52 protein-coding genes (1 of these 52 cut by a window edge) are annotated in these 55,058 nt (G+C 70.4%); 19 read left to right on the forward strand and 33 right to left on the reverse strand.

The features are described 5' to 3' along the window. The 3 genes from ACTJJP_RS13710 to ACTJJP_RS13720 all read right to left on the reverse strand — a co-directional run. Positions 1 to 1,535: the 5' portion of an ATP-binding protein gene (locus ACTJJP_RS13710; RefSeq protein ID WP_440775531.1), read on the reverse strand. 136 nt of this gene lie to the left of the window's left edge; only the first 1,535 of its 1,671 coding nucleotides appear in the window; the start codon lies at positions 1,533 to 1,535; the stop codon falls past the left edge of the window. Between the two features lie 86 nt (positions 1,536 to 1,621). Then, positions 1,622 to 2,701 (reverse strand): hypothetical protein, encoded by a 1,080-nt coding sequence (locus ACTJJP_RS13715; protein WP_440775532.1) that lies wholly within the window; start codon positions 2,699 to 2,701, stop codon positions 1,622 to 1,624. 280 nt (positions 2,702 to 2,981) lie between these two features. Next, entirely contained in the window at positions 2,982 to 3,851 is an 870-nt protein-coding gene (locus ACTJJP_RS13720; protein ID WP_440775533.1) for a response regulator transcription factor, read from the reverse strand. A gap of 355 nt (positions 3,852 to 4,206) precedes the next feature. Here ACTJJP_RS13720 and ACTJJP_RS13725 point away from each other — a divergent pair, with 355 nt between their 5' ends. After that, positions 4,207 to 4,521 carry a DUF7882 family protein gene (locus ACTJJP_RS13725; protein ID WP_440775534.1) on the forward strand — a complete coding sequence of 105 codons (315 nt, stop codon included), beginning with the start codon at positions 4,207 to 4,209 and terminating at the stop codon, positions 4,519 to 4,521. Positions 4,522 to 4,527: 6 nt separating this feature from the next. On the opposite strand, the gene ACTJJP_RS13730 is transcribed toward ACTJJP_RS13725, so the two are convergent. Together ACTJJP_RS13730 and ACTJJP_RS13735 are read right to left on the reverse strand one after the other, a co-directional pair. Continuing rightward, the gene (locus tag ACTJJP_RS13730) at positions 4,528 to 4,983 is read right to left on the reverse strand and encodes a MarR family winged helix-turn-helix transcriptional regulator (RefSeq protein ID WP_440775535.1); all 456 of its coding nucleotides are present in this window, start codon (positions 4,981 to 4,983) and stop codon (positions 4,528 to 4,530) included. Positions 4,984 to 5,078: 95 nt separating this feature from the next. Continuing rightward, complete coding sequence (locus ACTJJP_RS13735; RefSeq protein WP_440775536.1) at positions 5,079 to 5,372, reverse strand: hypothetical protein; 294 nt, start codon at positions 5,370 to 5,372, stop codon at positions 5,079 to 5,081. Positions 5,373 to 5,520: 148 nt separating this feature from the next. Between ACTJJP_RS13735 and ACTJJP_RS13740 the strand changes: the two genes are divergently transcribed. Genes ACTJJP_RS13740 through ACTJJP_RS13750 form a run of 3 tightly spaced genes read left to right on the forward strand, consistent with a single transcriptional unit; the run spans position 5,521 to position 6,817 of the window. Continuing rightward, entirely contained in the window at positions 5,521 to 5,898 is a 378-nt protein-coding gene (locus ACTJJP_RS13740) for a DoxX family protein (RefSeq protein WP_440775537.1), read from the forward strand. Next, positions 5,880 to 6,446 (forward strand): 2'-5' RNA ligase family protein, encoded by a 567-nt coding sequence (locus tag ACTJJP_RS13745; RefSeq protein ID WP_440775538.1) that lies wholly within the window; start codon positions 5,880 to 5,882, stop codon positions 6,444 to 6,446. Before ACTJJP_RS13740 ends, ACTJJP_RS13745 begins: the two co-directional genes overlap by 19 nt. Next, positions 6,440 to 6,817, forward strand: coding sequence for a PPOX class F420-dependent oxidoreductase (locus ACTJJP_RS13750; protein WP_440775539.1), 378 nt, complete (start codon positions 6,440 to 6,442; stop codon positions 6,815 to 6,817). The genes ACTJJP_RS13745 and ACTJJP_RS13750 overlap by 7 nt, the downstream gene beginning before the upstream one ends. A gap of 42 nt (positions 6,818 to 6,859) precedes the next feature. On the opposite strand, the gene ACTJJP_RS13755 is transcribed toward ACTJJP_RS13750, so the two are convergent. The 11 genes from ACTJJP_RS13755 to ACTJJP_RS13805 form a co-directional block, all read right to left on the reverse strand. After that, the gene (locus ACTJJP_RS13755) at positions 6,860 to 7,825 is read right to left on the reverse strand and encodes an LLM class F420-dependent oxidoreductase (protein WP_440775540.1); all 966 of its coding nucleotides are present in this window, start codon (positions 7,823 to 7,825) and stop codon (positions 6,860 to 6,862) included. Positions 7,826 to 7,957: 132 nt separating this feature from the next. Then, positions 7,958 to 8,980, reverse strand: a complete 1,023-nt coding sequence (locus ACTJJP_RS13760) for a TerC family protein (protein WP_440775541.1) — start codon at positions 8,978 to 8,980, stop codon at positions 7,958 to 7,960. A gap of 246 nt (positions 8,981 to 9,226) precedes the next feature. Then, positions 9,227 to 10,786, reverse strand: coding sequence for a glycoside hydrolase family 32 protein (locus tag ACTJJP_RS13765; protein ID WP_440775581.1), 1,560 nt, complete (start codon positions 10,784 to 10,786; stop codon positions 9,227 to 9,229). Between the two features lie 78 nt (positions 10,787 to 10,864). Then, entirely contained in the window at positions 10,865 to 12,259 is a 1,395-nt protein-coding gene (locus tag ACTJJP_RS13770) for a glycoside hydrolase family 32 protein (RefSeq protein ID WP_440775542.1), read from the reverse strand. Next, a complete protein-coding gene (locus ACTJJP_RS13775; protein WP_440775543.1) occupies positions 12,256 to 13,245 on the reverse strand; it encodes a LacI family DNA-binding transcriptional regulator in 990 nt (329 codons plus the stop codon). Before ACTJJP_RS13775 ends, ACTJJP_RS13770 begins: the two co-directional genes overlap by 4 nt. Before the next feature lie 16 nt (positions 13,246 to 13,261). Continuing rightward, positions 13,262 to 14,173, reverse strand: coding sequence for a carbohydrate ABC transporter permease (locus ACTJJP_RS13780; protein ID WP_440775544.1), 912 nt, complete (start codon positions 14,171 to 14,173; stop codon positions 13,262 to 13,264). Next, positions 14,173 to 15,051: a carbohydrate ABC transporter permease gene (locus tag ACTJJP_RS13785; protein ID WP_440775582.1), complete on the reverse strand. Its 879-nt coding sequence runs from the start codon at positions 15,049 to 15,051 to the stop codon at positions 14,173 to 14,175. The genes ACTJJP_RS13780 and ACTJJP_RS13785 overlap by 1 nt, the downstream gene beginning before the upstream one ends. Before the next feature lie 76 nt (positions 15,052 to 15,127). Further along, positions 15,128 to 16,465 (reverse strand): ABC transporter substrate-binding protein, encoded by a 1,338-nt coding sequence (locus ACTJJP_RS13790; RefSeq protein ID WP_440775545.1) that lies wholly within the window; start codon positions 16,463 to 16,465, stop codon positions 15,128 to 15,130. A 39-nt stretch (positions 16,466 to 16,504) separates the two neighbouring features. Continuing rightward, a complete protein-coding gene (locus ACTJJP_RS13795) occupies positions 16,505 to 17,977 on the reverse strand; it encodes a family 43 glycosylhydrolase (protein WP_440775546.1) in 1,473 nt (490 codons plus the stop codon). A gap of 102 nt (positions 17,978 to 18,079) precedes the next feature. Further along, positions 18,080 to 19,957 (reverse strand): glucose PTS transporter subunit IIA, encoded by a 1,878-nt coding sequence (locus ACTJJP_RS13800; protein ID WP_440775547.1) that lies wholly within the window; start codon positions 19,955 to 19,957, stop codon positions 18,080 to 18,082. Between the two features lie 237 nt (positions 19,958 to 20,194). Continuing rightward, positions 20,195 to 21,802, reverse strand: coding sequence for a glycoside hydrolase family 68 protein (locus ACTJJP_RS13805; protein ID WP_440775548.1), 1,608 nt, complete (start codon positions 21,800 to 21,802; stop codon positions 20,195 to 20,197). A gap of 268 nt (positions 21,803 to 22,070) precedes the next feature. Here ACTJJP_RS13805 and ACTJJP_RS13810 point away from each other — a divergent pair, with 268 nt between their 5' ends. The 3 genes from ACTJJP_RS13810 to ACTJJP_RS13820 are packed head-to-tail and all read left to right on the forward strand — an operon-like array spanning position 22,071 to position 25,908. Next, complete coding sequence (locus ACTJJP_RS13810) at positions 22,071 to 23,195, forward strand: choice-of-anchor L domain-containing protein (protein WP_440775549.1); 1,125 nt, start codon at positions 22,071 to 22,073, stop codon at positions 23,193 to 23,195. Beyond that, complete coding sequence (locus ACTJJP_RS13815) at positions 23,192 to 24,280, forward strand: hypothetical protein (protein ID WP_440775550.1); 1,089 nt, start codon at positions 23,192 to 23,194, stop codon at positions 24,278 to 24,280. The genes ACTJJP_RS13810 and ACTJJP_RS13815 overlap by 4 nt, the downstream gene beginning before the upstream one ends. Then, complete coding sequence (locus tag ACTJJP_RS13820; protein ID WP_440775551.1) at positions 24,280 to 25,908, forward strand: glycoside hydrolase family 32 protein; 1,629 nt, start codon at positions 24,280 to 24,282, stop codon at positions 25,906 to 25,908. Before ACTJJP_RS13815 ends, ACTJJP_RS13820 begins: the two co-directional genes overlap by 1 nt. Positions 25,909 to 25,958: 50 nt before the next feature. Here ACTJJP_RS13820 and ACTJJP_RS13825 read toward each other — a convergent pair whose 3' ends face one another. Both ACTJJP_RS13825 and ACTJJP_RS13830 read right to left on the reverse strand, forming a co-directional pair. Next, positions 25,959 to 26,933 (reverse strand): LacI family DNA-binding transcriptional regulator, encoded by a 975-nt coding sequence (locus ACTJJP_RS13825; protein ID WP_440775552.1) that lies wholly within the window; start codon positions 26,931 to 26,933, stop codon positions 25,959 to 25,961. Positions 26,934 to 27,033: 100 nt separating this feature from the next. Next, complete coding sequence (locus tag ACTJJP_RS13830) at positions 27,034 to 27,615, reverse strand: TetR/AcrR family transcriptional regulator (protein ID WP_440775553.1); 582 nt, start codon at positions 27,613 to 27,615, stop codon at positions 27,034 to 27,036. A 118-nt stretch (positions 27,616 to 27,733) separates the two neighbouring features. Between ACTJJP_RS13830 and ACTJJP_RS13835 the strand changes: the two genes are divergently transcribed. Both ACTJJP_RS13835 and ACTJJP_RS13840 read left to right on the forward strand, forming a co-directional pair. After that, positions 27,734 to 30,334, forward strand: a complete 2,601-nt coding sequence (locus ACTJJP_RS13835) for an MMPL family transporter (protein WP_440775554.1) — start codon at positions 27,734 to 27,736, stop codon at positions 30,332 to 30,334. Positions 30,335 to 30,453: 119 nt separating this feature from the next. Further along, the gene (locus tag ACTJJP_RS13840) at positions 30,454 to 30,642 is read left to right on the forward strand and encodes a hypothetical protein (protein ID WP_055960171.1); all 189 of its coding nucleotides are present in this window, start codon (positions 30,454 to 30,456) and stop codon (positions 30,640 to 30,642) included. A gap of 236 nt (positions 30,643 to 30,878) precedes the next feature. Here the strand turns inward: ACTJJP_RS13840 and ACTJJP_RS13845 are convergent, their stop codons facing one another. Continuing rightward, positions 30,879 to 31,124 carry a hypothetical protein gene (locus tag ACTJJP_RS13845; protein ID WP_440775555.1) on the reverse strand — a complete coding sequence of 82 codons (246 nt, stop codon included), beginning with the start codon at positions 31,122 to 31,124 and terminating at the stop codon, positions 30,879 to 30,881. A gap of 120 nt (positions 31,125 to 31,244) precedes the next feature. Between ACTJJP_RS13845 and ACTJJP_RS13850 the strand changes: the two genes are divergently transcribed. Next, positions 31,245 to 31,949, forward strand: a complete 705-nt coding sequence (locus ACTJJP_RS13850) for an esterase/lipase family protein (RefSeq protein WP_440775556.1) — start codon at positions 31,245 to 31,247, stop codon at positions 31,947 to 31,949. 53 nt (positions 31,950 to 32,002) lie between these two features. On the opposite strand, the gene ACTJJP_RS13855 is transcribed toward ACTJJP_RS13850, so the two are convergent. Together ACTJJP_RS13855 and ACTJJP_RS13860 are read right to left on the reverse strand one after the other, a co-directional pair. Further along, positions 32,003 to 32,794, reverse strand: coding sequence for a transglutaminase-like domain-containing protein (locus ACTJJP_RS13855; protein ID WP_440775557.1), 792 nt, complete (start codon positions 32,792 to 32,794; stop codon positions 32,003 to 32,005). Next, the gene (locus ACTJJP_RS13860; RefSeq protein ID WP_440775558.1) at positions 32,791 to 33,375 is read right to left on the reverse strand and encodes a MarR family winged helix-turn-helix transcriptional regulator; all 585 of its coding nucleotides are present in this window, start codon (positions 33,373 to 33,375) and stop codon (positions 32,791 to 32,793) included. Before ACTJJP_RS13860 ends, ACTJJP_RS13855 begins: the two co-directional genes overlap by 4 nt. Positions 33,376 to 33,456: 81 nt before the next feature. Here ACTJJP_RS13860 and ACTJJP_RS13865 point away from each other — a divergent pair, with 81 nt between their 5' ends. Next, entirely contained in the window at positions 33,457 to 33,828 is a 372-nt protein-coding gene (locus tag ACTJJP_RS13865) for a DUF7882 family protein (protein ID WP_440775559.1), read from the forward strand. Between the two features lie 130 nt (positions 33,829 to 33,958). On the opposite strand, the gene ACTJJP_RS13870 is transcribed toward ACTJJP_RS13865, so the two are convergent. From ACTJJP_RS13870 to ACTJJP_RS13880, 3 genes are all read right to left on the reverse strand, one after another. Next, positions 33,959 to 34,207, reverse strand: a complete 249-nt coding sequence (locus tag ACTJJP_RS13870) for a hypothetical protein (protein WP_440775560.1) — start codon at positions 34,205 to 34,207, stop codon at positions 33,959 to 33,961. Positions 34,208 to 34,285: 78 nt separating this feature from the next. Continuing rightward, entirely contained in the window at positions 34,286 to 35,224 is a 939-nt protein-coding gene (locus ACTJJP_RS13875; protein ID WP_440775561.1) for an aldo/keto reductase, read from the reverse strand. Between the two features lie 34 nt (positions 35,225 to 35,258). Continuing rightward, complete coding sequence (locus ACTJJP_RS13880) at positions 35,259 to 36,626, reverse strand: cell division initiation protein (protein ID WP_440775562.1); 1,368 nt, start codon at positions 36,624 to 36,626, stop codon at positions 35,259 to 35,261. Between the two features lie 523 nt (positions 36,627 to 37,149). Here ACTJJP_RS13880 and ACTJJP_RS13885 point away from each other — a divergent pair. After that, positions 37,150 to 37,869, forward strand: coding sequence for a DUF998 domain-containing protein (locus tag ACTJJP_RS13885; protein ID WP_440775563.1), 720 nt, complete (start codon positions 37,150 to 37,152; stop codon positions 37,867 to 37,869). Next, the gene (locus tag ACTJJP_RS13890) at positions 37,862 to 38,113 is read left to right on the forward strand and encodes a hypothetical protein (RefSeq protein WP_440775564.1); all 252 of its coding nucleotides are present in this window, start codon (positions 37,862 to 37,864) and stop codon (positions 38,111 to 38,113) included. The genes ACTJJP_RS13885 and ACTJJP_RS13890 overlap by 8 nt, the downstream gene beginning before the upstream one ends. Here the strand turns inward: ACTJJP_RS13890 and ACTJJP_RS13895 are convergent. Further along, a complete protein-coding gene (locus ACTJJP_RS13895; protein ID WP_440775565.1) occupies positions 38,088 to 40,559 on the reverse strand; it encodes a LuxR C-terminal-related transcriptional regulator in 2,472 nt (823 codons plus the stop codon). The genes ACTJJP_RS13890 and ACTJJP_RS13895 overlap by 26 nt on opposite strands. Positions 40,560 to 40,876: 317 nt before the next feature. On the opposite strand from ACTJJP_RS13895, the gene ACTJJP_RS13900 reads away from it, so the two are divergent. Beyond that, complete coding sequence (locus tag ACTJJP_RS13900) at positions 40,877 to 42,526, forward strand: polysaccharide biosynthesis tyrosine autokinase (RefSeq protein WP_440775566.1); 1,650 nt, start codon at positions 40,877 to 40,879, stop codon at positions 42,524 to 42,526. 59 nt (positions 42,527 to 42,585) lie between these two features. Here ACTJJP_RS13900 and ACTJJP_RS13905 read toward each other — a convergent pair whose 3' ends face one another. Then, entirely contained in the window at positions 42,586 to 44,061 is a 1,476-nt protein-coding gene (locus ACTJJP_RS13905) for a sugar transferase (protein WP_440775567.1), read from the reverse strand. Positions 44,062 to 44,410: 349 nt separating this feature from the next. Between ACTJJP_RS13905 and ACTJJP_RS13910 the strand changes: the two genes are divergently transcribed. Together ACTJJP_RS13910 and ACTJJP_RS13915 are read left to right on the forward strand one after the other, a co-directional pair. Continuing rightward, the gene (locus tag ACTJJP_RS13910; protein ID WP_440775568.1) at positions 44,411 to 44,686 is read left to right on the forward strand and encodes a helix-turn-helix domain-containing protein; all 276 of its coding nucleotides are present in this window, start codon (positions 44,411 to 44,413) and stop codon (positions 44,684 to 44,686) included. A 93-nt stretch (positions 44,687 to 44,779) separates the two neighbouring features. Then, complete coding sequence (locus ACTJJP_RS13915) at positions 44,780 to 45,130, forward strand: DUF6907 domain-containing protein (RefSeq protein WP_440775569.1); 351 nt, start codon at positions 44,780 to 44,782, stop codon at positions 45,128 to 45,130. A 16-nt stretch (positions 45,131 to 45,146) separates the two neighbouring features. On the opposite strand, the gene tatC is transcribed toward ACTJJP_RS13915, so the two are convergent. Beyond that, on the reverse strand, positions 45,147 to 45,878 hold the full coding sequence (tatC, locus tag ACTJJP_RS13920; RefSeq protein WP_440775570.1) for a twin-arginine translocase subunit TatC: 732 nt from the start codon (positions 45,876 to 45,878) through the stop codon (positions 45,147 to 45,149). Between the two features lie 62 nt (positions 45,879 to 45,940). Beyond that, positions 45,941 to 46,168: a twin-arginine translocase TatA/TatE family subunit gene (gene tatA / locus ACTJJP_RS13925; protein ID WP_440775571.1), complete on the reverse strand. Its 228-nt coding sequence runs from the start codon at positions 46,166 to 46,168 to the stop codon at positions 45,941 to 45,943. A 220-nt stretch (positions 46,169 to 46,388) separates the two neighbouring features. Between tatA and ACTJJP_RS13930 the strand changes: the two genes are divergently transcribed. Next, positions 46,389 to 47,051, forward strand: coding sequence for an arsenate reductase/protein-tyrosine-phosphatase family protein (locus tag ACTJJP_RS13930; RefSeq protein ID WP_440775572.1), 663 nt, complete (start codon positions 46,389 to 46,391; stop codon positions 47,049 to 47,051). Between the two features lies 1 nt (position 47,052). Continuing rightward, positions 47,053 to 47,832 (forward strand): Sec-independent protein translocase subunit TatA/TatB, encoded by a 780-nt coding sequence (locus ACTJJP_RS13935; protein ID WP_440775573.1) that lies wholly within the window; start codon positions 47,053 to 47,055, stop codon positions 47,830 to 47,832. 5 nt (positions 47,833 to 47,837) lie between these two features. Here the strand turns inward: ACTJJP_RS13935 and ACTJJP_RS13940 are convergent, their stop codons facing one another. From ACTJJP_RS13940 to ACTJJP_RS13960, 5 genes are all read right to left on the reverse strand, one after another. Further along, positions 47,838 to 49,844, reverse strand: a complete 2,007-nt coding sequence (locus ACTJJP_RS13940; RefSeq protein ID WP_440775574.1) for an ABC1 kinase family protein — start codon at positions 49,842 to 49,844, stop codon at positions 47,838 to 47,840. Between the two features lie 22 nt (positions 49,845 to 49,866). Next, a complete protein-coding gene (locus ACTJJP_RS13945) occupies positions 49,867 to 50,046 on the reverse strand; it encodes a hypothetical protein (protein WP_440775575.1) in 180 nt (59 codons plus the stop codon). A gap of 102 nt (positions 50,047 to 50,148) precedes the next feature. Continuing rightward, on the reverse strand, positions 50,149 to 50,373 hold the full coding sequence (locus ACTJJP_RS13950; protein WP_440775576.1) for a hypothetical protein: 225 nt from the start codon (positions 50,371 to 50,373) through the stop codon (positions 50,149 to 50,151). Between the two features lie 288 nt (positions 50,374 to 50,661). Next, positions 50,662 to 51,987 (reverse strand): UDP-glucose dehydrogenase family protein, encoded by a 1,326-nt coding sequence (locus ACTJJP_RS13955; protein WP_440775577.1) that lies wholly within the window; start codon positions 51,985 to 51,987, stop codon positions 50,662 to 50,664. A gap of 75 nt (positions 51,988 to 52,062) precedes the next feature. Further along, positions 52,063 to 53,511 carry a sugar transferase gene (locus ACTJJP_RS13960; protein ID WP_440775583.1) on the reverse strand — a complete coding sequence of 483 codons (1,449 nt, stop codon included), beginning with the start codon at positions 53,509 to 53,511 and terminating at the stop codon, positions 52,063 to 52,065. Positions 53,512 to 53,874: 363 nt separating this feature from the next. Here ACTJJP_RS13960 and ACTJJP_RS13965 point away from each other — a divergent pair, with 363 nt between their 5' ends. After that, a complete protein-coding gene (locus ACTJJP_RS13965; RefSeq protein WP_440775578.1) occupies positions 53,875 to 54,960 on the forward strand; it encodes a PIG-L family deacetylase in 1,086 nt (361 codons plus the stop codon). Positions 54,961 to 55,058 lie beyond the last annotated feature (98 nt).

Raw genomic sequence — 55,058 nt, forward strand, 5'->3', positions numbered from 1 at the left:
CCCGGGATCGCGTTCTCGCGGGCGGTGCGCGCGCGGAAGTAGGGGTCGAACACGCGCGTCAGATCGTCGGAGTGGATGCCGATCCCGGAGTCGGCGAAACGCAGGATCACGTCGTCGGGGGACACTTCGCCGGAGACGCGGATCGTGCCGCCCGCGGGCGTGTACTTGATGGCGTTGCTCAGGATGTTGTCGAAGGCCTGACGCAGGCGGAAGCCGTCTCCGGCCACATCGGCGGTCGGGGGGAGCTCGTCGACGACGCTCACGCGCCGTGCCGCGGCCGCGGGGCGGAACGACTCCAGAGAGGAGGCGATGATCCGGCTCGTGTCGGCGGCGGCGGGGGCCGCCTGCTCGCGGAACACCCCACGGGAGGACGCGAGGATCTCCGAGATGAGCTTCTGCATCCGTTCACCGGCCCCGGCGACGACCTCGAGCTGTTCGCGCACCTTGGGCGGAAGGGTCGGATCGTCGAGGGCCAGGTCGGCGTGGCCGACGATGGCCGTGAGCGGGTTGCGCAATTCGTGCGACACCGTAGCCGCCAGTCGCTCGCGGGCGCGCTCGGATTCGATGAGCGCCGTCACATCGTGGACGATGAGGAGGGTGCCCTCCGGCTCGTCGGACGAGACCAGCCGCCGCGTGGACACCGACAGCGCCCGCCACTCGCCGCGGGTGTCGAACAGCCACATCCGCTCGTCATCGAGCTGTTCGCCCCGGGCCGCCCGGGCGAAGGGGCGTTCGTCCTCGGATAGGGGCTCGCCACGCAGCGTCGCGTACTCGACCGCACGGCCGGGGCGCTGCGGCTCATCGCGCTCGATGCCGTAGAGGGCCACGTACGTGTCATTGAGGGCGAGCACTTCTCCGTCCGCCGACAGTCGCGCGATACCCGTGTCGAGGCCGTTGAGCATCTGCGATACGCGACGCTCCTGACCCGAGACCCGCTGGAGCGTGCCCTGCAGTCGTCGCGCCTGGCGCCGGAGGAGTTGCTTGAACGCCCGGGTCTGCCGCGCGGACAGGTACGCAGTGATCGCGATGAACGTCATCGACAGCAGCACGACGAGCAGCCGGAGTGCGGAGGACGGCCCGGTGGCGTTCAGGGCGGCGTCGAGGGAGACGATGAGGGCGACACCCCCGAGCGCCGCGATGAGGGAGACGAGCGTGAAATGCGTGGCGATCCACATGATGGGGAACACCCAGAAGAACCCGAAGCGCAGATCGGTGCCGACGCTCATGAGGCCGATCGCGATGATGTCGCCGAAGGGGATGACGGCGACGGCCGTGCGGGGGACCCTGTGCCAGGGGACGACGATGGCCACCGCCGTGAGAGCGATCACGACGCCCACGCCCGCGGAGAACGGCCAGTGGGTGAACAGCGTCGGTTCGATCAGCTGGACCAGGAGAACGGTGATCATGACGCTGGCGCCGAGGAGGAGCTGAAGCAGCCACACCGATCGTGTGCGCCCGCCAGGGCCGTCCGTGTCGTCGTTGCGGGCGCCGTCGTCCGAGGGAGCCGCCGAAGGGAAGCTCCTCGGGGATGCCATGCTGTGAGTTTATCGACCGCGGCGCCTGAGCCGCCCGACGGATCCGACCGCATCACGTGCGGCCGCGACGCGGGGACGCCGGTCGGTCACGGCTCGTCGACCCCGTGGGAGCGCGCGCGCGGACGACGGTGCTGCATCAGAGCGGACAGACCGTCGACCGTCCGGATGACGGAGTGCTCGAACGACAAGTCCGGGACGTCGTCGTAATCGAGCAGAGGCATGCGGCGGGCGAACGCGACGCGCGCGGCGCTCTCGACGGCATCCGTCGTCATCCCTTCGGGGACGACGGCGAAGACCGTGTCGCGGGCGGGCACACCGGTCACCGCCCCCATCAGGGCGTCGTGGACGGCGCCGGCGGCAGCCCGGAGCATCTCGTCGCCGCGCGCGACGGTGTGCGCGGTCCGGATCAGGTCGATCTCGGGCACGCGCACGAGGACGATCCGCGCGCTGCCGTGCGCCGTGATGAGGCGGGCGGCCTCGCGCCGGAGAACGCCGCGATCATGCGCGCGAGTGCCGGGCGAGGGTCGGTCGTCGAGTTCCCGACCGATGCGGACCGCACCCGTTGCGACCAAGGCGATGGCCACCGCGCTCACCATCGCCGTCGCCTCGGGGGAGACCACACCCGGCTCGACCAGGGGAGCGGTACCCATCACCACGACCACCCCGATGCGGGCGGCGTTGTACGCGGCGAACAGACCCAGGGTCCACGTCAGCAGTCGACTTCCCCGCAGGTCGCCGAGCGGGCGGCGCGCACACTCGAGGGCCCCGAGGGAAGAGAAGACGATCAGCCCCGCCGTCTTCAGGACGGTGGCCTCCTCGAGCGAGACGAGGAACGTCAGGCCGAGGAGGAAGATCCCGCTCGCGACGATGCCGACCGCGCCGACCGTGCGTCGGCGATTGAGGTGGCGGGCGCCCGCCCACACCATGCCCGCGGCCATCACGTTGGTGGCGTTGCCCCCGGCGGCGGCCGCCGTTCCGCCGCCCGCTGTCTCGAGGGCGTTCATCGCCCCGCACAGCAGCGCGGCGACCGCGGACATGCCGAAGTACCGCACCATCTCGGCTCGGGCGCCCCCGCGATCGTCGTCGGTTCGACCGTGGGCGAGGAAGAGGATGGTCAGGGCGACACCGGCGGCCGTGATCGTCGACAGGAGCGCGAGAGCGGTCACGCGAGGCTCGTCCCGTCGAGGGGCATCGGCGATCCTTGAGCGGATCTTGCGCGAACGATGCTCGCGGGCCGCCCCCGCCTTGCGGTGGACCCCCCACAGTGGAGGGCAGCCGCCCACGGGCGATCACCCCCGCACAGGAGGTGATGACGTCTTCCACGCTCGTTCGTCGTCGACACCGGTGGGGAGTCCGATGAACGCCCGCCTTCGACCGCCCGAACAGTCGGAGGGGCGGATGCCTCGGCCCCGGAGAGGGCCGAGGCATCTGTTCTGCGCAGCGCCATCAGGACGCGGAGGACTCCGACGTCATCCGGTACCCGACCCCGCGAACGGTTTCGATGTAGCGCGGGTTCGCCGGATTGTCGCCGAGCTTGCGACGGAGGTTGGTCATGTGCGCCTCGATCGCGCGCTTGTCGGCGTCGCCGACGAAGTAGCTCGTGACGTAGGACTCGCCCCGCAGCACGAGGGTGAGATCCGCCTTGCTGCGCACGCGCCGCCGGGACTCCATGAGCGCGGCGAGAAGGTCGAATTCCGTGCGGGTGAGGTCGAGCTCCTCGCCCGCCATCCGCACCAGTCGGCTCTCGGGGTCGAGGTGCAGATCGCGGTGCGCGAGCCAGCCGTCGCTCGGGGCGAGGTCCTCGTCGACGCGAGGTCGGGCGTCGACCGCGGCCTCCGTCGCCACGGGAGCGCCGACCGCGGTGTGCGTGGCGGGAAGGGCCTGACCGGCACCCTCGCGCTCCGGGACGGAGGCGGCACCGCCGGACTCTCCGACGCGGGGTCGACGGAGGAGCGCTTCGATCCGGGCGCGCAGTTCGCGCGGACGGAACGGCTTGACGACGTACTCGTCGGCACCCGCGCCGAGACCCAGGACGACGTCAGCCTCCTCCTCGAGGCCGGTCAGCATGATGATGTACGTGTCGCTCTGCCGCCGGATGCGCCGGGCGGCTTCGAACCCGTCGATGCCCGGCATGTTGACGTCGAGTGTCGTGAGCAGCGGCTGATGATCGACCACCGCTCGGACTCCGTCGATGCCGTTCGCGACGGAGACGGTGGAGAATCCCGCCGACTCGAGGACATCGGCGAGGAGGTGCCGGATGTCGGGGTCATCCTCGACGATGACCGCAGTTTTCAGCCGCTCCGCTGTGTCACTCATCTGCCCAACTCCTCCGCCTTCGCGCTTGCGCGCCCGCGTTCTCCCCCGAGACACGGTGTCGCAGTGCGACGAGCGCAATCTTGGCACACTTCCTGCCCTCCACCACGGGGTCGCACGTGCGGCGATCGCCCGCACCGCCTCGCGCGCGGCATCCGGGCACGTGCACCCGATGCGAACCCCCGCTCTCCGGGCCCCCGCCCCACGCCGGGCAGCTCCCGGCTCCGTGCCACGAGGCGGATCATCCACCCGACGGGCGGGTCTCCCGGCCTCGCGACGCGTGAGGCCCGGTGTCGCGGTGTGTCGCGTCCGGACGCGGGAAGATAGTTAAGCAAGAGGAGCAATGTAGACTGACGAGGTGGGAAAACTGGTTTACAACACGCTCGGTCACACCCTCGACATCGAGGACCGGACGCTCTCACACCTGCGCGTCGTCTTCATGAACAAGCTGCGCCGCGGCGAGCCGTTCATGTTCCATTTCCCCATGGGGGACGGAAGCGGCACGCGCTCCCTGTGGATCTCGCCGTCGATCCCTCTCGTCTTCCACTTCTACGGTGGGAAAGCCCCGCAGGTGAATCGCCGTTGGATCGAAGAACTGATGAACGAGGCCAGCGCACCCCAGGGGCTCACCGTCGTACCCGAGCCGAGCGCCGACACGGCGCCCACGAACTGACGGCGCTCAGGCGCACTCCGCGTCGACGACCTCGCGGACGCGGTCGAGGAAAGCGGCCACCTGATCCGCCGCATCGTCGGGCAGTTCTGCGGCGAAAGCGCGGATCTGCGCCGTGACCGGATCGATGGAATCGGGATCGGTCCCGCGATCGAACGGCACGACGAACTTGCTGCGCCGGTCGGTCGGGTTCGCGACGAAGGCGATCAGACCGCCGGCGTGCAATCGGTCGAGCATGCCCGTGACCGATGCGGCGGAGATGCCGAGGTGCTGGGCGAGCTCGGACGGCGTGACGGTCGCCCCCGCGTCGACGCGCTCGAGGATGAAGCGCATCGCGGCGCGCGCGTTCTCGCTCGGCCCGCAGTCGGACTGGCGGCGGCGAGCGAGCCTCGCCTCGGCGAGGCGGAGGCGCTCCACCGCCCGTGCAGCGGTCGTCGCGGCGTCGTCTTCGATCTCGATCGTCATGCAGCTCCTCGAGGCTCAGCCACCCGTGCCGTCATTCTAGTTCGACCGCCGAGAATCACGGTGGTCGAGAGAAATCGGACCGTGTGCCGGAGGGCTCAGCGACGTCCGGCCGCGTGACGGTGGGCGATCGCGGACACCCACTGCATCCCGGGGCACGGCGGAGCGCTGCGCCCGCGCATCCGCTCCCACGCTTCGAGGTAGATGCCCTCGAGGAGCGCGTCGGCCCGTTCGGCGGCGCCCGTCACGGACAGAAGGACCGCATACACGCGGGCTGCCGTCGCGTCGTAGAACGCGACGAAGGCATCGCAGTCGCCCGTTGCAGCCCGTACGAGAAGGGCATCGAGATCGCCGTCGCGAGTCGCGGGGGACGCGGCGTCGGTCATGGTCACGGTGCACCTCCTGGTTCGCGATCCAGTCAACCGGGGTCGGCGGACGGCGACCCGGGGTTGCGGAATCCGGATGGGTGCCCTAGCGGTCCGGACCGGACGCCTCGTCAAGCCCGCGGGGACGCTCCGCGACGAGAAGTAGCGTGGCCGCATGAAATCTGTCGTGCGTTGGACGGTGGCTGCGGCCATGATGTTCGCCGGTATCGCCCATCTGACCTTCGCGCGGCGCGATTTCCAGGCGCAGGTGCCCGATGCCATCGTCGAGCGGGGCCCGTTGGATCGGGATGCCGTGGTGGTGGCGTCCGGAGTCGTCGAGGCGGCCTTCGGTCTCGCTCTCGTGGCCTTGCCGAAGGAACGGCGCCGTATCGGCGCCGCCCTGGCGGCGTTCTTCATCGCCATCTTCCCCGGCAACATCGACCAGTGGCGCAAGGGCCGCTCCGCGTTCGGGCTCGACACCGATCGCAAGCGCTTCGTCCGTCTGTTCTTCCAGCCGCTGCTGGTGGCGGCGGCGTGGTGGTCGACGCGCTGAGCGCCGTGGCCGCCGTCGTCAGCCTGGAGCTCGTGTTCGACGAGCCCTCGGACGCCGCAGTGCGGCGTGAGTGGGACGCACTGCTCGCCGCGGATCTGCCGAGCCAAGCGCGCCACACCGGATCGAGCAACCGCCCGCACATCACCCTGCTGGTGCGCCCCGAGCTCCCCGACGCCGACCTGTCGGCGCTCGCCGCGGGGCTGCCGCTGAGGCTCACGCTGGGCGCGCCGCTGCTCTTCGGGGCCGGACGGTCGCGGGTGATCGCGCGATCGGTCATCCCCTCCCTCGCGCTGCTCGATCTCCACGCCCGCACGCACGCGCTCGCCGGGACGGGGGACGATGCCCTCCACACCCGTCCGGGCGCCTGGACGGCGCACGTGACGCTCGCCCGTCGCGTGCCGCTCGAACACGTCGGCGAGGCGTTGGCGGTGCTCGCCGAGACGGGGGAGGCGGAACTGGCCGTCACCGCGACCGGCGTGCGTCGCTGGGATTCCGCGACGAAGACGGTGTCCGACCCCCTCGGGCGTGGCACGCTGGAGACGTGCTGACCGACGACGCGCGCTCGTTCTTGAGCGAATACCATCTGGCCACCCTCTCGACCCTGGGTCGCTCGGGGCGCGTGCACGCCGTCCCCGTCGGCTTCACCTACGAGGACGGCATCGTGCGAGTGATCGGTTCTCGCGGGACGCAGAAGTTCGTCAACGCCGCCCGCAGCGGGCGGGCGTCGATCTGCTCCGTGGACGGGGGGCGCTGGATCAGCTTCGAGGGAACGGCACGAGTGAGCGACGACGCGGATGCCGTGGCGCACGCCGTCGACCTCTACGCGGCGCGCTACCGCCAGCCGCGCGTCAACCCCGACCGCGTCGTGCTCGAGATCACCGTGGAACGCACCCTCGGTTCTGCGGCCCTGCGCCCCTGACGGATCCACCCGCGGGCGCCTCGCAGAGACGCCCGCGAGAGATCAGAGGGCTCGGAGCTTCTCCAGAAGGGGCGCGGCGATCTCGTCCACGAACTGCTGCTGCTTCTCGTCGCCGACCTGGACGAGGGCGATGTCGGTGAAGCCGGCGTCGATGAAGGGGCGGACGCTCTCGGCGAGCTCGTCGAGGTCGGGGCCGCACGCGATGGACTCCGCGACGTCCTCCGGGCGCACGAACTGCGACGCGCCGGCGAACCCAGCCGGAGTCGGCAGGTCGGCGTTGACGGCCCACCCGCCGGCGAACCAACGGAACTGATCGTGGGCACGGGCGACCGCAGCCCCCTTGTCGGGGTCCCAGCTGATCGGGATCTGTCCGATCTTGCGTGACGCGCCGTCGTGGTGCTCGTCCCAGCCCTTCACGATCTCGGCGTCGGGCTCCGTGGTGATCAGGTGGTCGCCGAGAGGCGCGAATCGTGCGATGGAGTGCTCGCCCGAGACGGCCACGCCGATCGGGACTCCACCGTCGGGTGCGTCCCACACGCGCGCGGAGTCGACGCGGAAATACTCGCCGTCGTAGGTGACGAGATCGCCCGTGTGCAGGGCCCGGATGATCTCGATGGCCTCCACGAGCATGTCCTGCCGAGCGTGCACCGCCGGCCAGCCCTCGCCGACGACGTGCTCGTTGAGGTTCTCGCCCGAGCCGAGACCGAGCGTGAAGCGCCCCTCCGACAGCAGTTGCAGGGTCGCCGCCTTCTGGGCGACCACCGCGGGGTGATACCTGACCGTCGGGCAGGTGACGTAGGTCATCAGCTCGACGCTCGAGGTCGCGTGCGCGACGGCGCCGAGAACCGTCCAGGCGTAGGGCGCGTGGCCCTGGCTCGTCAACCAGGGGGAGTAGTGATCACTGGAGACGAGGAAGTCGTAACCGGCGCGCTCGGCGCCGACGGCGTAGTCGACGAGCGCCCGCGGGCCGCTCTGCTCGGTCATGAGGGTGTACCCGAATCGCGTCATGCCCGCCACGGTAGGCCGCGGCATCCGCCCGCTCTCAGGGGTTGCGCACCGACCCCGGATACGACAGCGGGNCCCGCTGCAGGGCTCGATTCTCAGGAGCGCGACATCCGCCGCGGGCCCGTGGGCGAGCGATCAGTCCTCGGGAGCGTGGATGACCTTTTCGCCGTCGAAGGTCTCGCGCTGCTTCGCCTCGCGGTCGTTGCGCGTCTTGCGCAGACTCAGCCACGTCGCCACCGCGACGGTGGCCGCGATGAACAGCAGCGAGAACCAGATCGGGATCTCGGGGGCCCACAGCATCGGCTCGCCGCCGTTGATGAAGGGGAGCTCGTTGACGTGCATGGCGTGCAGCACCAGCTTCACGCCGATGAAGGCCAGGATGACGGCCAGACCCTGTGCGAGGTAGACCAGGCGCTCCAGGAGACCGCCGATGAGGAAGTACAGCTGGCGCAGACCCATGAGGGCGAAGGCGTTGGCGACGAAGACGATGTACGCCTCCTGGGTGAGACCGTAGATGGCCGGGATCGAGTCGACCGCGAAGACGAGGTCGATGAAGCCGATCGCGATGATCACCAGCAGCATCGGGGTGACGAAGGTCTTGCCGCTCTTGCGGACGGTGAGCTTGTCCTCGTTGTACTCCTCGCTGACGGGGAGGATGCGACGGACGAACCGCATGAACTTGCCGTTGGCCGGGTCGCTGTCGCCGTGCGAGAACGCCTGCTTGTAGGCCAGGAAGAGCAGGAGAGCGCCGAAGATGTAGAAGATCCAGGAGAAGTTCTCGATCAGCGCCGCGCCGACGGCGATGAACGCACCGCGCATGACGAGGGCGATCACGATGCCGATCATCAGCACCTTCTGCTGGTACTTCTTCGGCACCGCGAACCCGGTCATGATGATCAGGAAGACGAAGAGGTTGTCGATCGACAGCGCCTTCTCGGTCAGGTACCCGGCGAAGTACTCACCGCCGTAGGTCCACCCCGAGAACACGCCGATACCGACGCCGAACAGCAGAGCCAGGCCGATGTAGAACGCCGACCAACGGGCCGACTCGCCGACGGTGGGTTCGTGAGGCTTGCGCACATGCGCGAAGAACTCGAAGACGAAGAACGCGATCGTGACCGCGATGGTGATGATCCAGACGAGGGGTGTGACGCCCAAGACGGCCTCCAAGGGAAAGTCGGTGCAGCAGAACACCAAGGTCTCCTCCACCCGGCGAGTCGGGCCGACGTCCCGGGCCCACGATGGCGTGGACCGTACTGACGAGATCGTCGCGGTGGGAGTACTCCCCTTGCTGGAGTCGATTCTACGCGATGGCGCCCGACGGTCAGGCGCTGGACGGCGCCGGCCGCACTGTGGTAGCCGGGAGCGCGCGATCCGCGCTCCCGGCCGTGCCCCTCTTCCCCCCTACACCGGTACCGCGAACTCGCGGATCGTGATGCCGGAGAACGTGGCCGCGCCCCCGTCGGTGTACAGCGAGATCCCGGTGTCGCCGTCGAGGAAGTGCACCTGCTGCGAGAGCACCGTGTGCCCGCCGTTGACGAACACCTCGACGCTCTGGCGGTCGACGAAGATGCGCAGGTGGACCGACCTGGCCGCCGCGTCGATCGGAGCCGCCGCCCGGGTGTAAGGCGCCAGCGCATAGCCGCTGCGTTCGGAGGGTCCCCGATCGACGTAGAGATCGGCGCCGTATTTGCCGATGTTGGTGTGGCGGGATCCGTCGGCCGAGCGACCGACCGAGACGCCGACATTGGTGGCATCCGTCCACGAGATGTCGAGATCGAGCTCGTAGGCGCGGCCCGTCCAGGGCAGCACCGCGCTGCCGGTCACGGTGCGACCCGGGAGCGTCACGCTCGAGGTGGCGCGGGAGGCGAGTGCGGCGATCGGCGCGCTCAACAGGCTGTACCACCCGCCCGACTGGCGCTCCAATCGCAGCTCGCGCACGATCGAGTTCTGTCCGTTGTATCCGTCGGTGGCGTCGGTGGGCACGTCGCGCGCGGCGTACTTCCAGTTGTTCATCCACCCGATCGCCAGGCGCTTGGTGTCGGGGGCCTCGATGCTCGGCCACGTCACCGCGCCGTACCAGTCCCAGCCCCAATCCAGCCACTGCGGGGTGAGGTCGTCGGCGACGAACCGCGTGCCGTTCCACGTGCCCATCCAGTAGGCGTAGGTCATGGGCAGGCCCACCCCGTAGGCGTCCATGCTGGCGCCCAGCACCCAGTGGCGGGTGCCGTCGCCGGCCGTCATCTCGAACAGGTCGGGACACTCGATCCCGCCGAGCCGGGGGTTCGGGTAGTCGAAGTTGCTGCGCCACGTCCACTGCCGCAGGTTCGGCGACGTGTAGAAGCCGGCGTAGCGCGCGCGCCCGAGGGCCATGACCCACTCGCCGCGGACGGCGTCCCAGTGCACCTTGGGGTCGCGGCACCACTCCGCGTTGTCGACCTCCGCGGGCGTCTGCGCCGTGCGCCCCTCGGTGTTGACGAGGACGGGGTCGGGGAGCATCGTGAACGAGAAGCCGCCGTCGGTGGACCAGTACAGGTACTGCTCCTGGTATTTGCGGATGCCGTCGGTCGGACGCGTCGCGAGCGCGATCACGGCTCCCGCGCCGAATCCGGCCGTGTTCGCCGTGTCGACGACGAGGCATCCCGACCAGACGGGCACGCCGTTCGTGAGGGGCAGGACGGTGCCGTGGTGGGTGAAGCTCACCCCGTCGGTGGTGGCGTGGTCCCATCCGCCGGCGCCGTTGTTGACGGCGGAGTGCAGGTAGTAGAGCTGATATTTCCCCCCGGAGACGATCGGGCGCTGCGGGTCGCAGAGCCACGCGGTCGGGGGCGTCATGTGGAACATCGCGCGTTGCGACGCGCCGGCCGCGTACGCGGACGGGCCGGCGGCGGAGGCCAGGGCGAGGCCGAAGGCCCCGGCCCCGGCGCCCTGCAAGAGGGTGCGTCGGGAGATCTCGAACGGCATGATGGTACTCACTTCCTCGTGATCGACGGGCGCGACGATGCACCCGCCGGGTGGGCCGGCGGTTCTCGGAGACGTCGGTCAGGCGGCCGCCGGAGCCGCGGGACCTTCCTGTGCCGTGGGGGCGGGCGAGCCGACCCGCGCCTCGCCGACGCGCACGGTGGGGACGACGGAGGTCGAGGCGGTCGCGGAGACCGTGACGGGGCCTGCGCCGAGGGTCACCAGATGCGAGAGCGCGGTGAGGCCGTCGTCGGCGAAGACCTCCATCAGGGGCCCGTCGATCACGAGTGTCAGGGCACCCGCGGCGGGGTCCACCAGCGGCGCGGTGCGAACACCCGCGAAATCGGGGTGCAGCGCGTCGGCTTCGCGTCCGGAGCGCGAGACGGAGAGCGTGCGGGCTGCGGGGTCGTGGATGACGTCGACCACGGCATCCCCCTCTCCCTCCAACCGGAGGCGCATGGTGCCCGTGGCGGCGGTGTCCCACCGCACCTCGAGGACGGCGTGCGGCGCGATGGCGGGCGAATCGAGCTCGACGTCGTCGAGGGGCGGCAGGACGGGCCGCTGGACGAGATGGAGCGCGTCGTCGGCGCGCCGCAGCCCGAGCGTCCGCGGGAGCGACATCGCCCCGCGCCACGGCGAGGTGGGAACGACGTGCGCGTAGCGCCAGTTGCCCATCCACGCCAGCATCACCGCGGAACCCCCGGGGGCGCTGTCGAAGGTGACGCCGGCGTAGCAGTCGCGGCCGTGGTCGAGCGGTCGGAGGTCGGCAGCCGGGGAATGGAAGACGTCGTCGACGAGATCGCCCACGACGTAGTGCATCGCAGAACCCGCCGGGTCGGCGTCGTCGCCCACCGGGTTGGTGCTCAGCAGCAGCACCCACACGCGCTCGGTCGTCCCCTCCAGCGGCAGACGTACGAGGTCGGGGCACTCCCAAACCACGCCCTCGGGCCCGAGCGGACCGAACGAGCCCGTCTCGCGCCAGGTGCGCAGGTCGTCGGAGGCGTAGAACACCACCCGGCGCTCCACCGCCTCGACCGTGAGCATCAGCCAGCCGCCGCCGGGCACGCGCACGACCTTGGGGTCGCGGAAGTCGGCGCTCCCGCGATCGAGCATCGGGTTCGCGGCATCCATCGTCCAGGTGAAGCCGCCGTCGACGCTGGTCGCGCGCGACTGGGCCTGGACGCCGTGGTCGTAGGCGCTGGTGTAGAACGCGGTGAGCGTGCCGTCGTCGCCGGCCACGACCGAGCCGGAGTAGATCTGCTCGCCGGGGCGGTGGCGAAGCGCGACGGGATGCTCGTCCCAGTGCAGGAGATCGGGGCTGGAGGCGTGACCCCAACTCATGTTGCCCCAGTCGTTGCCCTGCGGATTGAACTGGAAGAAGGCGTGCCACCGGTCGCCCGCGAAGACGAGTCCGTTCGGATCGTTCATCCAGTTCTGCGCGGGGGCGAGGTGGAAGCGCGGACGGGGAAGGCTCACACGGACTCCCGGGGGATCGAGGGGCACGCGATCAGCTGTCGCGCACCGATGGCGGGGGGTTCGAGGCCGAGCAGCGCGCGTACTCCCGCGGCCCCGAGCTCGTAGTGCGGGAGGGCGACGGTCGACAGGGGCGGGCGCAGGTGCGCGGCGATGACGTCCTGGTTGTCGAAGCCGATGACGGCGACATCGTCGGGGATGCGCAGCCCCCGTTCGCGCAGGCCGTCGTAGAGCCCCATCGCAACGCGGTCGTTGTGGCAGAAGACGGCGGTCGCACCCGAGTCGATGACGGCCGCCGTGACGTCGTAGCCGCCCTCCTGCTCGGGCGCGGCCTCGAACACCAGAGCGTCGTCGACCTCGACGTCCGCCGCCGCCAGCGCCGCGCGGTACCCGGCGAGCCGGCCGCTGCGCGCGGGCGAGGGCGATGTCGTGTTGACGAATGCGATGCGGCGATGCCCCGCCGCGAGAAGCTGCTCGGTCGCGGTGCGCCCGCCCTGCTCCTCGTCGGGCACGATGGCCGGGAACGCATCATCCGCGGCGAAGCAGTTCACCAGCACCGTCTCGGTGTGCTGCAGCGGCGGCGGCACCTGGATCTCGCGGTGGTACCAGGTGGAGTACAGGATGCCGCGCACCTGATGCTCCAGCATCATCGCGATCGCGTCGTTCTCGGCGGCGGCGTTGCCCTCGGTGTTGGCCACGAGCAGGACGAAGCCGTGACGCCACGCCTCGTCCTGGGCGCCGTGGATGATCTGACCGGCGAAGGGCGTGGTCGCGATGGCATCCGCCACCAGCCCGATGAAGCGAGAGCTCCCCTCCGACAGCGTCTTGGCCAGGGCGTTCGGACGGTATCCGAGCGCGACCACGGCCTCTTGCACGCGCCGCCGTGCGTCTTCGCCGATGCGGGCGCCCGGCTTGTCGTTGACGACGTGCGACACGGTCGCGACCGAGACGCCGGCGGCCTTGGCGACATCGCGCATGGTCGTGGTCATGAGGGGGTCCTCGCGTTCATCCCTTGGTGGCTCCGCTCTCCAGGCCGGCGATCATCGCCTTGTTGAGCACGAGGAACACCAGCAGCAGCGGCGTCACCGTGACGCACACCGCGGCGAACGTCGCCGTCCAGTCGGTGTTGCCCATCGCTCCGATGTAGTTTTGCAGGCCCAGCGGGATGGTCTTGAGCCCATCGGAGAGCACGAAGGTGTTCGCGAAGATGAAGTCGTTCCAGATGAAGATGCTGTTCACGAGCACCACCGTGATGATCGTGTTGACAGACAGGGGCGCCGTGATCTGCAGGAAGATGCGGTACGGACCCGCTCCGTCGAGGGAGGCGGCCTCGTAGAGCTCGCGCGGGATGTACTCGTAGAACGACGAGAACAGGTACACCCCCATCGGGAGGGAGAACGCCGCCAACGGCAGGATCATCGACAGGTGGGTGTCGAGCAGGCCCACCTGCGAGTAATCGATGAACAGCGGCACGAGAGCGATCTGCACCGGCACGATGATCCCGAGCAGGAACAGCGCTCGCACGAATCCGCTGAGGCGGAAGCCCAGCACCTGCAACGCGTACGCGGCCATCATCCCGGCGACCACGATGAGCAGGCTCGCCCCGAGGGTGACGATGAGCGAGTTGCCGATGTTCAGCAGGAGGTTGCCGGTGCCGAAGGCGCGGGCGTAGTTGTCGAGGGTCCACTCGCGGGGGAGGGCGAACGGGTCGCCCCCGGCGAAGTCGCTCGCGGTGCGGAAGCTCGTGAGGAACAGCCACAGCAGGGGATACACCTGCACGACGACGATCAGCGCGACGGTGACCGTGAGCAGCGTGCGCTGCACCCGCAGGCGCGGCGAGCGGTGCACCCGGCGGGGTGTGGGCGCGGGTGCCGGGGGAACGGATGCCACGGGGGCGGGGGAGAGGGTGATGCTCATCACGCGTCCTTCCGACGCAACAGCAGGAAGATGAGGCCGACGGCGACCAGGCACTCGACGACGATGAAGACCGAGATCGCGCTGGCGTAGCCGTAGTCGGTGTGGACGAAGGCCGTCTTGTACATGTAGGTGGTCAGCAGCTCCGACGACTGGCCGGGGCCGCCGTTGGTGAGCAGGTACGGGATGTCGAAACCGCGGAGGGCGAAGGTCGTGGCCATCACGGTCGTGGTGATCCAGACGGGCCGGATGTAGGGGAAGCGGATGCGCCAGAACGTCTGCCACCAGGACGCACCGTCGAGGCGGGCGGCCTCTTCGAGCTCCTTGGGCACGGCGATGAGGGCCGCGTAGATGATGAGCATGTACAGCCCGGTGAAGCGCCACCCCTCGGGGATCGACACCGCCGCCAGCACCGTCTGCACGTTCGACAACCACGCCGTCTGCAGGCCCTCCAGGCCCACCCAGGCGAGCAACTGGTTGAGCAGGCCGACCGGCTCGAGCGAGTAGACCCGCAAGAAGAGGAACGCGATGGCGACGGTGGAGATGACCGCCGGCAGCAGGTAGAGCGTCTTGACGAGCTCGCGGGCTCGGGGGAGGGCGGTGAGGAGCCCCGCCACGGCGAGGGCTCCGCCGAGCTGCAGGACGAGGCAGATCGCGAGGTATCCGAGCGCATTGCCGAAGGCCGTCCAGAACACGTCGTCGCGGGTGAACATCTTGACGTAGTTGTCGAGTCCGACGAACTGCAGGTCGGTGATGCCGTCCCACTCGAACAGGCTCAGCACGAGCGACTGCCCGATGGGCAGCAGCACGGCGGCGCTGTACAGCAGCAGCGGCGGCACGAGGAAGACGGCCACGGCCAGCCCGGAGCGGCGCGGAAGCATCGAGGTGCGCATGGGCGCGCGGCGCGGGGTGGGCCGGCCGGCCCCGGTCGCCCGGGGCCGGCTCGGTGCGAGCGTGTCAGCCACCGACGTTCTCCGTCAGGGCGGCATCCATGGTGCTGACGAACTCGTCGGGCGTGATGTCGCCCTGCACGAGCAGCGTCAGTTCCTGCTGCAGACGGGTGTTGGTGGCGGGGTCGAGCTGCGTGTCCCACGGCATGGCGATCTTCTCGCCGACGTCGCCCGCCTGCGCGATCGCCCGGCTGTACAGCGGGGTGGCGGTCGCGGGGATCTCGGTCTCGACGCCGGTGGTCGGCGACAGGGCGCCGGAGGCGGCGACCTCGGCCGGGTAGCGCTCGAGGGCGAAGGCGAGGAAGTCCCGCACGAGCGGGTCGTAGGTGGAGGCGTTGACGGCCATGCCGATGCCCGACGGGGTGACGTATTCGTTGTCGGCGGTCACCGCACCGGGGAGCGTCGGGAGGGTGAAGTAGTCGACGCTGTCGCGCACGCCGGCGTCGAGGTCGTCGGTGGCGAGGTTGCCGAGCTCCCACGTTCCGATGTTGTAGACGGCGGCCTTGCCCGAGGTGAACTGCGCCTGCGCGTCGGCGTACCCGGTGGAGGAGAACCCCTCCTGGAAGCACCCGGCCTGGCCCAACCCGTACAGCCAGTCGGCGGCGGCGCGACCGGGAGCGTCGGAGAAGGCCGCTTCCCCCGTCTTGAGCTTCTGCACGTACTCGGGACCGGCCTGGCGGAAGGGGTAGTACGCCATGTAGCGCTCGAGCGGCCAGCCGTCGGCGCCGTCGAGGGCGATCGGGGTGATCCCCTTCGCGCGCAGCGCCTCGCACATCGGGGCGAAGTCGTCGAGCGTCGCGGGCACCGAGACACCGGCCTGGGCGAGCAGGTCGCGGTTGTACCAGAAGAACTCCAGCTGGAACTCGAACGGCACCATGTAGAGCGAACCGTCGTCGAAGCGCTGGTAGTTCAGGGCCGCCTCGCGGTAGTCGTCGGACAGGCCCAGGTCGTCGAGCAGCAGGTCGACGTCGACCATGCGACCCTGCTCGGCCAGCTTCTGTGCGAAGGGCGTGGCATCCGTGTCGAAGAGTTCAGGCAGCTTGTTCGCCGCGGCGAGCGTCTCGTACTTCTGGATGTAGCTGGGTCGGTCGGGCGTCGTGATGAGGTTGAGCGAGAACCCGGGGTGGTCTGCGGCGTACTCGTCGGCGATCTTCTGCATGGCGGTGATGACCCCGCCGTCGGCCGGGCGCGAGAGCAGCCAGGAGATCTCGCGGGGCTTGATCTCGCCATCCGGGTTGACGTCGGTGGGGTCTCCGCCGGAGCCGGTACCGGCGCAGCCGGAGAGGACGAGGGCGGTGGCGGCGGCCAGGGCGACCCAGGATGCCGTGCGGGCGTGGTGGACCATGTGAATCTCCGTTGATGTGTGGTTCGGGTGCGGGTGGGGTTACGAGGAGGCGACGAGGAGCTCGTCGTGGGTGACGGCGGACGCACCGTCGTCGGGTCTCGGTGTCGACACCTCGAGCCCGAGGATCGCCGCCGTTCCCTCGCCGACGAAGGCGCCGACGCCGCCGGTGGTGCGGTCGTAGAGCCGGGTGCTGAGGGTCACGGCGCCGTCGACCGTGGCGACGCACAGGTCGCCGTCGACGATCACCTCGAGGCGGTGCGGCCCCGGGGCCAGCGTCACGGGACGCTCGAGTTCGACCGCGAAGGGCACGTCTCCCGAGATCTGCCATTGCTCGCCCCCGGTCGACCGGCGCGGCCACCGGTCGAACACGAGTCGATTGCGACGGGGCTCGAGACGCAGCGCGTAGCCCTCGTCGCCGTCGGCGCTCGCGCGCAGCAGCAGGCCGCACTCGCTCGTGCCCGCGGCGATGTCGAACACGGCGTCGACGCGGAACGTCGCGGGGATGCTCTCGGGGAGGAGGAGGTCGGCGTACCCGTCGGGGGCGCGGAGGACGGTTCCGGATGCCACCGACGCGATGCCGCGGTCGAAGCTCTCGGCCAGCTCGACCGGGGGATGCAATCGCAGCGAGCCGTCGGGGTTCTGCTCGGCTTCCAGCACCGAGAGGGTGCCCGCCCACTGCCACGCGCCGTCGTCGGTGTCGCCCTCGCGTGAGGCGATCCAGCCGAAGAAGAAGCGGCGGTCGTCCCGGGCGGCGGACTTCGCCGCGTAGTAGGCGCGGCCGTCGAGGGTGTCGTCGACGGGGACCGTCCACGGGCCGTGGAGGCTGCGCGAGACGCGGTAGCGGGTGGTGAAGGACTCGCTGAACTCGGAGTAGACGAGATACCACCAGCCGTTCCACTCGAACACCTCGGGGCACTCGTGCGCGATGTAGCGCCGCGGGTCCCAGAACGGCTCGATGGGCTCCCAGGTGGCGAGGTCGCGCGAGACGCACTGCGCGATCACTCCGCGGCGGCGCTCGGGCCCCTCGGCGTGGCGGGCGGTGATCAGCATGCGCCAGAGGCCCGCGGCCTCGTCGCGGAAGACGAAGGGGTCGCGCCAGTCGGCGGTCTCGTAGCCGGCGGTGGCGCCGAACGTGTGCTCGGGGTGGCGCTGCCAGGTGCGCATTCCGTCGGTGCTGGTGGCGTGCAGCACCTGCTGCAGCGCGAGCCCGTCGGTGCCGCGGCGTTCGGGGTTCTGCCCCGTGTAGAAGAGGTGATGGATGCCGTCGGCGGCGACGACGCTGCCGGTGTAGACGTTGAAGTCGTCGGAATCCGGACCGCCGGAGGCCAGCGCGGATCCCGTCTCGGTGAAGGTGACGAGGTCGTCGGTGACGACGCGGTGCCAGGGCATGCCGATCTTGGGCGTCTGCCGCGATTCGTGCAGGTAGAAGAGGTGGAAGCGACCGTCCTCCTCCCACGGGATGACGTCGCCGACCCAGGCGTGGGGTGGGCGGAAGAACCCTCGTTCGTGCATTCGGATGACTCCTCGTCGAGACTCACTGCGCCGATGGAACCGGAATGGTTAATCGGTTACGCAGACGCTAGCAAGCCCTCGAAGAGATGGTCAAGCGGTTAATCAGATTTCTTCCGCGGATCCCGTCCGACGCAGGACCGGCGTACCGAGGGCGATCTCGATCTCCCCCTCAACGGCGCTGTACGCGCGTTCGTCGGCGTTCGTGACGATCGTGAGGACGACCGGATCCAGCCCCGCCGCCGTCACCGCCGCGAGGTCGACGTGCACGAGCGCGTCACCGGGCGACACCCGGTCGCCGACGCGCACGAGGGGGCGGAACCCGCGGCCGGCCAACCGCACCGTGTCGATGCCCACGTGCACGAGGATCTCCGTGCCGTCGTCGGTGGTGACGCCGTAGGCGTGCGAGGCGGCGGCGATCGCGCTGACCGTCCCCTCCGCGGGGGAGGAGACGAGCCCGGACGCGGGGGCGATCGCCGAGGTCGGGCCCAGTGCACTCGCGGCGAACGCCGGGTCGCCGAGGGTCGACACCTGCACCCGGGTGCCCGTGACGGGGGAGCGCACGACGGAGTCGTCGGGCGGCTCCGCGGTGCCATCGCCCTCGAGGGGACGGCCCCGGCGTCGACGCCAGCGCGCCCACACCAGCGTTCCGGCGAAGGACAGCACCACCGACACCGCGAGGCACAGCAGGAACGGCCCCACCCGACCCGGGGCGATCGAGAGGAAGCCGAAGACCCCCGCGGCCCCCAGGGTCACCGCCTCCACGCGGAACGCGGCGAGCAGGGTCGCGGAGATCGCCGTCGCCCCCACCGCGATGACGAAGGGGATTCGAAGCCGCAGTGTCACACCGAACATCGCGGGTTCGGCGATGCCGAGTGCGGCCGGAGCGGTCGCGGTGGCAGCCAGTGCCCGCAGCCGCGACCCCCGACGCGTCGACACCCATACGGCGAGCGTCGCCGCGGCCTGGGCGACGTTGGCGGCGGCGGCGACGGGGAAGATGAACGACCCGCCGGTCGAGAGCAGCCCGAGCTCGATGGCGATGAGACCCTGGTGCAGTCCCGTCACCACCAGCGGGGAGTACACCGCGCCCACGACGGTGCCACCGAGCAGTCCGGCGCTGCTGTACAGCCATTCCATGGCCACCGCGGCGGCGTCCGCGGTGAAGCGCAACGCCGGTCCGAGGACCAGGAAGGCGAGCAGGCCGGTCGTCAGCAGGGTCACCAGGGGGACGAGCAGCAGGCGCGCCGATCCGCGCAACCGGCGGCCGAAGAAGCGCTCGAAGCGCGCGAGCACGAAACAGATCGCGATGATCGGTACGACCGTGCCCTGGTAGTCGATGGCGAGGACGTCGACTCCTGCGATCACCCACCCCGTGTCGGGGGCGAGGTGGATGGCGGGAAGGGCGGAGTCGGCCGAGAGGCCGGGAGCGGCCACCAGTGCCGCCCCCATCGCCGCTCCGAGATACGGGCTGCCGCCGAAGCGCCCCGCGGCGGAGAAGCCCAGGAGGACGGGCAGCAATGCGAACACCGCCGCCCCGAGCAGGCCCACCAGCGCCACGGGTCCGCGCAGCCACGGCACGGCATCCACCACCGCCAGGTCGCCGAATGCCCCGGGTCCGGCGAGCACGTTGTGGAGCGCCGTGAGCAGTCCGCCCGCCACGAACGCGGGGAGCAACGGCGTGAAGACGTCGACGAGCACGCCGATCGCCCGCGTCGGAAGGGGGTGGGCGGATGCCGCGACCGGCGGCGTGAGCCGGCTGTCCACCGCCTCGGCGACGTCGTCGACCCGCCCCGGGCCCACCACGATCTGCACCTGCTCGCCGACCACCTGCGCGGCCAGCACGCCGGGAACGGCCCCGAGGGCGTGCGTGTCCACCCGCGAGAGCTCGCGAGGCGTGACCCGCAGGCGCGTGGCGCAGTGCGTCGCGGCGACCACGTTCTCCGCGCCGCCGAGGGCACGGAGGATCGCGTCCGCCATCGACATGGCATCCATCGGCACCCGGACCCCTCGCCACTCCTCCCCAGGGGTGGTGAAAGCCAGCGTACGCGTCCGGGCCGCGCACGCCGTCGGCGTCATCGTCCGGGAACGCCGAAACGGGGCCCCGCCGAAGCGGAGCCCCGTTCCTGGGGTGGGGTGTCCCGTCATCCGAGGGGGGAACCTCGTTGCGCGGGCCGGGGATGCCCGTTCACGGGGTGCAGCGCCCCGTTCACGGGCGGCGGGTCAGCCGATCGGCCGCGGGTCGGCCGTGCCGGCGATCTCGTGCGCGTAGCCCGAGGGGATGTCGGCCCACTGGCCGAGCCCGTTCGTTCCGTACGAGCGGTCGACCGTGACGGCGTCGCCCTCGATGTCGAGGCGCACCGTCGGGGCGAGGGTTCCGCCCCGCACGAAGTCGTCGCTCGTGCCGATCGTGTCGATGAACGACTGCACGAGGCCGTCGGGCATGACGTAGTGCGAATAGGCCTGGAACTGCCCCGGGTGCTGATCGGGGTGCGGGGCGAACGGGGCGCCCACGGGGAAGTTCAGGTTCGCCGGGCTTCCGAGCGCGAGTCCCGAGCCGCGGTTCACGGGCTGGAAGTCGCTGCGGATGCCGTCGCCCACGAAGCCGTAGACGCCCTCGGGGCCATCGATGCCGGCCGCGTAGGTGCCGCGGTGGGTGATGGTGAACAGGTAGTACTTGCCGTCCTTGATGTAGATCTGCGGACGCTCGGTCTGGTCGTTCACGCAGTTCGCCGACAGGATCGGCGGCAGGAAGCGCCACTCGGTGAGGGCGGCGTTCTCGGCGACCGCGAGGCCGACGTTCGCCATCTGGAAGTGCGCACCCTTGTCCATCGCCTCGTCGGCGGTCTCGGCGTGCGGGTCGCCGGGAGCGTAGCCCATGTCCTCTTCGGTGCACGCGCGCTCGCCGCGGGCGAATGCCGAGTTGCCCTCGAACACCATGTACGTCTTGCCGGGGTGGGCGGGGTCTTCGAAGGTGAACGGGTCGCGGAAGTTGAAGAACTCGTTCTGCGCGCCGGTCTGGTAGTACTCGCCGTCGGCCTGCAGCATGTCGTGCTGGTCGCGGAAGCCGGTCATCCACACGCCGTTCTCGTCGGCGAACAAGCGGCCCTCGCTCTGGACGAGACGCGGGTCGTAGGGCTTGCGGTTGGAGCCGTCGTCATTGCGGTAGAACGCCACCGCCGTGTAGAAGATACGCAGCTTGTTGCCGTCGAAGATGCGCGTCGAGCCCGACCACTCGGTCTGGTGGCTGAAGGACTGGTCCTCGAAGATGGCGCCGGACGCCCCGTCGGGGAACACCAGACCGCCATAGGTCCAGCCGCCGTCCGCGGGCCGCTCTGCGACGTCGGCCTTGCGGAAGAAGTAGCCGAGCTTGGCGTAGGTGTGCCGGTCGTCGAAGCCGAGCTTGCGGTCGGCGACGAGCGAGAACACGACCTCCCAGCCCTTGAAGCTGGGCTGGGCGGAGCTTCCGTCGGTGAGGGTCCAGCTGTCCCAGACCCAGACCTCCTCGTTGCTCATGTCGGGGAAGTCCTGCGGCACCGTCGGCATCGTGTACTCCTCGGGCATCGAGTTCTCCCGCGAGGCGGCGGCGGGGTCGCTCATGGCCTGGAGCTGGCGCGCGTCGGCGCGGGTCCACTTGGCGGTGAAGTCGGCCTCGGGGTCGTAGGCCTTCTGGGTGTGCTCGGTCGGGGCGGGGAAGCCCGCGACGGCTGCGGGGGCGGGTTCGGCTTGGGCGGGTGCGCCCGCCGCGAGAGCGGCGGTGGTGGCGATCACGGCGGCGATCGCCGCGAGCCGGAAGCGCGTGCGCCCTGCTCGGTTGTGCGTGGTGGTCACGTCGTTCTGCTTTCTCGTTCGCAAGACGTGGATCCTTCTCCTCGGCGATCAGCGTACGAGCATGGCTCTAATCTGTCAAACGTTTGACATAATTTGCATTCGCCCTGAATGTCTGGCACTCTCGACCCCGAGTCGCCGCATGGCGTGCTCCGTGGCATCCCTCCTCTCGCGGTCATCTGAGCCCGCACCAGCCACCCTCTTCGCGACGACGTGAACCCGGTCGAAAAGACCCGCATTCGTCGCGCCCATCGCAACCCACAGGAGCGTCATGACCCAGCTCGTCCCCTCCGCCCGCAGGACTCCTGCGCGGCGCATCCCCTTCGCGGCGGCGGCCGCGGCCGCCTCGTCGGCCGCGATCGTCCTGCTGGCCGCTGCTCCCGCGCACGCCGCCGCCACCGTCGCCACCTTCGAGGGCCAGGATGCCGCCAGCGCGGCGAATTCCCTGGTCGGCGAGCACGTCTCGCTCTCGTCCGCCGCGCTCTCGCTCGGTCGGACCGTGCAGGCCGGAACCGTCGCCGATCTGGACCTGGCGCTGCCCGCAGGCCCTTTCACCGGTGTCGCGCTGAGCACCGGTTCGCTGCGTGCGGCCGATCCCGCCGCTGCGGGCGACGTGGACTTCACGTCGTCGTCGTTGGTCGGCCCCAACGCGAAGCTCACGACCACGGGCGATCTGGGCGGGTCGGGCTCGGCCCTGCTCGAGTCGTCGTTCGCCGCCACCACCTACGACGCGGCGGAGCTCCGGCTGACCGTCGTGCCCGAGGGTGACAAGCTGACAATCGTTTACCACATCGGCAGCGAAGAGTACGCGGGCTGGGCGGAGCGCGACTACACCGACGCGTTCGGCGTCTACGTCGACGGACGGCTGTGCTCGACCGTCGGCGACGTGCCGGTGGGCGTCACCACCATCAACGCCGACACGCGCAAAGAGCTGTACGTGTCCAACGTCACGGCCACCGGCGCGCCCGGCGAGGTCGACACCGAGATGAACGGCTACTCGGTCGCGCTGACGTGCACCACCGACGTCGCCCCCGGCCAGCCGGTCGAGGTCGTCGCGGCCGTCGCCGACACCGTCGACGGTCAGCTCGACTCGACGCTGCTGCTCGCCGCGAACGGCATCAGCTCGGTGCCGGGGCCCGCGCAGCCCTCTCCCTCTCCCACGCCGGCGCCGAGCGAGGACGACCCCGCGGCGACCCCCGCGCCCGTTCCCGCGTCGGTGAACGGACCCGCCGCCGGCGGCACCACCCGACCCGGTTCGCCGCTGGCCGTGACCGGTGTGGACTCGGCGTCGCTGGTCGCCGGTGCGGGCCTCGCGGTCGCCGCGGTCGGCGTCGGGGCCGCGGCCCTCGTCGTCTCGCGTCGCCGCCGGACCGCCCGTGAGGTGAGCGAGCAGTGATCCGCGTCGGCTCCCGTCTCCTCACCCGATCACTCGCCGTCACCGGCGGTGTGATTCTCGGCTCGACACTGCTCGCCGCTCCCGCGAACGCCCTCACGGTCGTCCCGCTTCCCGCCGACGTCGCGGTCACGCGCGACGGCGCCGAGACGGTCTCGGACGTACGGTGGGAATTGCCCGCCGAAGCGGCACCCGGTGACGTGGTGACCCTGTCGCTGCCCGAGCACGCGGGGGCTGTGGCGGGAGCCGACTGGATCGCCTCGACCGGGGTGTCGATCGGCGTCGTGCGCATCGACGACGCCGGATTCGCCTCGATCGAGCTGACCGATGCCGCCGCCGACCCCGCCCATCGGCGCGGCGAGGTGGTCGTGCGTTCGGTGCTCGATCAGTCCCCGCCGACGATCGAGACCTCGGCATCCACCGCCGACGCGACCCTTCGTCCCGGCGAGGAGCCCGGTCCGTTCTTCGGCGCCCCCGACCGTTCTCGGGGCAGCAAGTACGGCGCATGGACCGACGAGACCGAGACGCGCGCCCGCTGGGTCCTCGAATCCCCCCGGGGCCCCTGGGATTCCCTGGACGTCGTCGACCGCCCGGGGCCCGGCCAGCGCATCGACTGCGCTGCGGGCGTCCGCGTCCGCGCGGCGAACGAGACCGATCCCGTGACGGGCTACCTCGTCGGCGCCACCGACGTCCCCGCCGAACGCGTGACCGTCGCGTGCGCCGACGCCGAGGTGAGCGTTCGCGTCGACGCCGTCGGCGACGAGATCGTCGAGATCGGCCTCGAGACCATCCTCGACGAGGCTGCGACCGAGGTGTCCAACACGGGGGAGTTCACCGCGAGCCGCTCCGTCCCCGGGGAGGCGTCGCGCACGCTCACGCTGGAACCGCGACTGGCGATCGCACCCGCGCCCTCGCCGACCCCCACGGTTCCCCCGGTCGCCGAGACGCCCGAGCCCGGCCCGGAGCTTCCGGACCGCCTGGCGGAGACCGGAACGGATGCCGCGGTGCCCCTCGTCCTCGGCGCGGTCCTGCTGCTGGCCGGTGCCGCCATGGCGGCTCGCCGACGAGGTGCTCGGTGGCGCGCGTGATGGGGATCGACACCCGCCCGGTCCGCCGGTCGCGCGGTCGACGCGCCGGCCTCGTGATCGCCTCGATCATCGCCGTGGTCGTCGCGGCGGTGCTCGTGATCGTGCTGCTGCCGCGCGCCGAGGAACCGACGCCGCAGCCCTCTCCCACCCCGACGCCGGATGCTTTCGCCACCCCCGAGGGGTGGGAGAGGTTCCGCCCGACGTTCCATCTGACCCCGGAGCAGCACTGGATCAACGATCCCCAGCGCCCGATCTTCGTCGACGGCGAGTGGCGCCTCTACTACCTCTACAACGCCGATTACCCCGACGGGAACGGCACCGAGTGGCACCTGGCGACCTCCACCGACATGGTCACGTGGAAGAACCGCGGTGTCGCGATCGAGAAGTACCGCAACGGTCTGGGCGACATCCTCACCGGCAGCGCCGTCATCGACGAGCGCAACACGGCCGGGTTCGGGGCGGGCGCGGTCATCGCGCTGACCACCCAGCAGGACGACGGCGTGCAGCGCCAGTCGCTGTTCTCCTCCACCGACGGCGGCATGACGTTCCAGAACTACGAAGGGAACCCGGTCATGGAGAATCCCGGTGCGACCGACTGGCGCGACCCGAAGATCGTGTGGGATGACGCCCGCCAGCAGTGGGTCATGGTGCTCGCCGAGGGGGAGCGCCTGGGGTTTTACACCTCGCCCGACCTGCGCGAGTGGACCTACGTCTCCGACTTCGTGCGCACCGCGTACGGACTGCTCGAGTGCCCCGACCTGTTCGAGATGGTCGACCCCGACTCGGGTCGGCGCACGTGGGTACTGGGCGTGAGTGCGGACGCCTCCCGAGGGGGCGGGACGACGGGCTTCGCGTACTGGACGGGCGCATGGGACGGGGAACGCTTCACGGCCGACGCCGACGAGCCTCAGTGGCTCGACGGGGGCGCCGACTTCTACGCCGCCGTGACGTGGGACGACCCGCGCGACGGCGACGAGGGGCGACTGGAGCGACGGTACGCCCTCGGGTGGATCAACAACTGGGCCTATGCGCGCGACCTGCCCGGGGGCAGCTGGCAGGGTGGATCGCTCTCGACCACACGCGAGATCGTCCTCCGCGAGATCGACGGGCGCCTCAGCCTGCTGTCGCAGCCCGTCGCCGCCCTGGACGCGCGGCAGGGCGAGCCTCGCACGGCGTCGGACCTCGCGGTCGCCCCCGGGGTGATCGCCGATCTCCCCGTGCAACCGCACACGGGCGCCTACCGTCTGCGCGCCCGGATCGACGCGCCGGACGGGGGCGAGCTGCGGCTGCGATTCGGCTCCGCCGACGCGGAGGTGACCGTGGGCTACGACTCCGAGGCCGGGGTCGTCTTCCTCGATCGACGTCGGGACGCGGTGGCGGATGCCATGCCCGAGACGTACCGCGAAATCCGTACCGCCCCGGTGGATGCCGACGGCTCGCTCTTCCTCGACATCCTCGTCGACGCCTCCTCGGTCGAGGTGTTCACGGGCGGCGGGCGTGCCTCGCTGACCTCCGCGGCGTATGCCGATGCCCGCGCGGGCGTCACCGCGGAGGCGTCGGGCGGGGCGATCAGCATCCGGGACCTCTCCGTGACCCCGATCGCCGTCAACGACCCGAGCGCCCCGTAGACCCGCGGCCGCACCGNGGCCGCGACCACCCCTTCGCGGCGCGGAGGGGCTCAGGACGTCCAGCCGTGGCGCAGCGCCACCGGAAGAGGTTCTTCCGCGGTGGCGCTCGCCGCGGCATCCGTCATCCGCGCGAGGAGCAGGTCGACCGCCCGGGTCGCCATCCGCTCGATGGGCTGGCGGACCGTGGTGAGACCGGGAACGGCCAACTGCAGCGCCGCCGCGCCGTCGTACCCGACGATGCGCAGGTCGTCGGGAACGCGACGCCCGGTCTTGCGCGCCCATTCCAGTGCCATCAGGGCGGTGAGGTCGTCGCTGGCGAAGACGCCGTCGCAGGCGTTCACGGTCAGCCAGGTCTCGATCGCGGCCCGACGCTCCTCGAGCGAGGTGTCGTAGCCGTATGCCATGACGCGCGGCTCGAGGCCGTGCGCGCGCATGCGTTCGCGATAGGCCGCCGCCCGCTGGTTGCCCGCGTGATCGGTGGCCGTGAGATGCACCGCGGAGCGCGAGCCCCGGGCGATGAGGTGCTCGGTGGCGAGCACGCCTCCGGTGCGATTGTCGCTGTGGACGGTGGGGATGCCCTCGCCCAGCCGGCGGTCGATCGCCACGATGGGCAGGTCGGCCCGTCCGTACCCGGCGACGTCGCGGTTGTGCGTGGAGCTGATGATCCCGTCGACCCGATTGCCCTGCAGCAGATCGAGGTACTTCTCCTCGCGCTCGGGGGTGTCGTGGCAGTCGCACAACAGCATCTTGTAGCCGTGCGTCGCGAGCGCCCCCTCGACGTGCGAGGCGAGTTCGCCGAAGAACGGGTCGGCTACCGTGGGCACGATCAGGCCCACGAGCGTCGAGCGCTGGCCGATGAGCGAACGGGCGATCTCGTTCGGGCGGTAGCCGAGCTCGGACACGGCATCGTCGACGCGACGTTTGATGTCGTCGCTGAGGTAACCCCGATTGTTGAGCACGCGCGAGACAGTGGTCACCGAGACACCGGCGCGCGCGGCGACGTCCTGCAGCTTGGGTCGGCTCATCGGGTGCTCATCGGGTCGAGGGACGGATGACGCTTCGACGCTATCCCACCGTCGGGTCGCGCTCGACGAACGGCGACGAACGCGCCTGCGGTGCGGAGCGTCATCCGGGCGGCCCATCCGCGCGGGGTGCGCCGACGATCGCGTCGACGAGCAGCAGCACGTCGTCGCCGTCGACCTCATCCCGGCTGAGGGCGCGCAGGATGACGGCACCCACCAGGGCGTCGGCAGCGGCGTTCAGCCGTGGGCCGTCGACACCGCCGAGGGCTTGGGAGAGCCGCTCCATGAGCGGAGCGGCGAGGATCTCGGCGCGCAGGCGACGCCCGGTCTCGGCGTTGCCGGCCGCCGCCGCGATGAGGGAGCGCAACAGCCCCTCACCCTCGGCGCTCGCGCGCAACGCGAACAGATCGCCCAACCACGTCGCGAGGTCGGTGCGCGCATCACCGGTGTCGGGGAGCTCGCGTCGACCGCCGAGCAGCAGCCCCTCGAGGATGGCCTCGGCGAGCACGTCGCCCTTGCCGGGCCACCAGCGGTAAATGGTCTGCTTGCCCACTCCGGCGCGGCGCGCGATCCCCTCCATCGTCAGATGGTCGTAGCCGCGCTCGGTGAAGAGCGCGACGGCCGCCTCGAGGATCGCCAGGCGCGCGGCTTCGCTGCGAACGGGACCACTGCGCGGAAGAGCCATGACCTCCATTGTGCGCGACATCGAGCTCTCTCAAGACGAGACGGTGCGTGTTATCTTTGCCGGGACTGGTCGGAGCCGACGGTGCTCCCTCGCGCGCACCGCACGAGAGGAACCCCGCATGGCCGAACTGCTGCACCGTCTCGGAACCTTCGCCGCGCGACGCGCGTGGACGGTGATCGTCGCGTGGGCGGTCATCCTCGGCGTCGTCGGCGGCGGGTTCGCCGTCGGTTTCGGGGGCCTGAGCTCCAGTTTCGACATCCCGGGCACGGCATCCGGAGACGTCATCGCCGAACTGCAGGATGAACTCCCCGATTTCAGCGGTGCATCCGGCGCGGTCGTCTTCCGCACCTCCGACGGCTCGGCCCTCACCGATACCCAGAAGGCCGACATCACCGGGTTGGTGGACTCCGCGGGCGATCTCCCCGACGTCGCGCGGGTGACCGACCCCTTCGCGACGCAGGCGCAGCTCGACACGCAGCGTCAGCAGGTCGTCGACGGTCGTCAGCAGCTCGCCGACGCCCGTGCCCAGTCCGAGGCCGGCCAGGCTCAGCTCGACGCCGGCGCGGCCCAGCTCGACCAGGCGCAGCAGCAGCTCGACGCCGGGCGCGCGCAGCTGGAGGCGGCGCCCCTGCCCGATGCCCAGAAGCAGTCGCAGCTCGACGCCCTCGACGCGCAGCAGGCGCAGCTCGATCAGCAGCGCGTCGCCCTCGAGCAGCAGCAGACGCAGCTCACCGACGGCCTCGACCAGATCTCCGCGCAGGAGACGCAGCTGGCCGACGGCGCCGAGCTGCTCTCGTTCGCGGATGCCATCCGCCTGGTCTCCGACGACGGCTCGACCGCTATCGTCAACGTCTCCTTCGACCAGCCCCGGCTGGAGCTGTCGGAGGCGTCGAAGGAGGCGGTCGTCGATCACTTCACCGCCGACCCGGTCGACGGGGTCGACGTCGCCTTCAACACCGAGATCTCGCAGGGCGTGCCCGAGATCCTCGGCGTCGGCGAGGCGATCGGCGTCGCCGTGGCGGCGATCGTCCTGATCGTGGTGCTCGGATCGCTCCTCGCGGCGTCCTTCCCGATCGTGACCGCGCTCGTCGGCGTCGCGATCGGCGCCATGGCCACCCTGTCGTTCTCGGGGGTCGTCCAGATGGCATCCGTCACCCCGATCCTCGGCGTGATGCTGGGCCTCGCAGTGGGCATCGACTACGCGCTGTTCATCCTCTACCGCCACCGTCGACAGCTGCTGCAGGGTGCCGACGTGGTCGAGTCGATCGGCCTCGCCAACGGCACGGCGGGCAATGCCGTCGTCTTCGCCGGGATGACGGTCATCGTCGCCCTGCTCGCGTTGAACATCACCGGCATCCCCTTCCTGGGTCTCATGGGCACCGCGGGCGCGGTGAGTGTCTTCGTCGCCGTTCTCATCGCGGTGTCGTTGACCCCGGCGTTGCTGGGGCTTGCGGGCGTGCGGATCCTGAGCCGTCGCTCGCGGGCGCGCATCGCCGCCCGGAACGACGATGAGGAGCACCCCCGACGCGTGGCGCGAGCGGGAGCCGACGACGTCGATGCCGTGCAGCACCCGCGCCGCGCAGCGCGCACGGGCGCCGTGGCCACGGCGACGGCGGTGCGCCCGATGTCGACCCTGCGCGCCGTCGTGACCATGATCGTCGCCGTCGCGGCCCTCCTCGTCGTCGCCGTCCCCGCGTTGTCGATGCGGCTGGGGCTGCCCGACGGCGGATCGGAGGCCGAGGACTCCACCGCGTACCAGGCCTTCACCTGGACCGAGGACGCCTTCGGTGCGGGAGCCAATGCTCCGCTGCTCATCACGGCGGTCCTCCCCGACGGAACCACGGACGACGAGGTGCAGGGCCTGCAGCTCGAGGTCGCCCGGGAGCTGTTCGCGCAGGACGACGTCGCGGCCGTCGCCCCGGTCGCCGTCTCCGACGACCGCACGCTCGCCGCGTTCCAGGTCATCCCCCGGGAAGGCCCGAACGCGGTGTCGACGGAGCAGCTCGTCCGCGACCTTCGGGCGATCCCGCCGGTGGACGGCGACATCGACCTCGGCGTCGCGGGGGCCGCCGCGATCAACATCGATATCTCCGAGGGGTTGGCCGACGTCCTGCCGATCTACCTCGTCGTCGTCGTCGGGTTGTCGTTCCTCATCATGGTCATGGTGTTCCGCTCGCTTCTGGTGCCTCTCATCGCCACCGCCGGGTTCGTCCTCTCCCTCTTCGCCACGTACGGCGCGGTGACGGCGGTGTTCCAGTGGGGGTGGCTGGGAGGCCTACTCGGTGTGCACAATCCCGGCCCCATCCTGAGCTTCCTGCCGGTGATCCTCGTCGGCATCCTGTTCGGCCTCGCGATGGACTACCAGCTGTTCCTCGCCACCGGGATGCGAGAGGCCTGGGCGCACGGGGCCTCACCGCGCCTGGCGGTGGCGCAGGGGTTCCGCGCCGGTCGCACGGTCGTCGCCGCGGCCGCGATCATCATGATCGCGGTGTTCTCCGGCTTCATCGCCTCCGACTCCGTGATCATCAAGTCCATGGGTCTGGGTCTGGCGCTGGGTGTCCTCTTCGATGCGTTCGTCGTGCGCATGCTGCTGATGCCCGCCATCATGCACGTCCTGGGCGGGTCGGCCTGGTGGCTGCCCCGGTGGCTCGACCGCATCATCCCGAACGTCGACGTCGAAGGGTCGGCGCTCGAGCGGCGGCATCCCGCGCACCACTGAGAGGCGGCGGTGCTCCGTCGGCGGGGGGATCTCCACCGCGCCACTCGCGCGCAACCCCTCCCTCGGCCGGGAGTCGCTGCGCGAGGATTCCGATCACACCTGTTCCGAGGAGGACGACGATGACTGACCGCGAAGAGACCCAGGACGCCCCCGTCATGGACGGCGCCACCGATGCCGGCGTCGAGGAGAAGAAGGACGGCGCGCGCGAGCAGCGTGCCGCGGACGCGGCGGTCGCCGATGAGGGTCTGCCCACCGAAGACCTGAAGGACGACCTCCGCAGCATCCGCGGCTACGGCGAGGATCGCTGACGGAGCGCAGGTCCGCAGAACGGACGACGACCCTCGTCCGGAGCCACGTGGGGGAAGGCTCGACGGGCGAGGGTCGTCGAAGACGCCAGAGGGACGTCATCCGCGCCGACGATGGCGGCGAGGGGTATACGCACAGTACGCCGCTCCGCAGCCCCGTCGACCGGCTCTCAGCCAATCCGAAGGCGGCGCGGGCGCTCTGCTCCCGGGCGCACACCACGGCGCCCGGGAGCGCGGCCTCACTCGGCGTCGGTCGGCACCTCGCCGGCGGCGATCGCATCGGCGTAGGTGCGGATATCGGGGCCGGGTTCGTAGTCGATGAAGCGGTCTTTGATGCGCGCGTTGATCTGGGCGAAGGCCTCATCCGACGAGATGCCTTCATTTTCGCGGGCGATCGCGACGACGGCCTCGCGCAGGACGTTGTCGGCGTCGTCGAGGATCTTCTGGCGGGCGGGCTCGTTCCAACGGATGTCTGAGATGTCCATGGGCGACACGATAGGGCGGGCCCTCGCGCGCCTTTCCGGGGTTGCGCACGGGGCGTGCGTGTGCGGAGCCGGCTGCGCAACCCGGAGGTTCCGCGAGGCCGCGGTGGCGAGGATGGACGTATGTCGACGGATGCCCGATCCACCGTGCAGGCGAGGGTTCGCACCGCTCTGCGCGACCTGCGGTGGTGGGTGCGCGACTACGCCTACGCCCTCCGCGGCCAGTGGCGCGCCCTCGTCGGTCGGGAGGGCGCCGAGCGTCTGTCCGAGGGGGAGGGCACCCCGATCGTGCTGCTTCCGGGCATCTACGAGACCTGGCGCTTCCTCGAACCCCTCGCTCGGGCTCTGCACGAGCGCGGTCATCCGGTTCACGTCGTCGACGAGCTCGGGGACAACCGTCGTCCGATCGCCGAGCAGGCCTCCCGCGTGGCGGTGGTGCTCCTCGCCCGCGGACTCGACGACGTCGTGCTCGTCGCGCATAGCAAGGGGGGTCTCATCGGCAAGCACCTCATGGCGTTTCACCCGGCCGGGTCCCGGGTGCGGGCGATGGTCGCCGTCGCCACGCCCTTCGGGGGATCGCGCTACAGCCGGCTGATGCCGACCCCCTCACTACGGGCTTTCGCGTCGGGGGACGCCACGATGCGCGCGCTGACCGCGGCGGCCGAGGCCAACGCGCGGATCGTGTCGATCTACGGGCCCTTCGATCCGCACATCCCCGAGGGCAGCGAGCTCGCCGGAGCGCGCAATGTCCGCGTGGCCGAGGGAGGGCACTTCCGGGTGCTCGCCGACCCCCGGGTCATCGCCGAGGTCGTGCGGGTCGCCGAGTAGGTTCGTCGGGGGCGTACGGCCGTCCGATCGCATTCGGAACCGGGCCGCACCCGTCAGCTCAACAGCACGGGCCGCGCGTGGTCGTCGGCGGCGACATCGCCCGCCGCGACGGCCGTGACCTCGACCGATTCCAGGGTGAGGGTTCCCGACAGGGTCGTCAGGAACGCCGTGTCGGCCGCATCTCGGCCGGTGGCGATGCGCACCAGGTGGTCGCGGGGTGCCAGTCGGGTGGCATCCACGACCTCCCAGCGGCCGTCGACGAAGGCCTCGACCACCGCATGGAAGTCCATGGGGGCGAGCCCCGGCGCGAACGCGGAGACCAGACGTGCCGGCACACCGTTCGCGCGGAGCAGGCCGACGGTCAGATGGGCGTAATCGCGGCAGACGCCCTCTCCTGCTCGAAGCGTGTCGATGGCGGTGTCGGTCGGTCCGCTCGATCCGGGGACGTACGAGAGGTGCTCGGACACCCACTCCGGCACCTGCGCCACCGTCTCGCGCGGGCTGAGACCCGCGAAGACGGATGCCGCATCTCCGAGCTCGTCGGAGGGGACGTACCGGCTGGGCCGGAGGTAGCGCACGGTGTCCATCTCGTCGGACTCGGCCGGCGCGGTGGGCGTCGAGACCTCGGCGCGGTAGGTGACGATCGCGCTGCCGACGGGCAGCGTTGCGCGATGCAGACGCGTGCCGTGAGCGTCGTGGTGCTCCGTGTGCACCACCGTGCGCCCGTCCACGGTGATCTGAAGATGCTCCTGGACGACCCAGCCGGTGGCGGGGGCGATCGACAGCACCACCTCGGCCTCGTCGTCGACGCGAAGGACCACTTCGGCCGCCACCGAGGCGTTCATGCGGCCGTGTCCGGCGCGGCGTCGTCGTCGGGGACGAGGGTGGGACGCACCATCGACCGCATCGCGCAGCACCCGTCGCCGGCGACGTCGCACACGTCGGCGACCGCGCATCGCATACGGTGCAGGAAGGACGTCACGGCGGCGGTTTCGCTCTCGCTCATGCCGCGGGTGGCCTGCATCATGCGTGCGTGCATGGACGCAAGGGTGTCATGCATCTCGACGTCGGCGTGCCCGGTCGTCGTCACCAGCACCTTGCGCCGGTCGGTCGGGTGAGGTCTTCGCTGAAGGTGACCGGAGCGCTCCAACCTGTCCAGCAGCGCCGTGACCGACGCGGTCGACACGCCCAGGTGCCGGGCGAGATCCATCGGGGTCACCTCGAGAGCGGATGCCGACGCGCGTGTCAGAACGCGCAGGACCAGGAGTTCGTTCTCGCTCATCGACATGGATGCCTGCGTGCGGCGGCGCATGGCCATCTCGGCGGAGCGGTACGAGCGCATGGCCTCCATGATCCGCGCTCCGCGGTCGTCATCCACGCTCTCGCTGTACCAGTACGACGGAGGTGATGGTGCGCCGTTCGTCATCATCTCTCCTAATATCTCGCTTGCCTATTCGCTAGTCTAACTAGTAAGTTGAAACACAAGCAACGAGCAGAGGGGTACATCATGGCGAAGCTCTACTACGGCACGACCACCGCGCCGATCAGCGTCGACGACCGCGTTCTGGCACACGTGAAGGTCGTCGTGGCGACCAAGCTGCGCCGTGGCGAAAGCTTCACCCTGTCGTGGGTCCACGGACCCGACGAGCCCGTAGGCCGCTCCACCATCTGGCTGCAGCCGTCGATCCCGCTCCGCTTCGTCTTCGACTCGGAGCAGCCGGAGTCGCTCGACCAGAACCTGCTCAAGCGCATGGCGAACGACGCCAACTCCTCCCGCGGCCTCAGTCTCGACGTCGCGATCGACGAGAGCGCCGCGGCGCCGGCTCCCACCGCTTCGGCCCGCGCCAAGAGCCCGCGCACACTCGCCCGCGCTGCCTGACCGGCCGCACTCGCCGAGCCGGTGCGATCACCGGGCCCCGACGCACCCGTCGGGCGCTGCGAGACGAGCACAGGTCATCGGTGCGGACCGCCGGCCCCGGCATCTCATCAGGAGAGAGGGCTGACGGCCCTCACGCCGGAGGTTCATCGCCAAGAGGCCCGTCTGCCTGATCGTCCTCGGGTGTTGCCTGGGAGTGCGATCCCTCCTCACTGCGAACGCGCACGACGCCGACGGTGAAGACCACGGCGGCGACCGCGAGAAGAGCGACTTTCGGCGCATTGGGAGAATCGGCCGGCAGCACGAGGGTGGGCACCGCACAGATCACGGCGGAGGTCGTGCTCAGGATGGCGCCGAAGGGCAGTCGCGCCCGTATGCTCATCCGTTCCTCCCTTCCGCGGGCTGCGGCCAGCATAGGGGAGCGCGGGAGAACCCTGTCGCGAGCACGTCGTGCACCCGGTCAGGGGACGAGGTATCCCGCGGCCCGCACCAGCTCGTACCACTCCGCCCGCGTCAGCCGGAGGTCGGACCCCGCGGCCGCATCGGTGACACGGCCCGGGCTCGTCGTGCCGAGGACGACCTGCATGTCCGCCGGATGCCGCGTGATCCACGCGACCGCGATGGCAAGAGGGGTGACGTCGTACTTCCCCGCCAGCCGGTCGATGACGGTGTTCACCTCCGCGTAGTCGGGGTGGCCGAGGAAGACGCCCCCGCCCCCGCGGGTTCCCTGCAGCGGCGACCACGCCTGCAGGGTGATCCCCTCGATCCGGCAGTACTCGACCAATCCACCGCCATCCCGCACCGACGACTGGGGGGTGCTCTCCATGTTCCCGGCGAGTCCCTGCACCACGACAGGCGCGTGCGCGATCGACAACTGCACCTGATTGGCCACGAGAGGTTGACGCACGGCGGTCCGCAGCAGATCGATCTGACGCGGCGTGTGATTCGACACACCGAACGCACGCACCATGCCCGAGTCCTCGAGGTGGTCGAAGGCGCGCGCCACCTCGTCGGGCTCGACGAGTGCGTCAGGGCGGTGCAGCAGCAGGACGTCGACGTAGTCCGTCCGCAGGGCGCGGAGCGAGGCCTCCACGGAAGAGACGAGGTGTTCGTAGGAGAAGTCGAAGTACGGGCCCTCACGTACGATGCCCGCCTTCGTCTGCAGACGGATCTCACCGCGTTCAGCGGCACTTAACCGCAGGGCCTCGGCGAACCGCTCCTCGGCGGAGTGCAGGGAGCGCGCGTAGATGTCGGCGTGATCGAAGAAGTCGATCCCGGCGTCTCGCGCGGCGGCGTAGAGCGCTCGCACGTCGGCGTCGGTCTTGTCGTCGATGCGCATCATCCCGGCGACGACGTTGGGGACGGTCAGGCCGGTGGTGCCGAGGGGAACGTTTCGCATCACCCCACGCTAACGCGCGGGGGGACGGGAGCGCTCACTCCTCCCGATCGGCGACCTGCGCGCCGGCCTCTTCCGGCGGGGTGTCGGTCGCCACGGCATCCGAGGCGTCATCGTGCACCGGATCGACGGGGGTGCGCGTGCCCCGGGGGACGGCGCGTAGCAACTCGTTCATCTGTGCCAGGAAACTCCCGAGTTGCTGCTGCTGCCAGCGCAGATCGCGTGCGCGGTCCTCCGCGTCGCGCAGTACACCGACGCTGTGCGAAGTGATCGCGTCGGCGATCCGCTGCGCCTTCTCTGCGGCGTCGTCGAGGATCTCGCGGGCGCGCGACTGCGCGTCGGCTTCGACCTGCTGGGCCTGAGCGCGGGCGAGCCGTTCGAAGTCGTCGGCGCGCGCGCTGATACGCCGCGCGTGTTCGAGGGCGGAGGACACCTGCTCGTTCGCATCTTCGGTGATGCGCTCGGCGTGCGCCACGGCCTGATTGTGCAGGACGAGGAACTCCTGCTGCGCCTCGTCCTGGCGGCGGGTGAGCGACTCTTCGAACTCGAGGACGCGTGCGGTCATCTCGCGCACGTCGCGCTCCGCCGCGGATCGCAAGTCGCTCGTCTCGCGCGACACCATGGACCTCAGCGCTGCGGCCCCTCTCTCCGACTCGGTACGCACGGCGACGGCCTCGCGCTCGGCCTGGGCGACGCGTTCGGCCGCGTGCGCGCTCTCGCGTTCGAGGCGTGCTGCGTGGGCCGTCGCCTCCGTCTCGAGCCGCAGGCGCACCTGATCCACGTCGTGCTGCGCCTCGGCTCGCAGGCGCGTCTGCTCGGCGACGGCCTCTTCGCGGATGGATGCCGCTTCGTCGCGGGCACTCGCCAGCAGTCGCTCGGCCTGGCCGACGGCGTTCTGGACCAGCGCGGATGCCTGCTCCTCGGCCACGCGGAGGATCGCATCGAACTGCTGGCGGTCCTGCTGCGGGTCGGACTGCTCGTCGCGGCCCGCGGCGAACTCCGCCGACAACGCCGCCACCCGCATCTCGGCGTCCGCCGCGCGCGCTGAGGCTTCGCGCACCTTCTCATGCAGGGAGGCCGTCTCTTGCGCGCGGAGGCGCGCGGCTTCCTCGAGTTCCCGATCGTGCTCCGCCCGCTGCTGGGCGAAGATCGCCTCCGCGTGCCGCTTCGCGTCGCGCGCTTCTTCGGTGGCCCGTCGTACGCGCTCACCGAGCTCGCGGACGGCATCGTCGACGGCCTCGCGGTCGTATCCGCGGAAGCCCACGGGGAAAGCCGGTGTCGACCGGTCATCCGACCCGGTCGGACCGAGGAGTGCGGCCAGCGGTGAGGCATCGGGCTCGGTGACGACCGGAGAGGACGCGCGGTCCCGCCGCGTGCCCTCGGATTCGCCGGCGCTCTCGGTCACGTGTCCTCCTGTGTTCATGCGTCCGTGCGGACGTTCGGCCCGCCATACGAACGAGGATCTCCGGCACAGCGGCCGGTCCGTCGGGAATGCGCGGCCCCGGGCTCGGGTGCCGGAGCCGCGGGACCGCGCATCGGGGAGAGCGATCGCTTTCGCAGAGGCGGGTCTTGGGGGAGAACCACTCGACGACCGCTCCGTATCGAGGCTGGCACGCCCACGGGTGACCGACGTGGGATGAGGCCCGTTTCTCACCCGGGCTTTCGCCCCTCGGAATCGTCCCGCGACGTGCCCGTGTCGAATGCGGGACGTCTCCGTCACGGGGATGGTGCAGGTCTCGGCGTAGGTGCGGGCAGGGCGAGGGCGTCCAGCGGTGCGGCCCCCCGGCTCGCAGGCGACGCGCTCGCTCTGCCCGCACCTCCAGCTTGGTGCGGCGCGCCCGCGCGCACGGAGGTCCGGGTGCGAAATCACCCGCCCCGACGGACAGATCACCTCGCGCCACCGAGGGCGCGGGAAAGGAGACGATAGGGTGGCCGAGCCCGATCAGGAGGAGCCGATGACCGACACCCTCGAACGGCCCGTCGACGCGGAATCCGGGCGCGCCGGTGCACGCCCGGCGCGGCTGGCCCAGTTCGGCGCCATCGCCGCTTTCTCCAGCGCCGCGCTCATCTGGATCTGCCGAGCGGGCGACCCCAGCGTCCACTACGTGAGCCAGCTCGGGGCGACGGGGATGCCGACGGCACCGGCGTTCAATCTCGCGCTGCTGCTGCTCGCGGTCGCAGCGGTCCTCGTCGATCGCGCCGCGATCGCCCGCGGGGCCGGCTACGTGGTGGGGTGGCCGGTGGCGACGACTCTGCTGGTGTGCGGTCTCTGCTTCGGGGTGGCATCCGTGATCACCTGTTCTCCGGGCTGCCCCGTTCCCTTCACTCCGGGCGCTTTGGTGCAGGATTTCGTGCACATCTCGTTCGCGGTGCTGGGCTTCGTCCTGGCGATCGTCGCCATGGGTCAGGTCGCCGTGCTCCGTCGCCGTCCGTGGATGCGAGCGGCGAGCATCGTGACGCTGGTCGCGGTGGGCGCGACCTCACTCACCGGCGCCATGATCGCCCTCTTCAAAGGCGACACCGTCCTCGGCGGCAACTTGGAGTTCACCGCCGCCACACTCGCCATCGGCTGGTTCGGGGTCTTCGGCCTGCAGGTCGCGGCCGACCACCGCGCATCGGGCCGCCGCACCGATCGATCCGATGAGTGAGGGTCGCCGCGCGCGCAGCGCGGGCGTCGGTCTCCGCCGACTGCGTCGTGTGCTGTCGTGGGTCCTTCCTCTGGCGTCTCTCGTCGTCATCCTGCTGGTGCTCCGCGGGGCCGGCGTCCCGCTGACCGTCCCGGGAGTGGTCGTCGTTCTGGTCGTGCTGGCGGTCGCCCGCGTCATCGGCGTGCGGTCGCGGCGCCGCCGCCGCCGCGCCCGCGCGCTCACACCTCCGGATCCGTCTCGATGAGACCCCAGGCGTGGGCCGCCCTGATCGCGCTCGACCGGTCGGAGACCCCGAGCTTGCGGTAGAGGCTCTGCAGCTGCGTCTTCACCGTGTTGGGCGAGACGACGAGAGCCTTCGCGATGTCGGCGATGGTCGAGGTCGGAGTGAGATGCACGAGGACGACCTGCTCGCGCTTCGTCAGATGGGGGACGCTGATCGATGAGGCGAAGAAGGAGCACCTGCGGGTGATCTCGTCCCTCGAGGCGGGTGAGAGCATCTGCAGCACGAGCGCTCGATCCTCCGGCGCGACAGCACTCCACGGGCTCCACAGGTCGTGACGCGCGCTCAGCGCCTCGGCCCGCTGCGCTGCTGTGCGGTGCGCGGCGACGCCGTTCAGGCGCACGTCCGCCACGACGCTCACGACGAGACTCTCGAGCGCGGCCCGCGGGGCGGGCTCGTGATGCAGCCCCCACTTGACGCTCATCACGAAGGCTTCGTGCGTCCGTCCGGCGTAGAGCTGCGAGAGCGCGATGGCGGGCGCCGTCGTCGACGCCAGCGCGAATGGACCCTCGAACAGGGAGAGGGCTTTCCGGGCTTGGCGGAGGGCGATCAGGACCTTCGCCCGGGCGGTGAGGATCTGGGTGGATTGGTAGTGGGAGGGCGGTGTGCTCCGCGCCCGCACCATCCACGTACGCAGGAGACCGAGCGCGTCGGACGCCGACCCCGACAGCAGGAACGACAGCGCGTGCACGGCGGCCGCGAACGGCCACAGCTCGCGGGCTCCCGCCGTCGCCGGGATGCCGTCGAGCAGCGCGCGCGCACCCGCCGCGTCCCCCTCCTCCAGGTGCAACCAGGCGTCCGCGAGTCGGATGCCCTCGCCCCAGGGAGAGCTGCGCCAGTTGTCGTCGCGGTCGGGGGTCAGCACCTGACGCGCGCCGCGGACATCACCCTCGAGCAGGTCGATGATCGCGATGACGCCCCGGGCTCGCATCCGTTGCGCCGGGGGAGCGGCCCCCTCGACGTGATTCAACGCCGTGCGCGCGTCGCGCAGTTTTCCCATCGCGAACGAGGTCATCGCGATCTGGTACCAGGCCTCGCAGGTCACCTCGGGGCTCAGGTCGCGCGACCTGCGGACGGCATCGCCGAGCATGGCCGCAGCCTCTGTCGAGAGCGCGAAGCGCCCGGCCGCCCGCAGCAGGCTCACGCGGAGGATCAGGGCTTCGAGATTGCCCGACGCGGCGCTCTTGGCATCCGGAAGCTGACCGAGCGCGGCGACGACGAGCCCGTGGGTGTCCATCGCCGTCGCCATGACGGGATCGAGCGTCAGCAGCACGTCGACCACCGCCGGCGTCATGGACGCGCGCGTCCGCAGCTGCGCGACCAACCGCTCGAAGCCCTCCGGATCACGTGCCCAGATCTCCGGGCCCGACGAGCGGAGCACACCGGCGAGGGTGGTCCACTGCGCGGCGTCGGCCGCCAACTGCGCGGCGAGCAGGGGCTCACCGCCGTCGACGAGGTGGGCGAGCAGGCGCAGCCGGGCTCGACCCACGTCTTCCGGTCGACGCTCCGTGATCTCTCGCAGCCACTGCTCGCGGATGGGCTCGGCGAGGGTCAGGCGCGTCGAGCTCGGCCACATGAAACCCGCGTCGCGCAGGTGGGCGACCATCTCGCCCGTCGATCCCGATGTCGGATCCACCCCCATCGCATCGGCGATCGCCACGGTCACGTGAGGGGCGACCGCCAGCAGTCTCACGTCATCGGACACGGGCACGTCGAGCCGCTGCTCCAGGTCGGCGGTCAACGCGGCGCTGGCGTACTCGGCCACCGCCCACGCCTCGTCACGCGTGCGCAGCGGCATGCCCTCGAGTCGCAGGCGTGCGCTGGCCAGCTGCGCGAGTGCGGGCCATCCGTGGGTGCGCTCCGCGAGGGCGTCGATCCCCACCTCCGTGGTCGCGACCCCGTTGAGCTTCACGACCTCCGCGAGCTCGTCCCGCGTCATGAGCAGGTGCTCCGCGGGGAGCACCTGCACGTCGAACTCGAGAGCGACCAGCGGGCTCTCCAACCCCGTCGCCTGCCGGGTGGCCACGACGATCTGCAGATTCGAGTCGGAGCGCAGCAGCTGCAGCAGGTGGTCGGTCGACAGCCCCGCCCCCTCGACGTGGTTGTCGATCAGCAGAATGTGCGCGCTCGGCCCCTCGTCGAAAGCCGCGAGGATCTGCGGGATGCTCTCGGGGGCGGTGAGGCTGCCGTCGATGAACTGGACGCCGCGCTGGGTGTCGTCGTCCAGGGATGCCGCGAATTGCCGGAGCAGAGACGTCTTCCCGACTCCGGCCGGGCCCCGCAGCAGCACGACGTCGCTCGTGAGGGCGTCGCGCAGGACGGCGAGGGAGCGGGTGCGTGAGGCCCAGAACCGGCTGATCCGCCGAACCGCGCGAACGGCGGTGGGAACGGTGTCCACGTCGATGAGCATCGGTACCTCCAGGTGATCGGGACGTCCCCTGCCACAGGCGGGCGAAGGGGTTCGTCATCGCGGCGAGACCTCCACCGCACGTGAATGATCTTGAGGGTGAAGGAAGGTCGGATCGGGCGAAAAACGCATCTTTCATCCCTCTCGTCATCCCCTTCTCACCCCCTTCGGCATCACCCTCTCCCTCGCCTCCGATACCTCCCCGGCGCCGTCCTCGCCCGCCGCTCTGCGACCGCGGGGGCACCAGGACCGGTCCGTTCCTATGCCTATGCTGCGGGCGACCCGACGGTGCCGCCGTCGCGTCGCGAAAGGCGGACGTTGTGGACATTCAGCGGATGGTGCGCGTCGTGCGCGCCTATTGGAAGGCGATCGTCGCCCTGATCGTCGTGGGCGGGTTGGCGGGATTCGGATGGAGCTCGCTGCAGCCCCGGGTGTACACCGCGGACGCGAGCGGCTACGTGGCCGCCGTGGCCTCCGACGGATCCACGGGCGCCGCGCTCGCCGGTGACCAGCTCGCCCTGTCCAAGGTGAAGTCGTTCATCGACATGGGCTACTGGCGCAGCGTCGCCGAGACAGCGCGCGCGGATCTGGGACTCCCCGACAGCCCGGAGTCGCTCGTACAGCGCGTCAAGGTCTCGAACCCGATCGAGACCGTCAACGTGCGGGTGGATGCCACGGGGCCGACACCCGAGTCTGCGCGCGACCTGGCAGAGGCGTGGATCCGTGGGATGACGGACGAGGTCGATCAGCTCGAGACGGGCGGGGGCGGACAGAGCGCGGTGCGGCTGGTCGCCGGCGACTCGGCGCGTCTGCCGACAACTCCCTCGTCGCCGAACCTGCGGCTGGACGTCACCCTCGGGGCGCTCGCGGGTGGAGTGGCCGGGCTCGTCTTCGCCTTCGTCCGACGGGCTTTCGACCGGCGGGTGCGCTCGGCGCGCGACATCACCGACGCCGTCGACGCCTCCGTCGTGGGCGTCCTCCCCATCGACAAGGAGTTGGCCGGGGGGCGCACGGTGTTCTCCTTCGATGACATCAAGGACGGGCGCGGGTCGTTCGCCCACAAAGAGGCGATGCGCGAGCTGCGGACCAACCTGCAGTACGTCGACGTCGACCGTCCGGCTCGCGTCCTGGTGGTCACGAGCCCGCTTCCCGGCGACGGCAAGTCGACGATCGCCGCGAACCTCGCCGTCAGCATCGCCGCGACGGGACAGTCCGTCGTCCTCATCGACGCCGACATGCGCCGCCCGGTCGTCGGCGGCATGTTCGGGTTCTCCGACGACGTGGGTCTGTCGGACGTGCTGGCGGGTCGTGCGCAGATCGAGCAGGTCGCCCATCAGGTCGACGAACACGGTCGGCTCTTCGTCGTCGCGGCGGGACGCACGCCGCCGAACCCGAGCGAGATGGTGGGGTCGCAACGCATGCAGTCGCTCGCCCGCAAGCTCGCGGATGACATGGTCGTCATCATCGACTCGCCACCGACGCTCGCCGTTGCCGACGCCGCCGTCATCGCGAGCTGGGCCGACGGTGCTGTGCTCGTCGTGACCGCCGGCCGCACGACCGACGACATGCTGACCCGCGCGGTCGACAACATCGCCAAGACCCGTGGGCACCTTCTGGGGGTCGTGCTGAACCGGATGCCGCTGCGCGGTGCCGACTCCGGCTACTACGGATCGCAATACGGCGGGTACTACGGGTACGGCGCACCCCACTCCTCGGCGAAGGGCTTGCGGCGTCTGAGTCTGCGCCGTCGAGGCAAGAAGTCCGACGCGGTCGACGCCGAGCACGATGCCCCACCGCGCCGGCGGTCTGGCGATCTGCCGCCGGAGAACGTCAGCGGGCTGCGCACACTGTCCCAGCGGCGGATGTCCGCCACGACCGAGGGTGAAGCCACGAGTGAAGTCGCGGTCGTATCCACCGTGGAACCCGGTGCCGTCGACACGGCGAGCCGCCGTCGATCCCGCCGGGGCTGATCACCTTCACCGAACACGACGAAGGCGCCGGCTCTTGAAAGCCGGCGCCTTCGTCGTGTTCAGTGCGCGGTGCCGCCCGGGACCAGCACCGCCTTGAAGGTGCGGAGCAGGATGACGATGTCGCCGACGAGCGACCAGTTCTCGACGTAGAAGAGGTCGAGGCGGATGGCGTCATCCCAGGCCAGTGCCGATCGCCCGCTGACCTGCCACAGTCCGCTCATCCCCGGACGGACGATGAGCCGGCGGTGGGCGTCGTCGTCGTAGAACTCCACCTCGGCCTCGCGCTGCGGTCGAGGACCGACGAGGCTCATCTGGCCGCCCAGCACGTTGAACAACTGCGGCAGCTCGTCGAGCGAGAACTTTCGCAGCCACCGTCCGATCGGCGTGATGCGAGGGTCGTTCTCCACCTTGAACAGAGGGGTGCCGTCGCGTCCCTGCTCACTGAGCAGCTGTTGCAGGCGAGAATCGGCGCCGTCCACCATGGAACGGAATTTCAGCATGCCGAATCGACTTCCCCCCTGGCCGACGCGCTCCTGGCGATAGAGGATCGGCCCCGGGCCGGACGCGCGCACGAGCACGGCCAGCGCGGCGAAGACCGGTGTCAGGAGGACCACGAGCGCGCCGGCTCCCACGATGTCGAAAGCGCGCTTCAGCACGCGTTGCGTCACCGAATACTGCGGCGTCTCGATGTGCACCAGCGGGAGCCCCGCGACGGGACGGGTGTGCAACCGGGGGCCGGCCACGTCGGTGAGGTTGACGGCGACGATGAGGTGCTGGCGTCCCGGGTCGAGGCTCCAGCCGATTCGCCGGATGTCGTGCGCGTCCACCACGGCGCCGCCGGAGACCAGGACGCTGTCGGCATCGAGCTCGTCGAGCGTTCGCCGCAGATCGCGGGCGTGCTCCTCCGACCACGTCGATCCGAACTCGGCGCGGTCGAGGGTGCGCACACCGACGACCTGGAGCCCCGCCGACGGCTGACGGGCGAGCTCGGTGGCCACCCGCGCGTTCTCCTCCGCGCTGCCGACGAGTACGACCCGCGCACTCATCGAGCCACTCCGCCTTCTCCGAGCGAGCGCGCTACGACACAGGATTCTGCCGACGATCAACGCGATGGAGCCGAGCGGAAGCCCGAGGAGGAAGTACCCGCGGGACAGTTCCGCACCCGTCAGGTACGCCACGATGGCCACCAGCCCGAACAACTGAACGGACGCGCCGACGACGAGCCGGTACTCGCCGACGCCGTATCCGACGACGCGCGCTTGACGGGTGCCCCAGAGCGACAGCGCGATCATCCAGGTGATGCTCAATCCGAACGAGACGGTCGTGTACGTGAACGGCGAGGAGGCGACGGCGACGGGGTGCGGGCCGAGCCAGAGCACCTGGGTGCCGAGCGTGACCGCGGTCACGACGACGGCGTCCACGACGGTCACCCAGCGCGCGTACTGCCGCTGCCAGGGAGAGGCGCGCGGGCGTGGGTGGGGGGTGACGCTGCGCGACTGCTCGGGTGAGTCGATGAGTGAGACGGATGTGCTCATGTGTGCTCCGTTGTCCCTGCCCGTCGGATGATCACGAGACCGGCGTCCGGGGTTGGACGCAGCGGTGGGCGCGGGCACTCTCTCACCGCTCGGCCCGGGGCCATCGGGGCCGGGGACCGCGGGGGACCGGGTGAGGTGCGGTGCGCCGATTCTCCGTCGGGACGTGACCGGTCAGTCGGAACCCGCTCGGGGACCGCGGGGGAGCGGCGCGTGATCGCGATCGCCCCTCCCCTCACCCGACCGGGGCACGCTCTCACCTCAGGCGGGTGCGACACGCCACCGTGCAGCGGAGCCCGTGAAGAATGTATACATGTTCATGTGAGCGTGGCTGGGCCTGCAAGCTGGGGTGATGAGCGACGAGCCCGACCCCTGGAACGACTTCGCGCGCGAGCTCGGCGCCCGGATGCTGCGCGCCCGAGCCGAGAAGCGGATGTCGCAGGAGCAGGTGGCCCACGCAGCGGGTCTCGCGACCTTCACCTATCGGAAGCTGGAGAAGGGCGAGTCGAACCCCGGTACGGCGGCGAACCCGAGACTGCGCACCCTCGTGGCACTCGCCGACGTGCTCGGCGTACCGCTGCGCGAACTGCTTCCGCTTCCTCCGAAGGGCCTTCCTCCCGCGCACTGACTGTGATGTCGGAGGTTGGCGGTTCACTTCTCTCGTGCCCACCCATGTTCGGGTGTCGTCGCGTACGACGGCCCCGCCAGAAAGGTGTCAGGCATGTATGAGGAAATCCCCACCGACGACGTCGACCGCGGGCGCTGCATCCACCCGTGGTGCGTCACCGATCACGGCGCCGCGGTGCACCCCGACGACGAGGACCACCGAAGCGCGGGTATCGCCCTGACGGTCAGAGCCCGGAGGGCGGAGGCGCACGGCCCCGGAGAAGAGACCGAGCTCGAAGTGGGCGCGCTCCGCCGTGCCGGTGAGCCCGAGACGTGGATCGTCGTCGAGACGGGGATCGGCGCATCGCTGGCGCTCACGCGTGACGGCGCGCGGCTTCTCGCCCGACGACTGCGCGACGAAATCGCGCCCGGAGGGACCCTCGGCCGCGACGGCGACGACCGCTGAGTCGGCGCCGCGCAGATCACGCAGACGAACGCGCGCGGCGCGCTGCCCGCCGGTCGTGCACCCACGTCCATGCCGCCGCGCCGACGTAGAGCACGCAGAGCGGCAGCGCGATGATCCCCATGCTCATCAGATCGGCCGGGGGCGTCACGGCCGCAGAGAAGACGATGATCACGACGAGAGCGACGCGCCAGCCCCGCACGACGCTGCGGGCACTCAGTACTCCGACCGCGTTGAGGGCGATGATCGCCAACGGAGAGACGAATGCCAGACCGACACCCACCACGAGCTTGAGAAGGAAATCGAAGTACTGACTCGCGGTGAGCATGGTCGTCGAGCCCGACGGAGCGAACCCGGCGAGGAGGTCGACGATCTGCGGCACGATCATCCAGCCGAAGCAGGCGCCCCCGAGGAACAAGGGCACGGCCAGGCCGACGAAGGTGACGCCGGTGCGTCGCTCGCGCGAGGTGAGTCCGGGCACGAGGAACGCCCAGGTCTGAGCGATCCACACCGGTGAGGCGAGCACGATGCCGACGGTCATGGCGATCTTGAATCGCAGATCGAAAGCTTCTCCGATGCGCGTGAAATTGAGCCCCGTCATCGAGGGGCCGTGCACGTGGGAGAGAGGCTCTGCCGCGGCCGCGATGAGCGCGTCCGACAGAACGAAGCCGACCACGCCTCCCACGACGATGGCGATCGCGGCGACCGCCAAGCGTCTGCGCAACTCAGACAGATGGGACAGGAGGGGCATGGCCCCTCCCGTCCCATCTGTGGGACGCCGTTCGCGCGGACGGCGAGCCCTCTGCGCCGGCGTCACGTCGTGGTCGACGACCCGGGCCGCGTGCGGTCTGAGTCTGCGGGCGCGGGGGGCTCGTCTTCACCCGTGGAAGAGGTGTCCTTGCTCTCGGAGCGGAGGATGCGCACCGATTCGCCCACGCTCTTCGCCAGCCCGGGGAGTTTCGCGGCGCCGAACAGGAGGAGGACGACGGCGAGGATGAGGAGGAGGTGCCAGCCGGAGAACGCGTTTCCGAAGATGCCCATGACGGCCTTTCGTGCGGGGTTGAAATCCCATGTTCGACCGGTCGCGAGGGCTTCCGTCGAAGGCGACCGCAACCTCGCCCGTCGGCAGCCGGGATATCACCCGCATAGGCCAGAGCGGGCATCGAGAGCGCGTGTGCGGAGGCTCACGGATCAGCCGTTTGACTGAGCGCCGGGACGACCGTCGCACGAGCGCGGTCGCGCTGTCGGGAGAGGAACCGTGGTGGGCAATCGCATCGTCGTCGTCTGTACGGCCAACATGATCCGTTCGCCCTTCATCGCCGGGCTTCTCTCGTCACGGCTGGCGGCGACCACCGAGGGCCGTCTGGGGATCGAGAGCGCGGGGACGGCGGCGCGGCCGGGCGACCAGGCGGCTCCCGAGATCCTGGACCTCGGGCGCACCTACGGGCTCGACCTCTCCGCTCATCGCACGCGTCGGCTCGACGACGACGTCCTCGCGACCGGGGACACGGTGCTGTGTGCGGAGCGCGCCCACCGGAGGGTGGTGCTCGATCTGCGGCCCGACCTCCTCCCGAGCGTGTTCACGGTGCGGGAGTTCGCGCGTCTGGTCGACGACGAGGCTGTGCGTGCCGCCGCGTCCGACTGGGCCGGGCTCGTCCGCGCGGCGTCGAGAGCACGTCTCGCCGGGCGGTCGTCGGCGGAGGACATCGACGACGTCATCGACCCCGTCGGCCGGCCGCAGCACGTGTGGACGGAGTTCGAGCGCCAGGCCACCCAGGCCGTTTCGACGATCCTGGGGGTGATCGCGGGACTGCCCGCACTCGAGTCTCCGGCCGAAGGGCGGCAGCGCGCGGCCGGGACCCGCCGCGATTACCGCACCCGTCATGCCGTGCCGTCGAGTCGCCGTGCGGCGCGGAGGGGCTGAGATGTTCGGCATCGAGCTCGACAAACTCCTTTTCGTCGGCATCCTGATCGGGCTGATCGTGGGGCCCGCGCGCCTCGTCGAGTGGCGTCGCAAACTTCCGCAGATGGTCGGCCGCGTGCACGCGCTGTACCAGCAGGGCAAGGCGCAGGTCACGCGCGATCTCGACGACATGGCCCCCGATTGGCGTGAGTACGACCCGCGGCAGCTGCATCCGAGACGCATCCTGCGCGAGCTCGGAGCCGATGTGCGGACGGCGGCGGAGAGTCACGGTCAGCGGGTGGCATCCGAACCGCCGATGGGTGAGTCGCCGGTTGAGTCGATGGCGCCCGCCCGCGACCCGCAGAGCGGCCGCGAGTCGTCCCGCGGCGGTGACGACGACATCGAAGGCGGCACGGACACGGGTCGGCGGACGGCGCATTCGGGTCATCCCGACGAGTCTCGGAACGACCCGAGCGATGAGCGGAGTCACTCCAGCGTGTCGCCGTACGGAAGGCGCGAGGAGGCCGCCGCGGGACAGGGAGATCAGCGCCTGAAGGCCGGAGACCATCTTTCGCCCCGTGGCGGAGGGGAAGAGACGCGGCCCGCGGCCGAAGACCAGGTGCGCGCGCCGGTCGGGATGGTCGGGCGCCCGCGGGACGACCGCGGGGAGCGCGAGCGAGATCGCCGCGGCGACGACACCCAGCCGGGCCACGATCGCGACGGTGCGACGGACCTCGGTGGCAGGGGGGACGGAGAGTACACCGCGCCGAAGACGGAGCGTCGCGCCGTCGACCCGCGGTAGGCGACTCACCGGCGCCGGGTGAAGCCTCGGCGCACGATTCTGAGCAAACCGAGGAAACCGAAGAGCCCGACGACGGCGCCCAGGACCGCGAAGAGGGTGATCGACCCGCCCAGGACGGGACCTCCGCCCGCGATGACGAGGACGACGGCGATCACCACCGCCGCGATCGACACCAGTGTCGATGCGATCTCGCCGGTCGTGCGCGCCAGGACATCGCTGATGTCGGAGCCGTCCTGGCCGCGCAGCGTGATGCCGATCGAGCCCTTCTCGGCACCGGTCAGCAGGGCGTCGAGCCGACGCGGGACCTGCTCGAGACGCGCGAGGGCGATCACGGACTGCGCCTGGAGGTCGGTCGCCATCCGCGAGAGGGACAGGGTGCGCCGCAGCAACGTGGGCATCAGCGGCAGGGCGCGACCGGCCATGTCGAAGTCGTCGACGAGCACGCGCAGGCACCCCTCGAGGGTGGCGAAGCTGCGGAAGGCCGATGCCAACTCGCCCGGAAGCGCGATGCGGTGCTGCCGGATGACGTCGACCATTCGCGTGAAGATCGATCCGTGTCCGGTCGTGCGCAGGTGCTCGGTCGTGAGGACCACGCCCACGTCGTGCCGGAAGGCGTCGAAGTCGAGATCGTCGGGGACGTCGACGATGAGCAGCAGTGCATCGGCGGCGGCGACGTCGTTCTCGCTGAGCGCCGCCAGGAGCAGGGCGGTCAGTTGCTGGCGCCGACTGCGTTCGATGATCCCCACGGCGCCGAAGTCGATCATTCCGAGGGTCCCGTCGGCGCGCAGGAGCACGTTGCCCGGGTGCAGATCCGCGTGGAAGACGCCGTAGACAAGGATCTGTTCGATCACCGTCGACATCAGCACCTGTGCGAGACGGTCTCGTTGCGCGGCATCCATCGCCGACAGTCGGTCGGCGGAATCGCTCAGCGCCGCGCCGTCGACGAGCTCCATCGTCAGCACCCGCTGATGCGACGCGGCCGGGAAGACTCGGGGCGCGGTGACGACACCGCGTCGACCGGGTTCTGCGCGGTCGATCTCGTCGAGGGTCGCCCCGACCATCGCGGTGTTGCGCGCTTCGATGCGGTAGTCGAGCTCCTCGAGCAGGGTGGCGGTGAACCCGCGGGCGACGGCCTCGATGCGGAGGTCGCGGCCTACACGGGTGCGTGCCTCGGCACGGTGCGCGAGGCGTCCGATGATGTCCGCATCCGCTTCGACCTGGGCGCGCGCCGCGGGGCGCTGCACCTTCACGACCACCCGCGTGCCGTCCAGGAGCCGCGCCCGGTGGACCTGGGCGACGGAGGCGGCGGCGAGCGGAGTGGTGTCCACCTCGGCGAACACCTCGTCGAGGGGGGACCCGAGGTCCGCCTCGATGACCTGGCGCACCGTGGACCACGGCAGCATCGTGGCGTTCGTCTGCAGGGACGCCAACGCGCTGAGATACGGCTCGGGAACGAGGTCGCGGCGGGTCGAGAGCACCTGGCCGAGTTTGACGAAGCTGACCCCCGCATCGTTGATCGTCGCCACGATGGCGTTCGCGCGCTCCTCAGACGTGCTCAACTGCTCCTCGACCCGGGATCGGCCGCCGTGGAAGAGCCAGCCCACGCCGTGCCGCGAGGCGATGGTGAGGATCTCGAGGTAGCGGCGCGTGCGCTTGCGCTGGCGGAGGGCGGCACGGACGAGATCGATGGGGTTCGGCAGCGCCCGTGTGGGGAAGATCGCCTCGCTCGCCACCAGTGCCGCAACGCCGAGGGCGAAGACCCAGGCGAGGGAGAGGGCGACGAGTCCCGCCCACAGCCAGACCTCCTCGGCGGGGATCGTGTCTCCCGCCGCGGCCAGGCCCGTCTGCCTCAAGGTCCACGCCGCGGAAGGGACCCCCAGCACGAAGACGAGCAGGCCCACCACGATGCTCCGCGGCCACCCCACCGCCGTGCCGATGATGCGGCGTGCGACGAAGCCGACGAGGATCGCCGAGACGACGGCGGAGATCGAGATGAGGATGCTGGCGACCACGGGGTCAGCGTAGCCGCCGCGGTCAACCGATCACGGCGAGTGCGCAGTCCGGACACCGCCACGCGAGGGCACCGCCCGCCTGCCAGGGCTCGCACGTGTGCAGGCAGCGGGGGCAGTGCGGAGCGAAACCGGCGGCATCGTCGTCGAGGTGGTCGATGTCGCCGGTTCGCGGGACGGGCAGAAGGCGCGGGGTCGTGTCCATGGGTCTCCTCTGTGTGACATGCACATCTTCACATGCGCATGCGGGAGGTCGTGGACGGTATCCACAGGTACGCACACGGCGAGCACCCCTCGCGGTCGCGACTCAGTGGCGCAGGTCGCGGAACGTCTTCTTGGCTCGTTTCTCCGCTGCCGCGGCGGCCTTCTTCGCCGCCTTGTGGCGGCGCTTGCGGGCGCGGGGGTCGTTCCAGAGGCGGACCATCTGGTGTCCCACCGATTCCCGGTTCTTCACCTGGACCCTCGAGGTACGGGTGCCCACCACGTAAGCGATCAGCGCGACGGCGCCGACCAGGATGATCTTGTTGCGCATGGCATCCTCCGTTCGGACGAGGCGGTCCCTCTCGCCGTTTCCACCCGACCGGGGTGGCGCGAGGGGCTCGTCACCTAGAAGACGTGTCGACACGGCCATTCGTCACGCCCGTTCGGCGCCATCCTCTCTCCGGGTCGGGGGAGCGGTCCGCGCGACCCTCGAGGCGCGACCATTGCGCGCGGGTCCTCCGAGCCTCGGGAAGCCGGCGCTGATGTCGACGCGTTCCGTGCGCCACGGGCGAGACGCCCCGACCGAACGGTCGGGGCGTCTCGTCTGCGGGCCTGTGGATCAGGGGCGGCCCATGCCGAAGTAGGTCCAGCCCGCTGCGCGCCACGCGGCGGGGTCGAGGCAGTTGCGGCCGTCCACGACGACGAGCCCGCGAACGAGAGACGCGGCGTGCTCGGGGGAGAGCTCGCGCCGGTATTCGTCCCACTCCGTGACGACAATGACGGCATCCGCGTCACGCAGGGTCGTGTCGAGGTCCTGCTCGTACGTCAGCTGCGGGTGGATCCGACGCGCGTTCTCGATCGCGGCGGGGTCGGTCAGCGTGACGCGGGCTCCGAGACCGTGCAGACGCACGGCGACGTCGAGCGCGGGGGAGTCGCGGATGTCGTCGCTGTGCGGCTTGAATGCCGCGCCGAGCACGGCGATCTTCTTCTCGAACACGCTGCCGCCGAGCGCGTCGGTGGTGAGCTCGACGGCACGGTCGCGCCGGCGCAGGTTGATGGCGTCGATCTCGCGCAGGAAGGCGACGGACTCGCCGCGTCCGAGCTCCTCGGCTCGGGCCGAGAAGGCGCGGATGTCCTTGGGCAGGCACCCGCCACCGAAGCCGATTCCCGCGCCCAGGAAGCGTCGTCCGATGCGGGCGTCGTGTCCGATGGCATCGGCCAGTGTCGTGACGTCGGCGCCGGTCACCTCGGCGATCTCGGCGATGGCGTTGATGAAGCTGATCTTGGTCGCCAGGAACGCGTTCGCCGACACCTTCACCAGCTCAGCCGTGGCGTAGTCGGTGACGATGAAGGGCGTCCCCTTGGCGACGGAGGGGTGGTAGACCTCGCGCAGCACCTGGGCCGTCCGCTCGCCCTCGGCGGTCGGAGCGCCGTTCTCGGTGGGCACGCCCGCCACGAGGCGGTCGGGGTCGATGGTGTCCTGCACGGCCCAGCCCTCACGGAGGAACTCGGGGTTCCACACCAGGGTGGCGCCGCGCTCGGCCACGCGGGGAGCGAGGCGAGCGGCGGTGCCGACGGGGACGGTGGATTTGCCCGCGACGATGTCACCCTCGCTGAGGTAGGGCAGCAGGCCGTCGATCGCGGCATCCACGTAGGTGAGGTCGGCGGCGTGCCCGCCGGCCTGCTGCGGGGTGCCGACTCCCACGAAGTGCACCTTCGCCCCCTGCGCGGCAGCCATGTCCGTGGTGAATGTCAGACGACCCGACGCGATGCCCTCGGTGAGGATCTCCTGCAGGCCGGGTTCGAAGAAGGGCGCCTCGCCCTTGGACAGGACGGCGATCTTGCGCTCATCGACGTCGATACCCACGACCTCGTGACCGATGGATGCCATGGCCGCGGCATGCACGGCCCCCAGGTAGCCGCAACCAACTACAGACAGACGCACGATGGAAGCCTTTCGGAGGGGTGTCGCCCCGCACCGGGGATGTCGGCGCGCGGGAGTGGGACGGGACGGGAAGTGTTACGCGGCGGTCTCGCCCGGCGCGAGCGCGGCACGGGCGGTCCTACCCAGGATGACGAAGTCGCCGAGCAAGGTCCAATTCTCGACGTAGGACAGGTCGAGTCGGACGGATTCCTCCCAGGACAGCGACGAACGGCCACTGACCTGCCACAGACCGGTGATTCCCGGCTTGGCCAGGAAGCGACGGTGCACGTGATCGGCGTAGACGGCGACCTCCGAGGGAAGCGGAGGACGCGGGCCGACCAGCGACATCGAGCCCCCGATCACGTTGAACAACTGGGGGAGCTCATCGAGGCTGTACTTGCGCATGACGCGACCGATCGGCGTCACGCGTGGGTCGTTCTTCATCTTGAAGAGGACCTCGTTGCCCGAGTCCCGCTGCTGCTCGGCGAGCTGAGCGAGAAGTTCCTCGGCGTTGACGACCATCGAGCGGAACTTGATCATCGTGAACTCGCGACCGCGGAAGCCCACACGCGTCTGGCGGAAGAAGATCGGACCGTCGCTGGAAAGACGGACCGAGAGCATGAGGAAGACCAGGAGCGGGCTCAGCAGGGCCACGCCCACGGACGCGGCAACCAGATCGACCGTGCGCTTGAGGAAACTCTGCCCGCGGGAGAACTTCGGGGTCTCCACGTGGATGAGGGGGAGACCGGCGACGGGTCGCGTGTGCAGGCGGGGACCCGCGATGTCGACGATGCTCGGGGCGAGAACGAGGTGCTGACGTCCGGCTTCGAGGCTCCACGAGATCTGCTTGACCTTGTCGGCGGGAAGCTCGTCGGCGCTCGTCACGGCGACCGTATCGGCCCCGGTGACCTCCAGGGCGCGGCTGACGTCTCCCACGTGGCCCATGACGGGGATCTCCGTGCCGGGGATGACGTCCGCGATCTTGCCGTTGGGGACGCAGGCGCCGACCACGCGGTATCCCGCGCTGGGCATGCGGGCGAACTCGCGTGCCAGCTGGGTGACCGAGGTGAGCGACCCGACGAGCAGGACGTTGGCGGAGTATCGCCCCTTGGAGCGCTGCACGATCAGCCACTGACGCCAGACCCACCGGGTGAACAGGAGAACGGCGATGCCCAACGGCAGGCTGATGAGGAGATAGCCGCGGGCGATGTCGATCTGCGTGAGGAACGCGATGATGGCGACGGTGCCGAAGAGGCGGAAGCTCGCGTCGGCGATCCGGACGTACTCGGCGGAGCCGGTGCCGATCACGCGGTCGCTGCGCGACTCGACGAAGGCGAGGGCCCACATCCAGGTCACGACGAGGATGGCGGAGAACGCCCAGTACGACAGGTCGGTGATCCGCCCGTCGTTTCGTGCGGCCAACTGCGCATTCCCGAGGCCGAACCAGAGCAGCTGGGTGCCGTAGACGACCCAGGCGAGTGACAGCAGATCGGTGATGACCAGGGCGCGACGGTACGTGCGACGCCATGGATCGCGGCGGTACATCGGAGCCGGACGATCGGCCGCGAGCGGCGCCGGCGTCGCCTCGGCGACCGGCGGATGCGACCCCGAAACCGATGCGCTTCCCCGAAGGTCCACTGTCACGACCTGTACCTCCCCCCGACCGACCTGCGTCGATCCCACCTCGCGAACACTAACAGGCCAATGTCACCCGCAGATTCACCCGTCGCATGTCTTCATACGCCCGAAACGTGAACGGGAAGGGCGCACGGCGCGGTCGTGAGCGACGCATTCGCTCCGCCCCGAAGCCTTCGCCTACACTCGGGCGCGCGTCGGCTCGGTTCGACCGACGCGGAGTCCCCTCCCGCGAGGGGCCGGCCGGGTCGGCCGTCCGCGAAAGGGGTGTCCGTGTCATGCGTCTCGGTCCGGACGCGACGTGCTCGCCGCCGTCCCCGATCCGCGGGCCTCGTCGCGGCCGTCGTCATCGCGGTCGTCGTCGTCGCGGCGGTCGCCGGTGTGTTCTCCTTCGCCGTCCTGCGGCCGGAACCCTCGTCGGTGGCGACACCGGCCACGCCCTCGCCGTCGACCTCCGTCGCGCCCACCCCGACGCCCACCCCGATGCCGAGCGCGACGACCGCACCGGCACCCGAGGCACCCGTCTCGCCGGCGGCTCAGGGATGCGACGGCCCGACCACGGTCATGAGCGTCTGGGCGCACCCCGACGACGACATCATCTTCGCCAACCCGACCATCTCCGACGCGATCGACGCCGGCGACTGCGTCCGGTCGATTTTCGTGACAGCCGGTGATGCGGGGAAGGGGATGCGGTACGTCGAAGCCCGCGAACTCGGCATCCTGCGCGCCTACAACGACATGCGGGGGATGCAGGGGCTCTGGGACCCCACGGATCTGACACTGATCAGCGGAGTTCACGTACGCCGCCTGAGCCCTCAGGGGGACCCGCGCGTCTCGGTGATGTTCCTCCGCCTGCCCGACGGGAACATCACCGGCGAGGGGTTCGCGGACACGGGCTTCGCGACGCTCGGCGACCTGTTCGACGGCGGTATCCCCGCCCTCTCACCGGTCACGGGCGGCGCGCCCGTGACGCGCGATCAGCTGCTCGCCACGGTGCGCGAGCTCTCCGTCGGGTTCGCGCCCGGGCGCGTCCTCACCCACATCCCGCGGGGGAGTGCCTTCGCCGCGGGCGACCACCCCGACCATTCGGCCGTCGGCGGTGTCGTGCGCGAGGCATTGTCGACGGACCCGGCGGTGAGCCCCGGCATCCGATACTTCGTGGGCTATCCGTCGGCCGATCTGCCGCGAAACCTCGACGGGGCGGTCCTGGACGCCAAAGTCGACACGTACCGCATCTACGCGCAGCAGGACGAGGTCATCCGGTGTGCCGATCGCGCCGCGTGTCTCGGCACGCGCACGTTCGGCGAATGGTTGCGGCGCTCGTACCCCAAAACCGAGGCGGAACTGCATCCGGGTTGAGCGTAGTCAGCCTCGTCCCCGTGTTCTTCCGACGGCGGCGAGGGCATCTCGCTCGACGATGATCTCGATGAATCCTTCACGGGCCCGTTCGCGTCGTG

It is taken from the genome of Microbacterium sp. 22296 (assembly GCF_052045385.1).
In the GTDB taxonomy this organism is placed as follows: domain Bacteria; phylum Actinomycetota; class Actinomycetes; order Actinomycetales; family Microbacteriaceae; genus Microbacterium.

Excerpts from the sequence above, each read along its gene's own strand:
- ACTJJP_RS13720 (WP_440775533.1), bottom strand. The coding sequence starts at position 3,851 with ATGAGTGACACAGCGGAGCGGCTGAAAACTGCGGTCATCGTCGAGGAT.
- ACTJJP_RS13730 (WP_440775535.1), bottom strand. The coding sequence starts at position 4,983 with ATGACGATCGAGATCGAAGACGACGCCGCGACGACCGCTGCACGGGCG.
- ACTJJP_RS13740 (WP_440775537.1), top strand. The coding sequence starts at position 5,521 with ATGAAATCTGTCGTGCGTTGGACGGTGGCTGCGGCCATGATGTTCGCC.
- ACTJJP_RS13755 (WP_440775540.1), bottom strand. The coding sequence starts at position 7,825 with ATGACGCGATTCGGGTACACCCTCATGACCGAGCAGAGCGGCCCGCGG.
- ACTJJP_RS13765 (WP_440775581.1), bottom strand. The coding sequence starts at position 10,786 with ATGCCGTTCGAGATCTCCCGACGCACCCTCTTGCAGGGCGCCGGGGCC.
- ACTJJP_RS13775 (WP_440775543.1), bottom strand. The coding sequence starts at position 13,245 with ATGACCACGACCATGCGCGATGTCGCCAAGGCCGCCGGCGTCTCGGTC.
- ACTJJP_RS13780 (WP_440775544.1), bottom strand. The coding sequence starts at position 14,173 with ATGAGCATCACCCTCTCCCCCGCCCCCGTGGCATCCGTTCCCCCGGCA.
- ACTJJP_RS13785 (WP_440775582.1), bottom strand. The coding sequence starts at position 15,051 with ATGCTTCCGCGCCGCTCCGGGCTGGCCGTGGCCGTCTTCCTCGTGCCG.
- ACTJJP_RS13790 (WP_440775545.1), bottom strand. The coding sequence starts at position 16,465 with ATGGTCCACCACGCCCGCACGGCATCCTGGGTCGCCCTGGCCGCCGCC.
- ACTJJP_RS13795 (WP_440775546.1), bottom strand. The coding sequence starts at position 17,977 with ATGCACGAACGAGGGTTCTTCCGCCCACCCCACGCCTGGGTCGGCGAC.
- ACTJJP_RS13800 (WP_440775547.1), bottom strand. The coding sequence starts at position 19,957 with ATGTCGATGGCGGACGCGATCCTCCGTGCCCTCGGCGGCGCGGAGAAC.
- ACTJJP_RS13810 (WP_440775549.1), top strand. The coding sequence starts at position 22,071 with ATGACCCAGCTCGTCCCCTCCGCCCGCAGGACTCCTGCGCGGCGCATC.
- ACTJJP_RS13820 (WP_440775551.1), top strand. The coding sequence starts at position 24,280 with ATGGGGATCGACACCCGCCCGGTCCGCCGGTCGCGCGGTCGACGCGCC.
- ACTJJP_RS13825 (WP_440775552.1), bottom strand. The coding sequence starts at position 26,933 with ATGAGCCGACCCAAGCTGCAGGACGTCGCCGCGCGCGCCGGTGTCTCG.
- ACTJJP_RS13830 (WP_440775553.1), bottom strand. The coding sequence starts at position 27,615 with ATGGCTCTTCCGCGCAGTGGTCCCGTTCGCAGCGAAGCCGCGCGCCTG.
- ACTJJP_RS13835 (WP_440775554.1), top strand. The coding sequence starts at position 27,734 with ATGGCCGAACTGCTGCACCGTCTCGGAACCTTCGCCGCGCGACGCGCG.
- ACTJJP_RS13840 (WP_055960171.1), top strand. The coding sequence starts at position 30,454 with ATGACTGACCGCGAAGAGACCCAGGACGCCCCCGTCATGGACGGCGCC.
- ACTJJP_RS13845 (WP_440775555.1), bottom strand. The coding sequence starts at position 31,124 with ATGGACATCTCAGACATCCGTTGGAACGAGCCCGCCCGCCAGAAGATC.
- ACTJJP_RS13850 (WP_440775556.1), top strand. The coding sequence starts at position 31,245 with ATGTCGACGGATGCCCGATCCACCGTGCAGGCGAGGGTTCGCACCGCT.
- ACTJJP_RS13855 (WP_440775557.1), bottom strand. The coding sequence starts at position 32,794 with ATGAACGCCTCGGTGGCGGCCGAAGTGGTCCTTCGCGTCGACGACGAG.
- ACTJJP_RS13860 (WP_440775558.1), bottom strand. The coding sequence starts at position 33,375 with ATGACGAACGGCGCACCATCACCTCCGTCGTACTGGTACAGCGAGAGC.
- ACTJJP_RS13865 (WP_440775559.1), top strand. The coding sequence starts at position 33,457 with ATGGCGAAGCTCTACTACGGCACGACCACCGCGCCGATCAGCGTCGAC.
- ACTJJP_RS13870 (WP_440775560.1), bottom strand. The coding sequence starts at position 34,207 with ATGAGCATACGGGCGCGACTGCCCTTCGGCGCCATCCTGAGCACGACC.
- ACTJJP_RS13875 (WP_440775561.1), bottom strand. The coding sequence starts at position 35,224 with ATGCGAAACGTTCCCCTCGGCACCACCGGCCTGACCGTCCCCAACGTC.
- ACTJJP_RS13890 (WP_440775564.1), top strand. The coding sequence starts at position 37,862 with ATGAGTGAGGGTCGCCGCGCGCGCAGCGCGGGCGTCGGTCTCCGCCGA.
- ACTJJP_RS13895 (WP_440775565.1), bottom strand. The coding sequence starts at position 40,559 with ATGCTCATCGACGTGGACACCGTTCCCACCGCCGTTCGCGCGGTTCGG.
- ACTJJP_RS13905 (WP_440775567.1), bottom strand. The coding sequence starts at position 44,061 with ATGAGCACATCCGTCTCACTCATCGACTCACCCGAGCAGTCGCGCAGC.
- ACTJJP_RS13910 (WP_440775568.1), top strand. The coding sequence starts at position 44,411 with ATGAGCGACGAGCCCGACCCCTGGAACGACTTCGCGCGCGAGCTCGGC.
- ACTJJP_RS13915 (WP_440775569.1), top strand. The coding sequence starts at position 44,780 with ATGTATGAGGAAATCCCCACCGACGACGTCGACCGCGGGCGCTGCATC.
- tatC (WP_440775570.1), bottom strand. The coding sequence starts at position 45,878 with ATGCCCCTCCTGTCCCATCTGTCTGAGTTGCGCAGACGCTTGGCGGTC.
- tatA (WP_440775571.1), bottom strand. The coding sequence starts at position 46,168 with ATGGGCATCTTCGGAAACGCGTTCTCCGGCTGGCACCTCCTCCTCATC.
- ACTJJP_RS13935 (WP_440775573.1), top strand. The coding sequence starts at position 47,053 with ATGTTCGGCATCGAGCTCGACAAACTCCTTTTCGTCGGCATCCTGATC.
- ACTJJP_RS13945 (WP_440775575.1), bottom strand. The coding sequence starts at position 50,046 with ATGGACACGACCCCGCGCCTTCTGCCCGTCCCGCGAACCGGCGACATC.
- ACTJJP_RS13950 (WP_440775576.1), bottom strand. The coding sequence starts at position 50,373 with ATGCGCAACAAGATCATCCTGGTCGGCGCCGTCGCGCTGATCGCTTAC.
- ACTJJP_RS13960 (WP_440775583.1), bottom strand. The coding sequence starts at position 53,511 with ATGTACCGCCGCGATCCATGGCGTCGCACGTACCGTCGCGCCCTGGTC.